Consider the following 57,671-nt stretch of genomic DNA (forward strand, 5'->3'; position numbering starts at 1 on the left):
AAACATGCCGGCAAAAACTGCGCGGTGTTCCACTCAGCCTATCAACACTGAGGCCTATTTAGCCCGCAGGCGCAGCAACTGGTCCGCCATCTCGGCTGCGTGCCGCTCGACCACCAGCGGCACCAGGTTGTCGTTGTAGCCAACCAGGCGTGAGTAGATAAACTTCCAGCGCGTCTGTGCCCGCTGCAAACGCTGTTGCTGCTCGCCGGTCAACTCCGTCGCCAGGCTGGCCAGCTCAGCATCGACCTGCTTGGCCAACACGTCGATATCCTGATTCAGGTAGTGCTGCTGTTGCTCAGGCAGGGTCTCGATATCGCCGACATAAGCCCGCGCGGTGTAGCGCGCCGCCAGGTATTGCACCTTTGCCGGCAGGCTCTGCAAACGCATATCCGCCGCTGGCAATGGCTGCGCCAGGCCTTTCAGCAGTTGCTGCTCAAGTGCCTCCACAGCCGCCACCAACTCGCGCATGGCCTTGCTGTACTGGAAGTTGAACTCCCACGGAAGGTCCGGCTCGCTGGGGTTATAGGCCAGGGTCTGCTCGACTAGCGCAGTATAGGTTGCCAAGGGCGGCTGCAATTGCGCCATCGCCAAACGCGCCGAATCGGTCAGCGGCTGCGCCTGCAAGGTCGCCATGTTGTCGCGCAATTTGCCCAGGTCAGCCTGCACTTTGGTCGCCAGCTCGGCATGCCCGCCTTCACCACGATGGATAAACAGATCGGTACTGGCACGAAACACCTGCACCTGTGCTTGCTGTACCTGAGTCAGGGCTACATCAGGCGCGGCCTGGGTTATCGCGCTGAATACGATCAGCGCCAAGCTCAGCAGGCAATTGGTGTAGGTGCGGCGCATCGGGGCATCCATCCATAGCAAGGAAAGGCGCCGATTATAGGGAGGCCGCCGGTTAGCGGCCAGGACCCTGGGCAGATAGCCGCTACGCAGTCTCAGCCGGCCACCAACTCCTGACGCACCTGGGCCTCAAGCTCGGCCTTTAGCGCCGGATCGAGCTTGAGCTGACGTGCCAGTTCTTCTAAGTAGGCGCGCTCCATAAAGTGCTCTTCATCGACCATCAGCACGCTGGCGATATACATTTCTGCCGCCATTTCCGGCGTGCTGGCCGCGCGGGCGATTTCGGCGGGGTCCAACGGCTTGTTCAATTCGGCCTGCAGCCAATGCTGCAATTCTGCGTCGCTGGTGAGCTTGACCAACTCGCCTTCGATCAACTGCCGCTCGCGGGCATCGACATGACCATCGGCTTTGGCCGCACCCACCAACGCCTTGAGAATAGCCTGGCTGTGAATCTCGGCCTGCGGTGCTGGCAAGCGATCCAGGGTTTGTGGCTCGCCTTGCGGTGCACTGGCCTGCTGCGCCTGCCAGTTGTTGTAAGCCTTGTAGGCAACCACACCAAGCGCGGCCAGGCCACCATAGGTCAGCGCTTTGCCGCCCATCTTGCGCGCACTCTTGTTGCCCAGCAGCATGCCTAGCGCACCGGCGGCCAGCGCGCCGCCGCCCGCCCCCTTGAGCAGAGTGCCCAGATCACCGCCCTGGCCACCTTTGCCGGCACCGCCAAGCAACCCGCCCAGAGCGCCGCCTAGGCCACCGGCCGAGCCACCAGCGGGACTGCCAGCGGATTTCTGCTGCATCAGGTCCTGACCGGATTTCAACAACTGATCAAGCAAGCCACGGGTAATCATCAAGCGCTCTCCCTAAAAATAGTTGTGCAAGCACACGGACTAATTCTAGAGACGGAGGTTTCTCGCCACCTAACGCCAGAGTGCTTCGAAAGATTGCCAACTGACGTGAAAGCCAGAAAAACCGGCTATTCGTCGGCTTTCTGCCGCTTGCAGGGCAGCAATATGTCAAATAGTGGTCACCATCACACTTTGGCGATGGTCGATCTATATTTGACGCCGATAGGATGGCGCTACAAAAAATTGCCGGAGCAATTTTGACGTCGCGCAGCGACGGCCCGTAGAGTGCCCATCAAGGATGGCGGGCACACACACCTCGCAACGGCAAAAGGCTATCAAGAGCCGACGCCGGAGACTTCGCGCCATGCCACCACGCGCCAATCGCCCCGCTCACCGCCGCCTGCGCAGCCTGCTCGCCAGTTGCTGGCTATTCAGCCCAGTACTGGTAGCTGATGCACCGAGTGCCCTAGCAACGGCGCTCAGCGATACGCGCCTGGCCAGCTGGGTCAACCTGCTCGACAACTCCACTCGCGACGACGAGCGCGCTCAGTTGGAGCGGGTCAACCACTTCATCAACCGTTCGGTGAGTTTTGTCAGCGACCAACAGGCCTGGGGCATCGATGACTATTGGGCCACGCCGGCACAGACACTCAGTCTGGGCAAAGGCGACTGCGAAGATTTCGCCATCGCCAAATACTTCAGCCTGGTGCGCATGGGTGTGCCGAGTGAGAAGCTGCGCCTGACCTTCGTCAAGGCGCTCAAGCAGAATCAGGCGCATATGGTGCTGGCCTATTACCCCAGCGCCAGTGAGCAACCGCTGATTCTCGACAACCTTGACCCGCGCATCCGCCCAGCCAGTGAGCGTGGTGATCTGTTGCCGGTGTATTCCTTCAATAATCACGGTGTGTTTCTGGCCAAGTCACCGCAGCGCGTCAGCCAGCCGCCGCAGTTTCTTGCGCGCTGGAATGAGTTAAGCGAACGCGCGCTGGCCGATGGCTCAGCCGCCTCCGCACCGCAGGGCTAGCCCAATCAACGCGGGCTGATATGGGCGATCAGCAGCTGCACACTTTCCTGCCCACGGTACTCATTGACGTCCAGTTTGTAGGCCAGCTCGACCCAACGCACAGTCGGGTTCGGCCAAGTATCCCGGTCCACACCAAAGGCGATGCCATCGAGTTGCACGCTGCCGCACTCGCTCTTCAGCACGACCTTCAGATGGCGCTCGCCAACCACGCGCTGCTGCACCAGCTGGAATACGCCATGAAACAGCGGCTCGGGAAAATGCTGGCCCCAGGGCCCGGCATTACGCAGCTCTTTGGCCAAGGGCAGGTGAAACTCTTCGATGGACAAAGCACCGTCGGACAGCAAACGCCCGGTCAGATCGTCCTCACACAGCTGGCGACGTACTTCGGCATCGAAGGCGGCGGCAAAAGCACCGAAATTCGCCTGCGGCAGTGACAGCCCAGCGGCCATTGCGTGGCCACCGAACTTGCTGATCAACGCTGGGTGTTTGGCGGCGACCGCATCTAGGGCATCGCGGATATGAAAGCCCGGCACCGAACGCGCCGAGCCTTTCAGCACGCCATCGCCGGCATCGGCGAAGGCGATGGTTGGGCGGTGATAACGCTCCTTCATCCGCGAGGCGAGGATGCCGATCACCCCCTGGTGCCAATCCGCCTCGAACAGGCACAGACCAAAGGGCATATCTTCCAGCGGCAGGTCCTTGAGCTGAGCCAGCGCCTCGCGCTGCATACCCTGCTCGATGGCCTTCCGGTCCTGATTAAGCTGATCGAGCTGCACCGCCATATCGCGGGCCAGAGCCTCGTCTTCACAGAGCAGGCATTCGATGCCCAACGCCATGTCGTCCAGGCGCCCCGCCGCATTCAGTCGTGGACCCAGGATAAAACCCAGGTCGGTGGAGGTGATGCGCCGATGATCACGCCCCGCCACTTCGAGAATTGCGCGCAACCCCGGCCGCGCCCGCCCAGCGCGAATCCGCGCCAGGCCCTGATGCACCAGAATGCGGTTATTGGCATCCAGTGGCACCACGTCGGCGACGCTGCCCAGGGCCACCAGATCAAGCAGCTCACCGAGGTTAGGTTCCAGGCGCTGCACAGTGAACCATCCCATCTCCCGCAGCCGTGCGCGCAGGGCCAGCAGCACATAGAACATCACGCCAACCCCCGCCAACGCCTTGCTGGGGAACTCACAGCCTGGCTGATTGGGATTGACGATGGCATCCGCTGCCGGCAACTCAGCCCCCGGCAAGTGGTGATCGGTGACCAGCACGGTCAGCCCCGCAGCCTTGGCTGCGGCCACGCCTTCGACGCTGGAAATACCGTTATCCACGGTAATCAGCAGCTGCGGCTCGCGCTCCAGCGCCACCGCGACGATTTCCGGGGTCAGGCCGTAGCCGTATTCGAAACGATTGGGCACCAGATAATCGACATGCGCCGCGCCGAGCATGCGCAACCCGAGCACCCCCACCGTACTGGCGGTGGCACCATCGGCATCGAAGTCGCCGACGATCAACATGCGTTGACCTTGCTGCAGCCCCTGCACCAGCAGCTCGACTGCCGCGCCCATGCCCTTGAGCTGCTGATACGGAATCAGCCGCGCCAAGCCCTTGTCCAGCTCGGCAGCCGATTGCACGCCGCGAGCGGCATACAAGCGGGTCAGCAACGGCGGCAGAGCGCCCAGATCAGGCAGAGTGGCAGGTAGCGGGCGGGACTCGATACGCATAGGGCGGGGTTCTCAACATCATGACGGGGCGAAACGTAGGATGGGGCGGGCGCGTAGGTTGAGCCTGCGATACCCATCGTATGGTCGGTAGTGGATGGGGGGCGCTGCGTTCACCCACCCTACCAAGCTAAGCCTTAGCGTTCGCCAGCCAGCCACTCAATCGGCAACTCATGCTGACCGCGCTCATCGGTCACAAACAGCTCACCGTCACTGATCATCACGCTCCAGTTCAGTGAACGCGGCATGTCCAACGCCAGGCTCGCCAACGCCTCCTGATCCAGCGCCACCACATTGATATTTTTCAGGCTGCGCACCGGGTCGAGCGCTTTGGTCTGCCATACGCGCAGGTTGCCGTAGGCCACCAGGCTGAATTTCTCGGTACGCCGAGAGCACCAGGTGATGCGGTCGCTGTCCGGCTGACCGACTTCGATCCAGTGCAGCACACGGTCATCCAGGCTCTTCTCCCACAGCGCAGGCTCGTCTACATCCGACAGGCCGCGGCCGAACGCCAGGTGCTCGTGATAGAACAAGGCATAGCCAATCAGCCGCGCAGCCAGGCGCTCTTCGGTCTCCGAAGGGTGGCGGGCCACGGTGAAACGCAGGTTTTCATAGACGCTGCGGTCCATGTCGGTAAGGTTCAGCTCGATTTTGTAGGTCGTAGACGGCAGGGCCATGGACGGGGCTTCTTGACTGGGCGAAAGAGCGCAAGTCTAACCCGAAACGTGACCCACCGAACCGATCAGCTCACTCAACAACGCATTTGCTGTTCGTCACCGCTCTCGGGGTCGCGGTAGTCGATGATTGCCTGGCACGTGCTCAAGTCAACATACAACTGGCAGTAGTGCTCGCCATGCCGCCAGGCAATGGCCACGCTGCCGTCACTGGATTGCTTCAGCTCAAAGCGCCCAGCAAACGCAGGGTGGCTGTTGCGTAACCGCATCAACGCCAACAACCGCTGCACCAGCGGTTGTTGCAACGCCTGTTCGGCCTCCTCCACGCTGTAATAGTGGCGGTTAACGTCACGCGCCTCGCCACTCGCCTCACACAGTTCAAAGTCGTTGCAGCCGGCCAGCAAGCCTACGTAATAGACCTGAGGAATACCGGGTGTAAAAAACTGAATGGCCCGTGCGGCGATATAGGCATCTTCGTTACGCATCAGCGCCTCGAAGAAGGTACAGGTCAATTGGTAGATGGCCCCTACGCTATGCACGCTGACCGCAGAACGGCGCATGATCGGATCGGCGCTGCGGGCTGAAACCTCATCGATAAGAAAGCGAATTTCTGTCTCCGGCAGCATGCTCTCAACGTCAGGGATGCAGATGCCGTCATGGGTATCCAGCACCGTCACCTGGTTGCGCGGACACATGCGCAGCCACTGCTTGAGGTAGCGACTGTTGCCACTGAGAAAGGCGTGCAGAACCAGCGGCGGCAAGGCGAAGGCATAAGGCCGCATGTGCCGGCGCGAGATGGCGTACTGGTAGCTGATGTGGTCGTGCACTTCGGGGAGCATTTCGGTGCCGTACTTCTCACCCGTCTCGCGAAACCAGTCGAGGATGCGATAAACGTCCGGCTCGACTAAAAAACAGCTGCTGCCAATACGTTTGGTGGTGTAGCCGAAGGCATCCAGGCGAAACAGCTTGACCCCGCGCGCAGCAAGAAACGCCAGATAACGCTCCATCAACTGATAGGTCAGCGGCGACTCGTAATTAAGGTCTATCTGCCGCTCGGTGAAGGTGCACCACACCCGACAGGTCTCGCCATTCGCCAAGAGTACGTCGCGAAACGGCTCTTTCTCCTTGCGGATATGAATCTTGGCCAGGTCTTCCAGGCCAATCTCGCCGAGTTTGTCCACCTGTACGAACAGCTCGGCGTGGGCGGAGCCCTGTCCTTTGGCGACAAAGTCGAGGAACTCCGGCGATTCGTCGGCGATATGGCTGATGACCAGATCAACACACAGATCGAAGCGTGCGGAAATCCGCTCGACATCGGCCCAGTCGCCATAACGCGGATCGACCTCCATGTGAGTCAGCGGCGAAAAACCACCGTCTGCATTGGACGGGTACAGCGGCAGAATGTGCACACCGCCAACCGCATCGGCCAAGTGTTTGTCGAGCAATTGATAAAGCCCGGCGAGATCACCACCCAAACGGTCCGGATAGGTAATCAGTTGCACCGTATTGCGCAACGCCATGCGTTCCCTCCTCAAACAACGAGCGAAAAACCCTACCGTCCGTTAAAGCAGGCTGAGCGCACACGTCAAGCTAAAGGCGTTGCAACAGCGCCGTCAAAGCAGCTTGCGGCTCCAATTGCCAGAGCGCGTAGCTCAGCGGCACGGCCTCCAATCCTGCGCGAGCCAGCACCAAATAGCGCTCTAGCTCAAGGAAAGCCTCGCTCTCACCGGGATAGCCAATCAGGTCGATGGCCAGGCAGCGCTCGCCGCGCTGGCAATATATATCCAGACGTTGCCCGGCCAGCGGATGCCCCACCCACGTACGCACACCCAGCTCCTGCAGCGCCTGACACACCGCCTGGGTAAACGCATCAAGAACGGGCGAAGGCGCGTCCAACTGCTGCCACACCTGTTCGCTGCGCTCCAGATAGCGGCGCAACAGGTGCCCGGCCGCCAGGTCGCGCTCGTTACCACTGAACAGCAGCACCTGGCGCTCACGGGCACGGGTGATGGCCACATTGAACATGTCTGCACGGTTGAGATAATTAGCCGCTTGGGAGCGGGCGTCGTGCAGTGCAAAGCTGATGATCATCAGATCACGCTCTTCACCCTGAAAGCCGTAAGGCGTGGCCACCAGCAGGCGAAAGTCGCGCAACTGCTCCAGCGACATATCGGCGCCAATACGCTGACGAATCGCCTCGACTTGATCGCGAAAAGGCGATAGCACGCCAATACTCGGTTTAAGCACGCTGCTGGCGTAGCGCGTGACATGTTCGCGAACCAGCGCCAATACCCGCTCCACCTCCGCGGCATTGACACCATTGCGTCCACGGCTGCCTGCCAGCCGCTCCAGCTGCAGGCTGTCGCACGCCTCCTGACCCGGCCGTTCCTTCATCACCTTGAGGCGCTGCTCGTAGAAGTGTTCGTTGCTAAAGCGGATCAGCGCTGGGCGGCTGCGGAAATGCTCGTCGAGGAAGATCACCGCTTCCTGCCGGGACAAGCGCAGACCGACCAGATCAAGCACGCTGTTATCACGGTAACTCCAGGCGTCACGGTCTTCGGCGGGCAGCCCGGCACGTTCCAGTAACAGCGTCTCACGGGCCCGCGACAGAAAGGAGATATGCCGCAACTGCCGCGCATCACCAGCAACCACCGCGCGCCGGCAGCGCTGCAATGCGGGCAATGCCGAGGCGATGTCGCACTGGGTGGCCTCATCCATCACCAGCACATCAAACAGACCAGCCCGTAGCGGCAGCAAACGATGCAGTTCATCCAGGCTGACCACCCAGATCGGGAAAGCCGCCAGTAAGCGTTGTGGGTCAATGTCCTCGAATAATGCCAATTGGCGCTGTGAGTTGCGCGCGCGAATGGCCTGGTTGTAGCGCACCAGGGTGTCTCGATCGCGGCTCAGTAACCGCTGCAAGCGACTCCGGCGGCGCACATTGATGTACTCACGGCTTAAACGTTCTCGGCGTTGCTGACACTCACGCAGCTCATCCAGCAACCCCCATGGCCTGGCACTGTTGCGCACCCGGTAGCGCGCCAGCGGCAACTGCAACCAACGCCGCCAGAACGGCAACGTGCCACGCTCGGCGCGCAACAACAGATGGCTCCAACGCTCGGCCCGCGCGCCACGACGACGAAAGCGCCCGGCCAGTGATCGCTCTTGCCTCAACAGCCGCTGCAGCTCCTGATACAAACGCTTCTCCACGCCGGCTTCGGGCACTGCCAACTCGCCTTGCAGCAGCCGCGCCAGCCGCTCACGCAAGGTTTTGAGCATGCTCTGACCGTCGCCCTCGAGCACCGCATCCTCAAGGCCGAAATCGTTGCGCAGCTTGTCGGCCATTACCCGTACCGCCTGCTCACTGCGGCTGACCAACAACACGCTTTCGCCTTGCAGGTAGCGGTCTAGAGCCAGCGCCGCCAAGGTATAGCTTTTACCAGTGCCGGGGGGGCCAGAAATCTGGCTCAGCTCGAAGCGCGCCGCGTTACCCAGTGCCTGACATTGAGCAGCACTGAGCAGTGCGGGCAAGGCCTGCGGGGTACTGGGCAACGTGGTCTCTTGCAAGGCAGAGGCATCGCCTAGCAATTGCCGCAGTGGCGGCGACAGTTGCTCTGCACTTTGCAGGGCTTGAAGTTCATGGGCGATACCACGGCTACCCATGCCTCGCGGCACCAGAGCTACAGCCGCACCGGCCTGCAGCGACAAGCTCTGGCGGCGTTGCGCTTTGCTCAGATCGGCTGCCGGCGCCAGCGCGGGAAACCCGGCGGCCATTTCTACGCTGGCCACCTGCGTAGCGTTTTCGACCCAGGCCAACAACTCACCCAAAGCCAGGGTGTCGATGGCAGCGCCAGGCAGTGGAAAATCATCCAGCGGCCGTCCCGCCTCAACCAGGCTACGCAGCAGGCGCCAGTTGGCCTGGGGCTGCTGCAGGTCGATGGCGAGGAAATAACTTTGCCCGTCCGCAGCGGGTTGCAAGCGCGCCTCGTAATACACCAGCGGGCCGCACAGATTGACGGTAGGGGCATCAGCCAGGGTCAACCGGCCGCAAACGGGCAACACCCCATAGACCAACTGCAACTCACGCTGATACAGGCGCTGCTGGGCATCTAGCGCTGCACCGAGCTCAGACGACAGCGGCAATAGCGGCAAGCCCCCGCTGGCCAGCTCCTCGCCGCCCTCCAGCCAAGCCCAGCGATCAGCCGGCAACTTGCCAAGGTTGTCCAGATCCAGATCACGGCTGTCGGCCAGGTAGCAGCTGCGGTAAAAGCCGATGCGTTGCCGTACCTGATCAGCAGACGCTTCACTCATGCATTGTTCGCATAACGGGCCCACAACACTTCAAATTCGCGGGTGTAAGCAGCCAGCAACTGGGGATGGTCGACCACCATGAAGTTCTCTTCATTGCTGGTACTGGCACTGCGGGTCCAATTGAAGCTGCCATTAAGCAGCAGCTGGCCGTCGAACAGGGCGAACTTGTGGTGCATATGGAACGGGCCGGAATCAATGCGCAGAGGCACGCCCTTTTCGCGCAGCCATTGCACGTCGCTGCCGGCGTCGAACTGTTTTTCGTTATCACTGATCACCCGCACGGTCAGGCCGCGCTGATGGCAGGCGAGGATTTCTTCGCTAAGCGGGTCGTCGGAGATGGTATAGACGCAGATATCCACACTTTTGCGCGCCTGGCGGCACAGTTCGCGAATCTTCCGCCGGCACTCCTCGCCAGGGCTGAAATGGGCGCTGGCGATATTGCGCGTCGGTACGACATTGGCATCCAGGGTCTTGATCACCTGTTCCAGCCACTTCAGCGCCGGCTCGGCGTTCTGCGGCTCGCGGATCAGTTCGCGCACCAGGGCAAAGGCGCGGTTGCGCATATAGCGCACCTGATCGGGGCTCAATTCGCTGCCGAGCTGACGCAGTTCGTCGCGCTCCTCGTTGCTCAAACGTAGATCGGCCAGGCTGTCGCGCAACTGTTGATCGAGACGGTTGAAATCCACTTAAGCTCCTTGTTTGCGGTGCAAGCGCGGGGAATAGCGCCAAGCTGCATAGAGCCCACCGCATAATGCGCCGGCCAGATGATACTCAAATGAGACGCCCTGCTGCGGCAGCAAACCGAAGACCCAGCCGCCATGCAGAAAGAACACCAGTACCGCCAGCAGCAGGTCGAGCCAGCTGCTGCGAAACCAAGCCCGCGCCAGCAGCAATGCCCACAAGCCAAACAACCAGCCGCTGGCGCCGACATGAATACCCTCGCGGCCGAACAGCCAGACCAACAATCCACTGCCGAGGATGATAAACAGGCTGGCCTGAATAAAATCACGCCTTGATTCGAGCAGGGCCAGCAGCCCCAACACCAACAGGCCGCTGAGGTTACTCAACAGATGCATCCAACTGCCGTGCAGCCAGGGCGCAAAAACAATACCCGGCAATGACTCCATTCGCCGAGGTATCACACCCCAGATATTCAGGCTGTAACCACTCAGGCTGTTGACCAGTTGCACCGCCAGCATCAGTGCGGCGATGCCCAGCAACAGCTGCACGCGTGGCACCAGCCCGGCCTTCATGGCGTTTCGCTGTCGCTGTCGCCGCCCAGGCGCTGCTCATGGCCCAACTGCTCGCCGAGGTCGCGCAGCTGGGTGGAAATTTCCAGCATGCGGTTGTGGGTGCGCAGGTCGATATCGATCTTCTTGTCCATCGCCTTGACCAGCGGCAGGAAGCTGTTCTGCAGGCTGTCGGCCAGGCCTTCCAACACTTTCTGCACCGCCGGTTGCGGCGGCGTAACCACCTCGACCTGCGGGCGCAGCTTGCCCAGGTTATCCAGGCCGGCGAGCAGTTCAGCCCAGGGAATAGTCGGCGCTGCGGCTTGCTCGCCGGGCGCCAGCTTGGCCAGGCCGCGCACACCCTCGACCAGATCGTTAAGCTGCGCCACTACCCGGCCACCGACATCGGTATCGCTGCCGCCCATGGCTTTGTTGCGCATAAAGTCGCGTTTGATCTGCGTCCAGCGCTCGGCTTGTTCGGCGGTCATGTTGCCGCGCAGTTCGGCGAGCTTGAGCAGGTTTTCCTCGGCGCCGGTGGTAAGCAGTTGGGATTCGCCCTGGTAGTGATCGGCGATCAGTTGCAGCACCTCAGTATCGTTCATCACCGAACTGATCTTCTCCGCCATCTTGTTCATGTTGCGGTAGCTGCCCTGCAACTTGAACGGCGGCTCGCTGCGGTACTGATCGGCCTGGGCGGCGCTGGCGATGTACTGCTGGTTGACCCGGCCGACCACATCGCGCACCTGCATCAGGCGCTGCAGGGTGGTGACGATTTCGTTGACCTCGGCGCCGCTGTAGCTGTGAGAAAGCTCGTTGCTGGAGAACGGCTTGCCTTCGGCCTTGGCGACGAAGCGATAGACATCGGCCATGTCGCGGGTGGCCAGCGGCGCCAGTACCGGGTTGGAGGTCAGGCCGTTTTCGATGTAGCTCAGGGCGAAGGCTTCCTGCATGCCGCCCAGGGTGTCGCCGAGGTTATAGATGTCAGCGCGATTGGCCAGCATATCCGGGATCTTGAACACGTCACCGGACTCGGTATAGGGGTTGCCCGACATGATCACGCAGAACTTGCGCCCGCGCATATCGTAGGTACGGGTGCGGCCCTTCCACACGCCTTCAATACGCCGCGTGCCGTCGCACAGCGAGATGAATTTCTGCAGAAATTCCGGGTGAGTGTGCTGGATATCGTCGAGATAGAGCATCACGTTGTTGCCCATCTCCAGCGCCAGGTTGAGTTTTTCCAGCTCCTGGCGTGAAGTGGCATCCGGCGCCTGGGCCGGGTCCAGAGAGCGCACCTCATGACCCAAGGCCGGACCGTTGATCTTCATAAAGATCAGCCCCAGGCGGTGGGCAACGTACTCCATCAAGGTGGTTTTGCCGTAACCCGGCGGCGAAATCAGCATCAGCAGACCGGACAGATCCGAACGGCGGTTCTCCCCGGCGGTGCCCATCTGTTTGGCCAGGTTGTCGCCGATCACCCCGAGATACACATCGTTGATCAGCTTGTTACGCACAAAGGAGCTGAGCGGCTTGGGCTTGAACTCGTCGAGGCGCAGCGCCTCACGCTCGCGCGCCACCACTTCCTGGCGCAGCGCTTGGTAGCGCTGCAAACCGGGCAGAAACTGCTCGCGGTGCACGCGCAGGCGGGCGAAGAAATCATCCACCGCCAGTACCAGTTGCCGCTCGCCGATGCGTGGGTGTTCGCCCATCAAGTCTTTGGCGGTGAAACGCAGGTCCACCTCGGTGATGCGTTTGGGCAGATCTTCGGCAAGCAGGCTCAAGGCCACGGCTTCGGGCACACAGGCACTGAGCGCGGCGAATTCGTCTGCCGCGCAGAGGCCACGCAGCCAGTTCTCGACTAGGGTCCACTGGGCCGCCGGGCGCTTTTGCAGGCTCTGCAGGGTTTGCTGGTAGAGATCCCAAGCATGCGCGGTCTGCAAGCGCGTCTGCAGACCGACCAGCAGTTCGCGAGCGTATTTGCTGAAAACGAACTCGATACGCTCGGCGGCCAGTTCCTGCACCAGGTATTCGGCGGCTTCGGCCAATGTCGCCAGGGTCAGGCTCATGCCCTGCTCGGCGATATAGCCGGCCATGGCTTCGGCGATTTCCGCCTGCAATTGCAACAGGCTGTCGCGTTGGCCGAACAACTGCTGGATATGCCGGGCGCTGCGCGCGCGCTGCGGCCATTGTTTGGCATCGTCACGAAGCTGCGCCTGGCCCCAGAAAAAGCTGGCGAAACCACGGGGCAAGGCGCCGTAGCTGAGCAGCCCGGCGCTGTCGCGCAGCGGCAGTAACTGGGCAAGAATCAGCGCCGCATCGTGGTCGTGGATGCCCTTCTCGTAACCTTCCTTGTAACGCGGCGCAGCGAAGTCGCGGATGCTCTTGATCAGCGCTTCCGGTTGCGCCAGTTGCTGTTTGAGCAGGTCCAGGCTGAGACCATCGCGACCGGCGTCGGCAGCGGCCAGCACTTCGCCGGCCAGGTATTCGGCGCGATAAAGCGTGGCGGACTCGGACTCCAGGGCCACCTGCCAATAATCGCGTAGGGCTTCCAACTCGGCGTTTTGCAGCGGCTCGAGGAACTCGGTGCCGGTCAGGTGTAGGTAGAGCTGATCGCCGCGCGGCATCAGGGTCAGGTCCAGCTCCTGGGTGTTGACGCTGAAGCGGTGGCGCGGGCCGAGCTTGATGACATTGCCGCCCTCCTCGAACAGCTCACTCTTGTCGCGCAGGCTGCGCACCGCCTGGTCGCGAGCGGCCTTGAGGCGTGATTCGACATCCTCGGCCTTGACGCTGTCCTTCAGCTCGCGCAGGCGCTCGGCCAGTTCGCGCAGCTTGAGAATCAACGGGTCAGAAGCGAAGAAGGCGTTCAGCTCGTCGGGCTGGGTCAGGCGCGCGGTGCGCCGACCGAGGCTTTCCAAGATCCGCCGGGCGGCATCGAGCAGACCCTGGGCCTTGCGCTGACGCTCGTCGAGCAGCGCCTGCTTGTGCGCTTCGAAGGTTTCCAGCAGCTCTTCGCGCTTGGCCAGGATATCGCCGAGGAACTGCTCCTGATCGCCGAACTGGCTCTCCAGCTCTTCCAGCTGTACCAACAGGCGCGACAGTTGTTCGTCGCAGCGTTCAGGGTCCTGGGCCATAGCCAGGGCGTTGGTGATGCCCTGGCTGAACAGTTTGAACTGGGCGCCGAACTGCGCCACCGTCTCCGCCGAACCCAGGCCTTTGCGCCGTTGTTCGGCGCGGGCCTTGGCCTGGTTGAGACGGGCGTAGACTTCGGAAATCGACTCGACGATCTCAGTACGCTGGGTGGCGTCGTCGATCGGCAACGAGGCCATCAGGCTGGACAGCATATCCAGGTTGCCGGCCATGGCCTGCAACGCCACCAGCGGCTCATTCAGTTGGCTGACGCTTTCGGCCTTCTGCGCCTGGGCGTCGAGCTGAGCCAGCTGCTGCACATAAGGCTCCAGCGCCGCCTTACTGGCGAGGAACGCCGAGGTCGCAGTTGCGACCTGCTCCTGGGCCGCCAGCAAATCACTTTCCATGGCATCGATACGTGCCACGTCGATATAGCGGTAGTCGCGGATGGTCAGCAGTTGGCCGCGCTGGGCATTGATGCCATTGAGCGCGTCGACGAAGTGCTGCACCTCGTCCCAACTGTCGATCAGCAAGCCAGAGAGCAACGTTTGTTGCCGGGTTTCGGCCTCGGCCATGGCGCGCGCCGATTGCTGACGAATGCTCTCGACCTTCTCGAACTCGTCGAGCACCAGCTCGCCCGTGGCGGCGATTTCGCGCAGCAGCGGTGCCATGCCCTGGCACTGGGCATCGCCCAGCCAGTGGTAAACGTCGAACAGACGTCGGGTGTTCTGACACAGCTGGGTGTAGCGTGACACCGAAACTTCCGGGCTCTCAATCTCGCGGCTGAGGCCCAGCAGGTCGGAGACGCCGCGAACCAGCTCGGGATTGCCGATACGCCCGAAGAAGCCGCTGCGCACCGGTTGGCGGGCGGCGAAATCGTCGCTGCAGAACGGCGTCTGCCAGATCTGCATCGGGTGAATACGGGTCGGTTCGCTGCCTTCCGCGGCGAAGATCACCATGCGCCCGTCTTCCAGGCGCGCGTAGCCGTGGCCAAAGATCGGGTTGTGCAGCTGGCGATTGATCATGTTGTAGGTGAACAGCGCCGAGCGGCCTTCTTCCGGGTGGTAGAAGATGTACTGCACGTCCTCGCCATTGGGCGAACGCACCGCGCGCTTGAAGCGCATGCCGCCCATGGGTTGCTCGAACGCCTTGGATTCGCCGTTCTGCAGGTAATAGCCACCCGGGAAGATGATGCCGTGGTCTTCCGGCAGCTGCACACAGGCCAGGCCGATGGCGTCGATGCGCTCGACCTTCTGCGTCAGACTGTTGAACACCAGGTAGCGCCACTGCTCTTCGCGGTACGGCAGGACTTTCAGCAGGATCAGGCTGCCGAGCTTGGCGTACTCGATCTGCGCATCGTCCAGCGACTGGGTCTTGTCGACCACTGCTTCGCGGTAGATGCCCTGTCCGTCTTCGGTGTTGTTCTCAACCTTGACCGTGAGGTCGCCACCGATGGTCTCGACGAAGATGGTGTCGAGAATATTCATATGCGGATGGCGGCCGTTGATCACCATCTCGCGGGAAGTCTTTTGCCATTCGAAGTCGAAGGGCGCCGGCAGCGCTATGTCGCGCTCGCCGCGGTTGTCGATATAGCGAACCTCTTTGCCGTCGAGGGAGATCGACCAGCGAAACACGCGCACATCGGTAACGCGCTCGCCAATCTGAAAGCTGGCCAGCAACTTGCCATCGCGTACCAGCAATTGCAGCAAGCGGGTGTTCTTGTAGTAGGTATAGAGCTCATTGAAGTCGTTGACGAAGCTGCTCTGGCCAAGAAAGCTGTCGGCCAGCGCCACACTTTCGGCCTCATAGCCTTCGTCCTGCTCGCTCAGGCGATACAGGGAGAACACGTCCTCGACCCGGGTTTCCTTTTTCAGGCCGAGGAACACGTTGTAGCCGAACAGCAGATTGTCGCCGACCTGGACGATATCGCGCGCCGTGCAGTTGTTCTCGGTGCGGATACGGACTCGGCCGATCACCTCCATCTGGCTGCTGCCGAACTCCTGCAAGCGTTGAGCGTTCAGCGCCTCAGTGGTCTGGCGCAGGCGTAGGCCCTGCTCCAGCAGGCGCTTGTGCAGCACCTCATAGGCACCGCCTTCGGCGACGGCCTTGTCCAATACGTCCTGTGGCTGGGCTACGGCTGGAGCATCCGACATCGTGGTCTTCCTGAATCTGCGCTGTCTGTAAGCAAGACGCCCCCGCGCGGCGGGGACTGGGACGAGGGCCGGCGGCAACCGGCCAAAGGGTAAAAGCGTGTAACGCTGCCCCTTAGTTATGCACCGATTTTTTCCGCGACCTCGGCCAGCTTGTCGCGCATAGCTGGGTCGAGCTCTTCCGGTTTGATTCGGGCAATGATGTTCTTCAATACCCGCGTCTCGTTTTCGTCGATCACCCCGTCACGCTCAGCAATCTGCAACAGCGAACTCAACTCTTGTACATCCAAGCGGCCATCGTTGGCGAAGCACTGGATAGAACGGAAGGACATTTCCAAATAGTCGCGTGGCTCTGACATAACGTTTTCCCTGTCTCATATAGGATGAATAAGGCTCTGCGCTTAGCGCCTTATTCAACTAAGCAGCACCCGACGTAATCAACAGCGTCAGGTGCCGGGCTGACTCACACTTCGGTGACATTCGACTCTGGCGCTTTTGTTTCGCCGGTACGACCGTTCAGCAAACGTGCAAGGACGTCCTGCACAACTGGGCTCTTGCCGACCACGCCTTCGATGGCTTTGCCCACCGACAGCGATTTGGCGAAGGAATTGAAGAAGTCGCCTTCGCCGCCGACGATCTCGATCTTCGCCTTGGCCAGCGCCGTGGAGAGCACTTCGGCTTGATCCTTGGCGATGTCCTTGTTGGCCGCAATTGCAGCCATGGCTTCTTCGAAGTTCTTCTCCAGCTGCATACGGAACTCTTCGTGCTGACGCGCGTTGTCGCTGAGCGCGTCGAGGGCGCTGAACTTCTTGCCCAGACCTTCGGCCTCGGCATTCAAGCGCTCAAGCAACACATGGGCTTCGGCCATACCCAGATCCTGGGTGGCTTTGGCCTTGGCCGCACCCAGTTGTTCTTCACCGCGCGCCTGCGCACCGAGATTTTCTTCCAGCACTTTGGCGTCGGCCATGCCGTCTTTCTCTTTCGCAGCAGCCTTGGCTTCGGTGACCCGTGCTTCAGCCAGGCCCTTCTCCTGCTCACCCTTGGCTTCGGCGATCAGTTGCTCGGCATGTACACGTGCTTCGGCCAGGCCTTCCTTCTCCTTGGCTGCGGCAGTTACTTCACGCACCCGCGCATCGGCCAGACCAGGCGCGGCGCGCTCGGCCTCGATACCTTCGGCCATTTTCTTCTTGGCTTCGCTTTGCTTGGCTGCGGCTTCCAACTCGGCCTGGGCCAAGTTGTTGATTTCCACCGCCTTGTGCTGGGAACGAGTCTCGTCGGCTTCGGCCTGTTTGACCTGGCGCACCAGCTCCTGCTCGGCTTCGGCTTGGGCGTTAAGCACCATAACCTGCTTGGCGCGATCGGCTTCGGACACTTCACGCACTTCCTTGATGCGCTCTTCTTCCTGAGCCACGGTCTTCTCGACCGCGACGCGCTCACGGATCACCCCGGCGATGTTCTTGCGCTCAACTTCCAGGGCCTTTTCTTTCTCGATGCGCTGCAGCTCAACTTCACGCTCGCGCGAGACGATTTCCAGATCCTTGGCGCGGGTGACTTTTTCCACCTCGATCACCACGGCGCGCTGGCGGTTCTGCTGTGCCACTTCAACTTCGCGCTGATGGTTCTCGGCGCGGATATCCAGTTCTTGCTGGGTATTGATCCGTGCCTGCTCGGACTTCAGGCGCTCTTCTTCCTGCACTTTGAGGGTTTCGGCCTGCTCGCGGGCGCGAATGGTCTCAATCTCGCGTTTCTGCCGCGCCACGGCGTCTGCTTCCTGGCGTTCCAGAGACAGCGTGGCCTCGCGGGTTTCGACATTCTTCTTCTTGATCGCCAGCTCTTCGTTGCGCTCCAGCTCGTTGGTGATAACGTTCTGCGCGGCGGTCAGCTCGGTGATCTTGCGGATGCCTTCGGCATCGAGAATATTGCTAGGGTCCAGGGACGCCTTGGAGGTCTGCTCCAGATAGTCGATGGCCACGTCTTCCAGCACATAGCCGTTAAGATCGTTGCCGATCACCTCGACGATACGGTCGCGGAAGTCCTGACGGTTCTCGAACAGCTGGACGAAGTCGAACTGCTTACCGACGGTCTTCAGCGCTTCAGAGAACTTGGCGTTGAACAGCTCATTGACTGCGCTGCGGTCAGAAGCGCGCTCTACTCCAATGGCCTTGGCCACTTTGAGCACGTCTTCCTGGGTTTCGTTGACCCGCAGATAGAAAGCCACAGTGATATCGGCGCGCATGTTGTCCTTGCAGATCAACCCGTCCTTGGCGCGACGATCCACTTCCAGAGTGATCAGGGAGATCTTCATGAACTCCTTGAGGTTGATCACCGGATAGACCAGCGAGCCGGTGAAATGCACCTTGGGAGTGGAAGACATATCGTTGACGATCAACGCCGTGCCTTGGGGAACCTTGATATAGAACGCCTTGAACAGCACGTAAAAGGCAAAAAGAAAAACAAAGAACAGACCAAGACCGGTCAGGAACAACATCAGTACTTCTGGCATTTTAAATCGTCTCCTTGATAGCGGGTCAGAGCCCGTTGAATTCGTCTTCGCTGACCACTCGGTAGGCGTGCTCTGCCTCCAGATACTCCAGCAGCACCACCCGATCCCCGCGTTTGAAACCGCAGGACTCATCGGCACGCACACGCAAAATCAGCCCCGCTCCGCCGTCCTCCAGCGTTACTTCGCCATGCTGCAGGGTGACCCGCCCACTGCGTACCACGGCAGTCTGACCGAGCACCGACTTGCGAGTAGTGCTCTGTAATTTCTGGAACAGCGGACGTAGCGGCCGACACAGTGCAGCGGTGATCGGTACGGCCGGCACCAGCGCTAGGCCGATGGAGAGCAATCCCAGCGGGTAGCGCAACCAGCCAAAAGCGATATACCGCAGCACAAACATTTCGATCAGATAGCACGCCACCCAGGCGAAGAAGATCAGCAGGCTCAACACCAGCGTTACCGGCACACCCCCCAGCCCCAGCTTCATCAGCAGCCCGGCCAGGCCCTCAAGCTCAATGCCCTCGCCATCCAGCGAGATATCCGCATCCAGGGCGTCTATCTCGAAAATGCCCACGGCAGCAATCAGCCAATACAGGAACACCGCACACAGCAGGAAGCTAAACAGCACCACGGGGAACGTCAGCGAAGTCTGAAAGAACAGCTCCATCTTCTTTACATCCTGGTAGTAGAAGAAGCGGGAGCTGCAGCTCCCGCATGACCGGCTCAGGCCTCGGGCTTGACCCGACCTTTCAGCCGCGCCAGCACGCTGTCGGCGCTGGCGTTGTCCGGCACTATACCGGCCGCGCGTAGTTTGACATCGAGGGCATCATCCGGGGCGCTGGTTTCGGCCAGTTCCGCCGTCGCTTCCATTTTCGCCGCGCGCTCGGCCTGTTTGAGCTTGATCCGCTCCAGCGATTCGACGGCGGTGTGCAATTTGGCCTGCGAGCCGCCATAGCGCTGCGCCACAGCCATCTGCGCCTTCTGCACGCTTTCGGTGGCCTTGACCGTATCAACCTGCTGCTTGAGGCGTTTGATATGCCCTTCCGCCTGGGTTACCGCTTTGCGCAACTGCGCCACGCTGGCCGCAAACCCATCGGCCTGCTCACGGTCGCTGGCCTGTTCGGCTTCCAGATTGGCGATTTTCTCGGCGACTTCCTTGGCCAGGGTTTCATTACCAGCATCCAGAGCCTTGAGCGCGTACTGCTCATACTCGGCAATCTTCGCCGTGCTCTTGCCCAGGCGATCACTGGCCAGTTTCTGCTTGGCCATAATCTCAGCCAGGGCTTCCTTGGATTTGCGCAGCTCAAGGTCAGCATCGCGGATCTCCTGATCGAGAATGCGCAGCGCCTGACCGTCAACCACGGCCTCACCCACTTCATTGGCGCCGCCACGCAGCGCCGTCAGCAACTTGCTCCAGACGTTCATAGCATCACTCCTTAGCATCAGCTTTGAGGAAGCCTTCGTAGGCTTCGGTAGCCTTGATTACGTTGTCAGCCAACAACTCGATCTCAAATACCACGTCGGTCAATGTCGACGCCGAACTCAACGCACCGAACATGGTGTAGCAAGGCTGGCCATCCGGCAGGGTTTCCAGACCGATGCACGACAATGGAAACAGTTTGTGGGTGCGCAACACTTCCTCGTTGAAGGCCGCCCTATCGCGCACATCGGCAGCCGGCCAAAGCAAACTCTCGACCACGATTTGCTCGCCAAATACGGCAATAAACAAAGGCAGATCGCCATAGTCGTGCATGGTCACATGCAAGCTGGCGTCCGAGCTTTGAATCAGCTCGATGCTCGCTTGCCCACCCTTGAATAACTCAGCGGCCGATAGCGCATCGTATAAAGCCTGTGCAGTCCAAACCTGCGGCATGCTCATACCCTCCTCCTTTTCCGTTGAAGCCAGCTTTACTGAGTGCGGCTGGCGAAGTTTCCGCTCGAACGCCATAAGCAGCGGGGCATGCTCTGGCAGTATCCAGACCTCTTTTTTCACTAACCCCTGCTCGCGCAGACGCTGACGAAAAAGACGCTGGTAGTGGGCTGATGATTTGCTTTCCATGAACGCAGACTAGCCTTACACATGTAATGAATCAACAGATCACATGTAATATTTTAAAACGCATGTTTACTGTTTTTCAGGCGTGCGAAAGCGCGTCACTCAAAAGTAGCGCCGCAGAAAACACACAGGGAAAAGTCGCAGGAGGAAACCATCCAAGGCTAGCAACGCAGAGCATCCATTCGTGATGGCAATTTAACGTCATATCGCTCATCAACTAAACAGCTAAATCTGCCAACCCCATCGCAGCCACAACACCCGCTAGCGACTATTCAAATATGACGTGACACCCCGCAATCGAATAGCCTTGGTCAGCCCCGCCAACGGAACCACCTTATGAACACATCCAGCCAACCCCTCAACGGCCTGAAAGTGATCGAGCTCGGCACCCTGATCGCCGGCCCCTTTGCTTCGCGCATCTGCGCCGAATTCGGTGCCAAGGTCATCAAGGTGGAGTCGCCTGATGGCGGCGATCCACTGCGCAAGTGGCGCAAGCTGTATGAGGGCACTTCGCTGTGGTGGTTTGTACAGGCGCGCAACAAGCAGTCGCTCACTCTCAACCTCAAACACGAGACTGGACGCGAGATACTGAAAACGCTGCTCAGCGAAGCCGACATATTGATCGAGAACTTCCGCCCCGGCGTGCTGGAAAAGCTCGGCCTCGGCTGGGACGTGCTGCATGCACTGAACCCCAAGCTGGTGATGGTGCGCCTGTCTGGCTTCGGCCAGACGGGACCAATGAAGGACCAGCCAGGCTTTGGCGCGGTGGGCGAATCCATGGGCGGACTGCGCTATATCACTGGCTTCGAGGATCGACCACCGGTGCGCACCGGTATCTCGATTGGCGATTCGATTGCCGCGCTGTGGGGTGTGATTGGCGCGTTGATGGCGTTAAGACACCGAGAAGTTAACGGCGGCAGCGGCCAGGTGGTCGACGTGGCGCTGTATGAGGCGATCTTCGCCATGATGGAGTCCATGGTGCCGGAGTTCGATGTGTTCGGTTTTATCCGCGAACGCTCCGGCAATATTATGCCCGGCATTACGCCCTCCTCGATCCACACAAGCTGCGACGGCAAGCATATTCAGATCGGCGCCAACGGCGATGCGATCTTCAAGCGCTTTATGCAGGCCATCGGTCGCCAGGACCTGGCCGATGACGTGGCACTGACCAGCAATGATGGTCGCGACGCGCGGCGCGATGAGATTTATGGTGTGATCGACCGCTGGGTTGGCTCACTGCCACTGGAGCAGGTGCTGGCGATCCTTAACCAGGCCGAAGTGCCGGCCAGCCGCATCTTCAGCGCCGAGGACATGTTCCACGACCCACAGTTTCTCGCCCGAGAAATGCTCCTGTCGGCCAAGCTGCCAGACGGCAAAGCGTTCAAAATGCCCGGCATCGTGCCCAAACTGAGCGACACACCGGGAGAGGTGAACTGGGTAGGCCCGGAGCTGGGCGAGCACAATGAACAAGTGCTGAGCGGGCTGGGTTATAGCCGTGAGCAGATCGCCCAATTGCATAGCGATGGCGCCATCTAATCAGCAACCCCCAGCAAACGGGCTCTAACTAGCAGGCCGCTTTAACGCAGGACTGCCAACGCAGGCAGTGCTCCAACAACCTGCTAGAGGTGAACGCCGTATTTGGCGTAGATCCCCTCAATAACGCCGCGCCGCTTGAGCGTCAAAATGGCCGCATCCAGCTTATCCAGCCAAGCTTCGTGGCGCGGATGAACACGCATGCTGACATCGAACGAGCTCATTACATCGCCGACTTCGAGATGACGGTAATCCGGGACCTTCGCCAGGCTGTATTGCGCAATCGCCTTATTGACCACAATTTGATCAAACCGCGATTTCGCCAACATCTCCAGCAACTGCGCTTCATTCAGCGCATTGCGCCGATCGAGCTGTCCCGCCTCGATCAACGCACGCAAGTCAGGATAGGCATAGCCACGTACCAGCCCCACTGACTTGCCGCGCAAATCCTCAGGCCGCGCCACCGGAAAAGCCTTGCCTGGGGCAAACACCATGACATCGACAACCTTGCCAAACGGCACGGAAAACACCCCCGGCGTCAACTGACCCTGCACCCAGCCAGGGTAGACACCCGGCTCGATATCCAACTGCCCGCCATTGAACAACAAGCCGATGCGCGGATAGGGGTAGTAATGCACACTGAACGTGTCACCCGTCAGCTTGCCCAACTCATCGAATATGTCCTGATAGATACCGGTTTTACCCTGCTCGATCATCATTGGCGGGTAGTTGTAAAAACCAACTGAAAAGGTAGCGGCGTAGACGCCAGCCGAGAAAGAGGCAGCGCACAGCAGAAAAACCATCTTGATCAACCATCTCACTGCGTCACCCTTACCAACCCTACGCATATCACACTGCCGCTAGAACGCACCAAACAGCCAGGCGATCATTACGCCCAGAACAAGTAAGCCCAACAACCACAACATACCGCCATGCCCGCCCGACTGCACCACCGAGACGCCACCCGGCTGTCGCTCAGACCCGTAATGATCCACAGCCTCCTTGGCTTCTTTCAAGCCAATGCCCTTGAGTTCACGTAGCAGCTTAATCGCCTCGATCTTCTGCCCACGCTCAAGCGCTGCTATCACCTGCACTGGCAAATCCTGATCAAACTCCGTCATCACACACTCCGCTCCCATATCCTTGCCAGAGCATAGCCGTAAAAAAAGCCGGCCCCTTGCGGGTACCGGCTTTATCGACCAGCGTCAGGCTTAGAGCGGCTTACCGCGATTACCGTGCTGAGCCACGAAGCTCTGTACGGTTTTCAGGTCGTTGGCCAGCACTGTGCAGCGCTCTTCACGCTCGAACAGATCCGCCAGATGTACGGGCAGCGCCGGCGCCTGACCAACACCAGCCTTTTCCACCGCTTCGGGGAATTTCACCGGATGTGCGGTACCGAGTATCACCATCGGCGTACTCAGGTTGCGACGGCACTCGCGCGCGGCACGCACACCGATCGCGGTATGCGGATCGAGCAGCTCGCCACACTCGTTGAACACCTCGGTGATGGTTTCGCAGGTCGCTTCGTCGTCCACGGCGAGGGAGTCGAACAACTTGCGCGCCTCGGTCCAGCGATCCTGATCGACGCTGAAACCGCCACCTTTCTTGAAGGTGGCCATCAGGTCGTTGATTGCCGCGCCGTTGCGCCCGTACAGGTCGAACAGCAGGCGCTCGAAGTTCGACGAGACCATGATGTCCATCGACGGCGACAGGGTCGGGTGCAGGTCATCCTTCACGTACTGATTGCCGCTCATAAAGCGGTGCAGGATGTCGTTGCGGTTGGTCGCGACAATCAGCTGGCTGATCGGCAGGCCCATATTGCGCGCCAGGTAGCCGGCGAAGATGTCGCCGAAGTTACCGGTCGGCACCGAGAACGCCACGGAGCGCGCAGGGCCGCCGAGCTGCAGGGCTGCGTGAAAGTAGTAAACGATCTGAGCCATGATCCGCGCCCAGTTGATAGAGTTGACCGCAACCAGGCGTGTGCCCTTGAGGAAGCCCTGGTCAGCAAAGCTGTCCTTGACCATTTCCTGACAGTCATCGAAGTTGCCTTCGATGGCAATGTTATGGATGTTGTCGCCGAGGATGGTGGTCATTTGCCGGCGCTGCACTTCGGACACACGGTTGTGCGGGTGCATGATAAAGATATCGACGTTATCGCAGGCCTTGCAGCCTTCGATGGCCGCCGAGCCGGTATCACCGGAGGTGGCGCCCATGATCACCACACGCTCGTTGCGCTTGGCCAATACGTAGTCAAGCAAACGACCGAGCAGCTGCAGGGCGAAGTCCTTGAAAGCCAGGGTTGGACCGTGGAACAGCTCCAGCACCCACTCGTTGCCGTTCAGCTGGCGCAGTGGCGCCACGGCGTTATGGGCGAACACACCGTAGGTTTCTTCGAGGATTTTTTTGAAGTCGGCATCCGGAATGCTACCGGTGACAAACGGGCGCATCACCCGGAAGGCCAGCTCGTGGTACGGCAGGCCAGCCCAAGAAGCGATTTCTTCCTGAGTGAAGCGCGGCAGGTTTTCCGGAACATACAGGCCGCCATCACTGGCCAAACCGGCGAGCAGCACGTCTTCGAAATTCAGGGCCGGTGCCTGGCCACGGGTACTGATATAGCGCATAGGGGCAAACCTTCGGTTGAATCTTTAAAAGCCGCAGCAGCCTGCGGCCAGAGGCTGATTAGTTCAACTGCTCGACGCGGATACGCACAACGCTGCCGACCACATCCTCAAGCGCCTCAAGGGCGCTGATCGCTTCGTTAATCCGCACTTCCACCACGCGGTGAGTGACCAGGATCATCGGTACCAGGCCGTCCTGCTCTTCGACCTCTTTCTGCATGATCGACTCGATATTGATCCCGCGCGCCGACAGAATGCTCGCCACCTGGGCCAGCACGCCCGGATGATCCTTGGCCTGGATGCGCAGGTAATAGGCGCTCTCGCAGGCCTCGATCGGCAGAATCGGATGATCGGACAACGAGTCCGGCTGGAAGGCCAGGTGCGGCACGCGATTGGTCGGATCAGCCGTCAGCGCACGCACCACATCAACCAGATCAGCGATCACCGAGGACGCGGTCGGCTCCATGCCCGCACCAGCGCCGTAGAACAGTGTGCTGCCGGCGGCGTCGCCATTGACCATCACTGCGTTCATCACACCGTTGACGTTGGCGATCAGGCGATCGGCCGGAATCAGCGTCGGGTGTACGCGCAGCTCGATACCGGCGTCTGTGCGGCGCGCCACACCGAGGTGCTTGATGCGGTAGCCCAGCGCTTCGGCGTAGTTCACGTCGGCAGTAGTCAGCTTGGTGATGCCTTCGGTGTAAGCCTTGTCGAACTGCAACGGAATACCGAAAGCGATGGACGCCAGGATGGTGAGTTTATGTGCAGCGTCGATACCTTCTACGTCGAAGGTAGGATCAGCCTCGGCGTAGCCCAGCGCCTGGGCTTCGGCCAGAACATCAGGGAAGGCGCGGCCTTTCTCGCGCATTTCGCTGAGGATAAAGTTACCGGTGCCGTTGATGATGCCGGCCAGCCAGTTGATGCGGTTGGCCGCCAGGCCTTCGCGAATGGCCTTGATCACCGGAATGCCACCAGCCACGGCGGCTTCGAACGCAACAATTACACCCTTCTCGCGGGCCTTGGCGAAGATCTCGTTGCCGTGCACGGCGATCAGCGCCTTGTTGGCGGTAACCACGTGCTTGCCGTTCTCGATGGCCTTGAGCACCAGCTCTTTAGCCAGGGTGTAGCCGCCGATCAATTCGATAACGATATCGATCTCGGGGTTATTCACCAGCTCGAAAGCATCGCTGGTCATGCTAATACCGGTCGTGTCGTACTGCGGCTTGGGCGAGCGAATAGCGATCTGGGCAACTTCAATACCACGCCCTGCGCGCCGGGTAATTTCCTCGGCATTTCGCTTGAGTACATTCAACGTACCGCCACCGACGGTACCCAGCCCACAGATGCCTACTTTCACCGGTTTCACACTGAACTCCCCATCTGCACTGCGTAAAACGGCCGGAGCAAGCCCCGGCCGTAGAAAAAGAGCCGCACCATACGAAGCGGCTGTTTATTAGTCAATCAGGCGCGAACCTCAGATCACTTGGATTCCAGGGCTATTTTCGCCAGCTGCGGTGCTGGTTGATAGCCGGGAATGATCTTGCCATTGGCCAGAACGATCGCCGGTGTACCGCTGACCCCGATCATTTGACCCAGCGCGTACTGCTTGGCAACCGGGCTGTCGCACTGCGCATCTGCCACGCCTTGGCGGCTCTTCGCGCGATTCATGGCATCCTGCTGATCCTTGGCGCACCAGACATTCGACAACTCTTTTGCCGCCGCGCTTTCCAGACCCTGGCGCGGGAAGGCCAGATAACGCACCTCAACGCCCAGCCGGTTGAGCTCAGGCACTTCGCTATGTAGTTTCTGGCAATAGCCGCAATCGGTGTCGGTAAATACTGTGATATGGGTTTTCGGCTGCTTGGGCGCAAACACCACCATTTCCGACGCCGGAATAGCATCCAGTAACTTGACCACGCCACGGCTTTCCGCCGCTTCGGTGAGGTTCACCGGCTTACCGTCCTTCACCTGAAACAGATAGCCCTGCAACAGAAACTGACCATCAGCACTGGTGTACAGCTGCCGACCACCGGCCAGTTCAACCTGATAAACGCCCGGCATCGGGCTCTCGGCAATCGCCTCGATCGGCAGCGCCGGATCGATCGCCTTGAGGCTATTGCGGATGGCCTGGTCGGCATCGGCGGCAACGCCCATGCCGCTAACCAAACCCAGGGCCAACGCGACAACAATGCGACTAAAACGCATACAAACTCCTGACGGAAGACGATCTAACAAAGGTTGGGCGCAGCCTATCATAGAAGCCAGTGCAGACCGACCATCGCAGGCCGGACGGCGTTCTCAGCCTCGCGGGTGGTGCTGCGCATGCAACTCCTGCAGCCGCGCGCGGGCAACATGGGTGTAGATTTGCGTCGTTGAAAGATCGCTATGCCCTAGCAGCATCTGCACCACGCGCAAATCGGCCCCGTGATTGAGTAAATGCGTGGCAAAGGCATGACGCAGGGTATGCGGCGACAGGCTCTTGGAAATTCCCGCCACCTTGGCCTGGTGCTTGATGCGGTACCAGAAGGCCTGCCGGGTCATCTGCTCACCACGCTGGCTCGGGAACAGCACATCACTAGGCCTGCCATCGAGCAGAAACGGCCGAGCCTCCTTGCTGTAACGCTCAATCCAGGCAACTGCCTCTTCGCCCAGCGGCACCAGCCGTTCTTTACTGCCTTTACCAAAAACCCGCAGCACACCCTGACGCAGATTGACTTGTTCCAGCGTAAGACCAATCAACTCGCTGACGCGCAGACCACAGGCATACAGCACCTCAAGCATCGCGCGGTCACGCAGGCCAATCGGGTCATCCAGCTCCGGGGCGGCCAGCAAAGCCTCAACATCCGTTTCGGACAGCGACTTGGGCAGCGGACGCCCCAGCTGCGGCAGATCCACCTGCAACGTCGGATCACGGTTGATCAGTTGCTCACGCAAGAGAAACCGGTAGAAACCGCGCAATCCCGAGAGCAGGCGTGCAGTAGAACGTGCCTTGTAGCCCTCACTCAAACGCCAAGCCAGATGATCAAGGATCAGCTCCCGACCGGCGTCCGCCAACTGCACATCACGCACCTGCAACCAGCCATTAAACAATGCCAGGTCACTGCGATAGGCCGAGCGCGTATGCGCCGAAAGCCCCTTCTCCAGCCACAGGGCTTCGACAAAATGATCAATCAGTGGATGGTCGATGGCAGGCATGCTGAACTATGGAGGCAGTTGAAAGCAGGTTAGTCTTTCACACCTTGGCCATGCAGGGCCAGGCACCCACTCGCAAGGACCTTTGATGAACGAGCAGCATATTCTTCTCGCCTTCGCCGCCATCGGCGCAGGCTCCCTCGCCTGCCAATGGCTGGCCTGGCGCCTGCGCCTGCCCGCGATCCTGTTTCTGTTGATAACGGGGATACTCGCAGGCCCCGTACTGGGCTGGCTTGACCCTCAAGCCCTGTTCGGCAACTTGTTATTCCCCCTCGTATCAATGGCCGTTGCACTGATCCTGTTCGAGGGCAGCCTGACCCTGCACCTATCCGAATGGCGCGAAATTGGCTCCGTCGTCCGACGCATGGTAACGGTTGGCGCATTGGCCACTTGGGCCGTGATTGCTGCTAGCACACACTACCTGCTGGGCTTCAACTGGGATATGGCCCTGCTGTTCGGCACCCTCACCCTGGTCACCGGACCCACCGTGATCGTGCCAATGCTGCGCGTGGTACGCCCCAAATCGTCCATTGCCAATATTCTGCGCTGGGAAGGTATCGTTATCGACCCGATTGGCGCACTGCTCGCCGTTGTGGTGTACAGCTTTATCATCGCCAGCAATGAAGGCAATGGCTGGAACAGCGGCCTGATCACCTTCGCAAGTGTAATTGCCTGCGGCAGCCTGTTTGGGATTGCCGGCGGCTGGGGCTTAGGCCAAGTGCTAAGACGGCAGTGGCTCCCGGACTACCTGCATAACCTCGCCGTACTAGCCGCCGTACTGGGCGCCTTTATCGCCTCTAACGAAGTCATGCATGAGTCCGGCCTGCTCGCCGTCACCTTGATGGGCATGTGGCTCGCCAACATGAAGGGCGTCGATGTACGACATATTTTGCACTTCAAGGAAAACCTCAGCGTCCTGTTGATTTCGGGGCTATTTATTCTGCTGGCCGCACGGCTCAATCTTGGCGCCCTGCTCGCGCTTGGCCCGGCTGTGCTGGTGCTTCTAGCCATCATCCAGTTTGTCGCTCGCCCACTCAACGTGGCGCTATCCACCTTTGGCTCCAGCCTAAACTGGCGCGAGCGCGCCTTGCTGGCATGGATATCACCACGCGGTATTGTTGCCGCAGCAGTCTCAGCTATTTTCGCAATCCGCCTCGACGAGCTGGGTTATGACGGAGCCCAACTACTCGTCCCACTCACTTTCGCCGTCATTATTGGTACCGTTGTCTTGCAGAGCGCCACGGCACGCCCGCTCGCCAAGCTCTTGAAAGTGGCCGAACCGGCTCCCAGCGGCTTTCTTATCGTGGGTGCCAACCCAGTGGCCCGCGCACTCGGCACAGCCCTGCAAGACCTCGGCAACCGCGTACTGCTGTGCGATTCCAGCTGGGAGAACATCAGCGCCGCACGCATGAAAAAGCTGCCCACCTACTTCGGCAATCCCACATCACAGGATGCCGAGGCTCATCTTGACCTGATCGGTCTTGGCCACCTGCTTGCCGTGTCGCCCTCCAGCGAACTGAATGCACTGGCCTGCATGCACTTTCGCCACGACTTTGCCGCCACCCGCCGATTTACCTTACCCAGCGGCACCGAAAGTCGGCGCAGCGATAAACACCGCACTCGCGACGCCGTACGTGGTCGCCCACTCGGCAACCGAACACTGAGCTTCCCTCAGTTCGCCAGCCGCCTCAGCAAAGGCGCCGAGGTGCGAACCACCACGCTCAGCAACACCTTTGACTGGCCGGCCTATCAAAATCTGCATGGTGACCGCGCCGTTGTGCTGCTCGCCCGCGACCCAAGTGGTTGGATACACATCGCCACCCAACCCCTTGAGATTCAACCAGGCCCTGACTGGACCCTGGTCGCCCTGATTGATGAGGAGCCGGACAACCCCCGTTAACTACCAACAAGATAAGCCGCGCTATCGTCACCCTATCCTTGGATGGGTGACAGATATCAATTAGCGGCCCATGATTGCACCACGCCACTACAGTCAACGGGCCTAAACGATGTCCAGCCAACAGCATTCACGCCTTGGTCAGATTCTGATCAATAAAGGACTGATTAACCGCGGCCAGCTGGATGCTGCCATTCAACTGCAACTCACCAATCAAAAACGCCTCGGCGAAACGCTGATTGAGCAGGGCTGGCTAACCGAGCGCCAGCTGAAAAAAGCCCTCAGCAAGCAAAACAACCTACGCCTAGCGGCCACCTTGGTCGCCGCCCTGCTCAGTCCCTTCCAAATCGCCAGCGCCGACGCGCCGCGCAACCACCCCAGCGCTATCAGCCAGGAACAAGCGCCTAACGGCCTACGTCCCTTGAGCGATATGGAAATGAGCAATGTCAGCGCACAGGGCCTGGACGACGTACTGCAAGGTTTATTTCTGCAGGCTCGCAGCGGTGACGGCCTGGACACCGTCGGCCAGCTGAGCAAACTGGTGATGCCGGTGCTGAGCAGCCTGGAGGCGGAAACATCAATGAAGGACGTGCAGTACGACACCAGCAAACTGACCTCGGTGATCAATGCCGACGGTTCCGTCAATGTGCGCCTACCCAGCTCGATTGGTGAGCTGCGCTTTGACAATATTCGCGTTGCCGGCGCACCGCAGGGCCAAAGCTTTGGCAGCCTGAGCCTGCATGACATCGACTTGTCGCAAGCTTCGCTCAAAATCAGCCTGCATTAGCCGCAGCACACGACTATCCAGACCGCAGAAACGAAAAAAGCAGCCCGAAGGCTGCTTTTTTTGGAAAGCTGAGACTTAGCCCAGTTTTTCCTTGATGCGCGCTGCTTTACCGGACAGGTCACGCAGGTAGTACAGCTTGGCTTTACGTACGTCACCGCGACGCTTAACGGCCAGGCTGTCAACCAGCGGGCTGTAAGTCTGGAAAGTACGCTCAACGCCAACACCGTTGGAGATCTTACGAACAGTGAAAGCACTGTTCAGACCACGGTTACGCTTGGCAATAACAACACCTTCAAACGCCTGCAGACGCTGACGGTCGCCTTCCTTCACTTTAACCTGGACAACAATGGTGTCGCCTGGTGCGAAAGTCGGGATCTCTTTGCTCATCTGCTCAGCTTCGAGCTGCTGAATAATCTTGTTGGTCATGCTGCGCTCCTAAGACAGGCACCTGGCCGGTCATCGATACATTAACTATCGTCCCGCTGGCGGATGTATTCCTCCAGCAGCTTCTTCTCTTCCCCAGAAAGCGAGCGGCTATCCAGAAGATCGGCACGTCGTTCGTGCGTCCTACCAAGGGACTGCTGCAAACGCCAACGCCGGATGTGTTCGTGGTTACCGCTAAGCAGCACCTGTGGAACACGTTTATCCGCATACACCTCCGGGCGGGTGTAGTGCGGGCAGTCGAGTAAGCCATCCGTAAAGGAGTCTTCCTCGGCCGAACCTGCATGACCTAATGCACCAGGCAAAAGGCGCGTTACCGCGTCGATTAGCACCATGGCCGGCAGCTCACCGCCAGACAGGACGTAATCCCCAATCGACCATTCTTCATCGACATGCGCCTCAATAAAGCGCTCATCAATGCCTTCGTAGCGACCAGCGATGAGGATTAAAGCCTCTTCGTTTGCCAGTTCGCGGACTGCTGACTGCGTCAGCTGGCGACCTTGCGGCGAAAGATAAATCACCTTCGCTTTATCACCTGCGGCGTGCTTGGCATCGAGCAAAGCATCCTCAAGCGGCTTGATCTTCATCACCATGCCAGGGCCACCGCCGAAAGGCCGATCATCCACAGTGTGGTGACGGTCAGTGGTGTAGCTTCGCGGATTCCAACAGGTTAGCTGCAACAACTCCTGTTTCACCGCGCGGCTGGTAATGCCGTATTCGCTGATAGCGCTAAACATTTCCGGGAACAGCGTGATGACTTCAACGCGCAGATTTGGCATCAGGCTTAGAAGTCCGCATCCCAGTCGACCCGCATTTCGCCAGCACTTAGATCAATCGACAACACACATTGCTCGGTATAGGGCAACAGGCGTTCACTACCATCCAGACTGTCGGTGCAGGGTTTAACCACCATCACATCGTTGGCACCGGTTTCTAACAAGTGATCAATCTTGCCGAGCAATTGCCCTGCCTGGTCGATGACCTTCAGACCTACCAACTGGTACCAGTAGTACTCGCCGTCTGTTAACTCAGGAAACAGATCGCGTGGTACACAGATCTCATAACCGGCAAGAAGGCGCGCCTCTTCACGGTCATCAAGACCTTTGAGCTTTGCGACCAGGAACTTATCACTCCCGCGTCCGCTTACCAGCTCTACCTGCTTGACACTGCCTTCGCGCCTAAGCGTCCAGGACTTGTACTCCAACAGGTTTGCAACAGGATCAGTAAAGGAATAAACCTTCACCTCACCGCGAACGCCATGTACAGAGTAGATCTTGCCGATAACGATCAAATCATCGGTAGAAACAGGCGTCGCGCTCATATTGCTTAGGCCGCAGCCTTAGCAGCGTCCTTCAACAACTGAGCAACACGATCAGAAGGCTGTGCGCCAACGCTCAGCCAATGGGCCAGGCGATCTTGCTTCACGGACAGACGAACTTCCTGACCACGAGCGATCGGATTGAAGAAACCGATTTCTTCTTTGTGCGAACCGTCGCGTGGGTTACGGCTGTCGGTCACGTTGATTTTGTAGAACGGGCGCTTTTTGGAGCCGCCAAGGGCAAGACGAATCGTTAGCATGTGAACATAGTTCCTGTAGTCGGTGCTGCAAATCTAAATGCACAGCGGGCATAGGCGCCCGAAAGGCCGCATATTCTAAGGAATATCCGGATTTTTGCAAATGGCTTTTTCAGATGCACAGGGCTGTGCAATCAAGTCGTGCCAGTAGGTCGCTGCCAAACCGGCCAATCGATCCACATAAAAGGCGGGTTTAGTGCAAAACCCGACCTTTAACGGAGCCTGCGCAGACATCGCTGCCGAGGCGAATTCCTTACATCTTAGGCATGCCGCCCGGCATCATACCGCCCATGCCGCGCATCATCTTGGCCATGCCGCCTTTGGCAGTGAATTTCTTCATCATTTTCTGCATCTGCTTGTGCTGCTTGATCAAGCGGCCGATGTCCTGCACTTGAGTGCCGGAGCCCATGGCGATGCGGCGCTTGCGCGAGCCGCTGATCACGTCAGGATCGCGGCGCTCCTGAGGCGTCATCGAGTTGATGATCGCCTCCATCTGCTTGAACTGCTTCTCGGCAGCGCCTTGGGCATTGCCCATCTGCGCCAGATTGACGCCGCCCATTTGTGGCAGCTTGTCCATCAGGCCGCCGAGACCGCCCATGTTCTTCATCTGTTGCAGCTGGTCACGGAAGTCTTCGAGATCGAAGCCCTTGCCCTTCTTCAGCTTCTTGGTGAGCTTCTCGGCCTTCTCGCGATCCAGGGTCTGCTCGGCCTGCTCGATCAGACTGAGTACATCGCCCATACCGAGAATGCGCGAGGCAATCCGATCCGGGTGAAAGGGCTCCAGCGCCTCGGTCTTCTCACCCATACCGATAAACTTGATCGGCTTGCCGGTAATCGCCCGCACAGACAACGCCGCACCGCCGCGCGCATCACCGTCGACCTTGGTCAACACCACGCCGGTTAGCGGCAATGCATCATTAAATGCCTTGGCGGTATTGGCAGCGTCCTGACCAGTCATGGCATCGACCACGAATAGGGTTTCCACCGGCTTGATCGCCGCGTGCAGCGCCTGAATCTCCGCCATCATTTCGGCATCGATAGCCAGACGACCGGCGGTATCGACGATCACTACATCAATAAACTTGAGCTTGGCTTCCTTGATCGCCGCCTCGGCAATATCCACCGGCTTCTGGCTGAGATCGGAAGGGAAGAAGGTCACGCCAATATCATTGGCCAGGGTTTCCAGCTGTTTAATAGCAGCAGGACGATAAACGTCGGCCGACACCACCATAACGGTCTTTTTCTTGCGCTCTTTAAGGAAGCGCGCCAGCTTGCCGACAGTAGTGGTCTTACCTGCGCCCTGCAGGCCGGCCATCAACACCACGGCTGGTGGTACTGCATTCAGCGCGAGGTCTTCGTTGGCCGCGCCCATCAGCTCTTCCAGCTCGGCACGGACAATCTTCACGAACGCCTGGCCTGGGGTCAGGCTCTTCGAGACTTCGGTGCCGACCGCACGGTCCTTGACCTTATTAACGAAGTCTTTGACCACCGGCAAGGCAACGTCAGCCTCAAGCAAGGCCATGCGCACTTCACGCAAGGTGTCCTTGATGTTGTCTTCGCTCAGTTTGGCTTTGCCGGTGACATTTCGCAGGGTCTGCGAGAGGCGGTCAGTCAGATTTTCGAACATGCTCGTTCCTTTCAGGCTCTACCGAGCCGAGGGTGGGCTTGCAACAGGTCGCGGATTATAGCGAAGACTAATCGGGTCTGGTGACGTTTCATCGCCACCGCGCTGGAACCTGTTTTGGCCCGATACAAGGCACGAGACACTCATTTGGTTATTCCAAATGAGTGTCGAGAAACGCAGCATCACGCCAAAACAGGCCCAGCCCTCCGGGTTGCGCGCAAAACCTCGCCATGCGTTGTTGGAGGACTTGGCAAGGGAACAACCATTACCTGCGCCCTCCGCCTAGCCTGGCGAGATTTTGCGCAGCAACGCGGCTGACGGCTGAAACGTCATCAGACCCGAGACACCGACACCGCCAGACGCTTTCGTGGCGTACGGGTTATATGCCACACTGGCCGCCTTTCGGGTTTGCCTGACAAGGATTTATGCACCCTCTGCTACCCAGCCTCGCCGCTGCCTGCCTCTATGCCGGAGCCGCACTCTATCAAGGCCTGCGCCTGCAACAGCGCAGCACATCCAATAAGCGCCTGCTGGTTGCACTCGGCACACTGGCGTTGCTACTGCACGGCAGCAGCCTGTTTTTGCAGATGTTCGATGCCAGCGGCCTGTCGCTAGACTTCTTCAAGGCCGCCAGCCTGATTGCTGCGGCGGTTATTCTGCTGACGCTGCTGGCCTGCATGCGAATCCCGGTGGAAAACCTGCTGCTACTGCTATTCCCCTTGGGTTTTATCACTGTATTGCTCGCCCAATTTATGCCCAGCGGCACTACCCAGGCCATTGACGAAGCACCCGGCATACTGGCGCATATCCTGCTCTCGATTACCGCCTACGGCATGCTAACGATTGCCGTGTTCCAGTCGCTGCTGCTGCTATTGCAGGATCATCAACTCAAACACAAACACCCTTCCGGGCTGATCAAGAACTTCCCCCCCCTGCAAACCATGGAAAGCCTGCTGTTCGGCTTTCTCTGGGCTGGCTGGGCGTTGCTCTCGCTCTCGCTGTTGTCTGGCGCGCTGTTTATCAGCGACCTGTTTGCCCAGCATCTGGCGCATAAAACCATCCTGTCATGCTTCGCCTGGGTGGTATTTGCCGTGCTGTTGTGGGGCCGCCACCAACTCGGCTGGCGTGGCCATAAAGCCATTCGCTGGACCCTAGCGGGCTTTTGCCTGCTGATGCTGGCCTACTTCGGCAGCAAGCTGGTTCGCGAATTTATCCTGCATATCTGAGACCCCTTCCGTGGACGACCTTCACTCCAGCTACCTGCTTGGGCTGCTGATTTTTCTGATTCTGTGCTCGGCATTCTTCTCCAGCTCGGAGACAGGGATGCTCAGCCTCAACCGCTATCGCCTCAAGCACATGGCCAAGGAAGGGCATAAGGGTGCCAAGCGCGTCACCACCTTGCTCAGCCGCCCGGACCGCCTACTCGGCACCATTCTAGTGGGCAACAATGTGGTCAACATCCTCGCGGCCTCCATTGCCACTGTGCTGGCCGTGGATATCTGGGGCGAAGCTGGGATCGCGATTGCTACCGCAGGCCTGACCATCGTGGTACTGATATTCGGTGAAATCACCCCGAAAACCCTGGCCGCGCTGCGCCCAGAGCTGGTGGCCTTCCCCGCCAGCCGCGTACTGCTGCTGCTGCAACGCTTGCTCTACCCAGTGGTCTGGGCCACCAGCGCCATCAGCAACGCACTGCTGCGCCTGCTGGGCGTCGACCCGTCGCAACGCGCCAGCGACAGCCTCTCCACCGAAGAGTTGCGCAGCGTGGTACGCGAATCTGGTGCCGGTATGCCGAAAAACCGCCAGAACATGCTGTTAGGCATTCTTGACCTTGAGCGGGTGACAGTGGATGACATCATGATTCCGCGCAACGAAGTCACCGGCATTAACCTGGATGACGACCTTGAAAGCATCATCAGCCTGCTGACGAACACCACCCATACGCGCCTGCCAGTATTTCGTACCGACATCAATCAGATCGAAGGCATCGTGCATATGCGCCAGATTGCCCGACTGCTAACGCACAACGAGCTGAGCAAAGAAGCGCTACTAGCGGCCTGTAACGAGCCGTACTTCGTGCCTGAAGGCACGCCGCTGTCGACCCAGCTGATCAATTTTCAAAAGCAGAAACGCCGGATTGGTATCGTCGTCGATGAATACGGCGACGTAATCGGCATCGTTACTCTGGAAGATATCCTTGAAGAAATCGTCGGCGATTTCAGCAACCAGGACACACTGCGCAGCCCGGATATTCATCCCCAGGAAGACGGCACTCAAGTGATTGATGGCGCCGCCTATATTCGCGAAATCAATAAGGCACTGGACTGGCACCTGCCCTGCGACGGGCCCAAGACCCTTAACGGCTTGGTGACCGAAGCTCTGGAGAGCATCCCCGACAGCGCCGTATGCCTGAAGATCGGCCCTTATCGCTTGGAAATCCTGCAGTCGTCGGAGAACCGGGTAAAAAGCGTACGTGCCTGGCAAACCAAGCCTAAGGCGCACACCGAGCCGCCGGCACAAGACTGACGGCCAGCCCTTGAGCCCACACGCGGTAGCCCAGGCTTGACGGGTGATAGCCATCGCGCGCCAAGTACTCGGCGGAAAACTCCAGCTCAACCGCGTGATGCCCAGCCCCCAGGCGCCTCGCCAACTGACTCAAACGGGCATCCAGCAAACTGGCACGTACACCGAGCAAACGCCGCAGCAACCAGGGCAAGGCACTGAAATGCTGCAACGGCGGCACACTGCTAAACCCCACCCGAGCGCCACGTGCGGCCAACGCTTCAGCCATGCTGCCAAGTGCAGCCTCCCAGCGCGGCAGTGATGTCAGACGGGTGGTGTCGTTGACGCCGAACACCAGCAGCGCCAGATCAAAGGGCCGATCCAGTACCTGCGGCAACAGCCGCTGACAGGCCTGCGCGGCGGTGATCCCGTTTTCACCGCAGGCACGCCAGGCAACTGGCCGTCCGCAGCGCGCCGCCAGCGCAGTTGCCAGCTGCCCGACGAGTGCGGCATGCAGTTCATCGACACCCACTCCCACCACGGTCGACTCGCCCAATACCAGCAGACGCAATGGCTCACCCGGTAAACCCACGCCTGCCAAACCGTCCAATAACCCGGCGGCCGGCGGTAAACGCAACGTGTTGCGCCGCGTATGCAGCGCCAGCGGCAAGGCAATCGGCGCCAACAGTGCCAATCCTAGCCACCAGGCATAGGCGCGCAACGCATTCACAGCTCGACCCTGACCGCCTGCGCCGCACGCGTGGCCTTGGCTCGCGCGGTTTGTAATGACTCATCACGGGCCAGCGCCACGCCCATACGCCGCTGACCGCTGACCTCAGGTTTACCGAACAGGCGCAGAGCAGTATCCGGCTCGGCCAGAGCCGCGCCGAGGCTGCCGAAGCTGACTTGCTGCGACTCACCTTCCACCAAGATCACCGCAGACGCGGACGGGCCGAACTGGCGGATCGCCGGAATAGGCAAGCCGAGAATCGCCCGCGCATGCAGGGCGAACTCAGACAAGTCCTGAGAAATCAGGGTGACCAACCCGGTGTCGTGCGGACGCGGCGAGATTTCGCAGAACCACACCTGATCACCTTTGACGAACAGTTCAACGCCAAACAACCCACGACCACCCAGCGAGCCGGTAACCGCCAGGGCAATACGTTCGGCCTCGGCCTGAGCCTTGGCACTCATCGGCTGCGGTTGCCAGGACTCTTGATAGTCCCCCTTGACCTGACGATGCCCCACTGGCGCACAGAAGGTGGTGCCGCCGCTGTGGCGCACGGTAAGCAAGGCGATTTCATAGTCGAAATCGATAAAGCCCTCGACTATCACCCGCCCCTTGCCGGCGCGGCCACCGGCCTGGGCGTAATCCCAGGCGACTTGCAGATCATCCAGGCTTTTCAGCACCGACTGGCCTTTGCCGGAAGAACTCATGATCGGTTTGATCAAACAGGGAAGGCCAATGCTCTCGACTGCAGCACGGCACTGCTCGAAGGAGTCGGCAAACTGATAAGGCGAGGTCGGTAGGCCCAGCTCTTCGGCGGCCAGACGACGGATGCCTTCGCGGTTCATGGTCAGCTGCGCGGCACGCGCGCTGGGGATGACGGTAAAACCTTCATTCTCCAGCTCGACCAGCGTTGCGGTGGCGATGGCTTCGATTTCCGGCACGATGTAATGCGGCTGCTCCAGCTCGATTACTGCCCGCAGCGCGCCACCGTCGAGCATATTGATCACATGGCTGCGATGCGCCACCTGCATGGCCGGCGCGTTGGCGTAGCGGTCCACGGCGATCACCTCGACGCCGAGGCGCTGCAACTCGATCACCACTTCCTTGCCCAGCTCACCAGAGCCACACAGCAGCACACGGGTCGCGCTCGGCGACAAAGGGGTTCCGATACGGGGCATGGAATTTCCTCAAACGAATAGATGTACGCGGGGTTACAACAAGATGCCTTGAGCCTTTGCGCGCTCATGACAACGCTGGAGCACCTGGCGGCGCTCGGCGTTATCCATCAAGCCCCAGCGAGTTATTTCAGCGACAGTGCGCTGACAGCCAATGCAAACATCGTGATCATCCAGCGCACATACATGCACACAAGGTGACGCAACGGGACGCTCCGCCTGCATCAGTCCTCCTGCTCAAGCAGGTCACGAGCATAGCGCTGGGCGTTGTGCACGTAATGGGCGGCGCTGGCTTCGAGCATCTTCTTCTGCGGTTCGGTCAGTTCGCGCACCACCTTGCCGGGCGACCCCATAACCAGCGAGCCATCGGGAATTTCCTTGCCTTCACCGATCAGGCTATTGGCGCCGATGATGCAGTACTTGCCGATTTTAGCGCCATTGAGGATCACCGCATTGATACCAATCAGGCTGTAATCGCCCACGCTACAGCCATGCAGCATGGCGTTGTGGCCAATGGTCACGCCAGTACCGATATTCAGTGGGAAGCCCATATCGGTGTGCATCACCGTGCCGTCCTGCACATTGCTGTTCTCGCCGATGTGAATCAGCTCGTTGTCGCCGCGCAGTACGGCGTTAAACCACACACTGGCCCCCGGTTCCAATTTGACCTTGCCCACCAGCGTGGCATTCGGTGCAACCCAGCTATCGGCATGGGTCTCAACGCGGGATGAACCCAGGCGGTATTTCATGGATGCTTCCTCAATAGGCTCAAGTGAGCTTGATAAAGTGCTCAGGCGGCTGGTGCATATCGATATGCACATCGTCATACACCAGGTTGACCAACTCGACCAACATGATCGCCGTCAGCCCCCAGATTTTATATTCGCCATAACGGTAACTTGGCACATACCAGCTGCGCCCCAGGTAATCAATGCGGTGGGTGGTTTCCCGCGGGTCATCACGAAAGAACGCCAGCGGCACGGCAAATACGGCAGCAATCTCGCCGTCATTGGGCTTGTACTCGACAAAGTCTGGCACTAGGCCGACATAGGGCGTGACCTCAATACCATGGCGCGACACCAAGGTGCTAAGCGGCCCAACCACTTCGACCAACCCAGGCGGCAAGCCGATTTCCTCCTCTGCCTCGCGCAAGGCGGTTTCGATCAGGTCGACATCTTCCGGGTCACGCCGCCCCCCGGGAAACGCCACCTCACCACCGTGGGTAGACAGACCGCTGGCGCGTAAGGTCAGCACCACTTCCGGCTCGTCGCTGCGGGTGATGGGCACCAGCACTGCGGCCTCAGGGTAGCGCTTGTCGGTCTGCAGAATGTGCGGACTATAGCCGCGCATGCGGTGGAGTAACTCATCCAGCATGGAGATTCTCGGTCTTTTATTCTGCGTTCGATCATGGCACGAAAGCAGCGCACGCCCCAACCCCCGCGCCGCTGACGGCAATCATTCAGGCGCTCGACAAACCCGCTTGCCGAGCACACAACACGCGCGCCAAGATAGCTGACACGCAGCGAGGACCTGGCATGAAGTTCTGTAGCAACTGTGGCGGCGCGGTCAGCCACATCATCCCGCAAGGTGACAACCGCCTGCGCCACGTCTGCGCGCAGTGCCAGGTCGTGCATTATCAAAACCCGCGCATCATTGCCGGCTGCCTGCCGATATGGGGGGAACAGGTACTATTGTGCCGTCGCGCCATCGAGCCACGCCGTGGCTACTGGACGCTGCCGGCCGGCTTTATGGAAAACGGCGAAACCCTGGAACAGGCCGCCGCCCGCGAAACCCACGAAGAAGCGTGCGCGCGGGTGCGTGGCCTGAGCCTCTATACCCTGTTCGATCTGCCGCATATTAATCAGGTGTATATGCTGTTTCGCGCCGAACTGGTGGACCTGAACTTTGCCCCAGGCGAAGAAAGCCTGGATGTTCAGCTATTTCACGAACAGGACATCCCCTGGTCAGAGCTGGCTTTCCCGACCATCGGGCGTACCTTAGAATGCTATTTCGCGGACCGCCGCGAGCAGCACTACCCGGTCCGCAATGAGCCGCTCGAAGCCTTGCGCGCACATTACAAGAAAGCCTTTTGATCCATGGAAATTACGATGCGCTGGTTGTTTGCCCTACTCTGCCTGACCGTTGCCCTGACTGGCCACGCCAGCACCACCCCGACCCTTGACGGCAAGACCATCGACAAAGTGCTGGTGGTCAAATCCGACCGCAAACTGCACCTGATCAGCCGCGGCAACACCCTCAAGTCCTACCGCATCTCCTTGGGTAAACAGCCTAAAGGAGCCAAGCAGCGCGAAGGCGACCTGCGCACCCCGGAAGGCTTCTATTGGATCGACTGGCGCAAGACCAGCGACAAGTACAATCTGTCCATGCACATCTCCTACCCCAACGCCCGCGACCAGGCGCAAGCGCGCAAGAGCGGTGTATCGGCGGGCGGCATGATCATGGTTCACGGCACTCCGCTGGACGAGGAATACCCTGAGTGGATGTTCCACACTCTGGACTGGACCGAAGGCTGTATCGCCATGCGCAATTTCGACATGCGCGAGGTCTGGAGCCTGGTCAAAGACGGTACGCTGATCGAAATCAGGCCCTGACCAACAGCCATAAAAAAGGCGCCTTCATGGCGCCTTTTTATCAGTTAGAACTGGATATCCGACAATCGCCACACCTCAAAAGCCGGCGTCTCGTAGGGGTGCTGCTTCTTCATCGCTTTGACAGCATCATGGATCAGCTCATCGGCCACGACCATCTCGACTTTCCACTCTGCCACCTGTTCAACCTGCCCAGGCTGGCCGAGAAATGGCTGACTGCCTTCCAGAGCGCGGAACTGGCCCAGCCCCTGGGTTTGCCAACAACATTGATCGTACCGACCAATACGTCCGCCACCGGCGCTGAATACCGCATTTTTCACGGCATCCAAGTGAGTTTCAGGCACATAAAAGCACAGCTTGTACATCGAAGTCTCCGCCGGCAAGACTGATAAAAACAGTTCGATAATGATGCCACACAATAATGGCATTTTGCCTTATCGGGTATTCGCGCAGCGCATCACAGTTGCATCCTATGACCGGATAATGTGCTGTGTGTTCAACGTATTAGCTTAATAAGCCCAGGCTACAAGCCACGCCAGAATCGCCGCCAGCGGGCCTTGAAGCCGCTTACCGGCTGGTTATGGCAACCATCACAGTAAGGTAGACGTTGCGAGCGAGCGCAACGGCAAAGCAGCAGAAACTGCTCACGCTCAGGCTGCAGCTCAAGCGTGTTAGGGCAGGCGGAAACACAATCGGGAAACTGGGACGAACGCCCGCAGCAGCACAGCAGCAAGGTATCGCCAGGTTTGACCTGGCGCACCTCAGGCAGAATCGGCGCTGGCTTACTCGACATAAGCCAGCGCCAACCGGATCAATCCACCCACACGCGGGCGTTGCGGAACATGCGCAGCCAGCCTGCATCTTCCTGCCAGTCATCTGGCTTCCAGGAGTTTTGTACAGCGCGGAACACCCGCTCCGGGTGCGGCATCATGATGGTCACGCGGCCGTCGCGGCTGGTCAGACCGGTGATCCCGCGCGGCGAACCGTTGGGGTTGGCCGGGTAGGTTTCGGTGACCTTGCCGTGGTTGTCGATAAAGCGCATGGCCACGCAGCCGGACAGATCTGCCTCAAGCAGAGCTTCCTCGTTCTCGAACTCGGCATGCCCCTCGCCGTGGGCGATGGCGATTGGCATACGCGAACCGGCCATGCCCTGCAGGAAGATCGACGCCGACTCCTGCACCTGGACCATGGCTACGCGCGCTTCGAACTGCTCCGAGCGGTTGCGCACAAAATGCGGCCAGAACTCGGTACCGGGAATCAGCTCGTGCAGGTTGCTCATCATCTGGCAGCCGTTACACACGCCGAGACTGAAGCTGTCCTTGCGCTCGAAGAACGCCTGGAAGCCATCACGGGCGCGGGCGTTGAACAGAATCGACTTGGCCCAGCCTTCGCCAGCACCGAGCACGTCACCGTAGGAGAAGCCGCCACAGGCAACCAGGCCTTTGAACGCTTCAAGACTGACGCGACCGCTGAGGATATCGCTCATATGTACGTCGATCGCGTTGAAACCAGCGCGGTCAAAGGCCGCCGCCATTTCCACCTGGCCGTTGACGCCCTGCTCGCGCAGTACGGCGATCTGCGGACGTACACCTTTACGGATATACGGCGCGCTGATGTCCTGATTGACGTCGAAGCTGAGCTTGGCCGACAAACCTGGGTTTTCCTCATCGAGGATGGCGTCGAACTCCTGCTCAGCGCACTGCACGTTGTCGCGTAGACGCTGAATCTGGTAGCTGGTTTGCGCCCACTGGCGCTGCAACAGGCGGCGCTGGCCGGCGAATACCGGCTGACCGTTGAAGCTGATCGCCACGTCATCGCTGTTGACCGGCTGACCGATCACCGCCACGCAGTCGCCCAGACCGGCTGCGCTGAACTGTGCCAGCACTTCCGGGGTGGCGTCCTGATGAACCTGGATCACCGCGCCAAGTTCTTCGTTGAACAGTACGGCGGCCAGCTCAGCGCTGTCATCGGCCAAGGCGTCGAGGAACAGGTTCAAGCCGCAATGGCCAGCAAAGGCCATTTCCAGGGCGGTAACCAGCAGGCCGCCGTCGGAGCGGTCGTGGTAAGCGAGGATATGACCGTCAGCATTCAGGCCCTGGATTACTGCGAAGAAGGCCTTGAGGTCTTCGGCGTCATCCACATCCGGCGCCTGGGTGCCGAGCTTGCCGTAGACCTGGGTGAGGATCGAGGCGCCCATGCGGTTCTGCCCACGGCCCAGATCGATCAGGATCAGGTCGGTTTCGCCCTTGTCCATGCGCAGTTGCGGGGTCAGGGTCTTGCGGATATCGCTGACCGGAGCAAAGCCGGTCACGACAAGTGACAGCGGCGAGGTCACGCTCTTATCCGTGCCCTCATCGCGCCACTGGGTTTTCATCGACATCGAGTCCTTGCCCACCGGGATGGTGATGCCAAGCTCGGGGCACAGTTCCATGCCGACCGCTTTAACGGTGTCGTACAGACGCGCGTCTTCACCCGGGTGGCCGGCAGCAGCCATCCAGTTGGCGGACAGTTTGATATCGGACATCTTCTCGATACGCGACGCGGCCAAGTTGGTCAGGGTTTCGCCAATCGCCATACGCCCGGACGCAGCAGCATCCAGCAGCGCCAGCGGGGTGCGCTCACCCATGGCCATGGCTTCACCGGTGTACACGTCGAAGCTGGTGGCAGTCACAGCGCAATCAGCCACCGGCACCTGCCACGGGCCAACCATCTGGTCGCGAGCAACCAGACCGGTAATGGTGCGGTCGCCAATGGTGATCAGGAAGCTTTTGCTGGCCACGGCCGGGTGATGCAGCACGCGGGTTACGGCTTCGTCGATGGCCAGGGTGCTGGCATCAAAGTCATCGCCCAGCTCAGCTTCGCGGGCGGCCGAACGGTGCATGCGCGGCGGCTTGCCCAGCAACACTTCCAGCGGCATGTCCACCGGGGTGTTGGCGAAATGGCTGTCAGTCACGATCAGGTGGGCTTCTTCAGTGGCTTCACCGACCACGGCAAACGGGCAACGCTCGCGCTCACAGATCGCCTTGAAACGCTCAAAGTCGACTGCGCTGACGGCCAGTACGTAACGTTCCTGAGACTCGTTGCTCCAGATCTCGTGCGGCGCCATGCCCGGCTCGTCATTCGGCACGTTGCGCAGTTCGAAGCGGCCGCCACGGCCACCGTCATTGACCAGCTCCGGGAAGGCGTTGGAAATACCACCGGCACCTACGTCATGGATAAAGGCGATAGGGTTCTGCTCGCCCAGCTGCCAGCAACGGTCGATAACCTCCTGGCAGCGGCGCTCCATTTCCGGGTTCTCGCGCTGTACTGAAGCGAAATCCAGGTCAGCCGAGCTGGCACCGGTGGCGACCGACGAAGCGGCGCCGCCGCCCAGGCCGATCAGCATGGCTGGGCCGCCAAGCACGATGAGCTTGGCGCCGACGGTGATCTCGCCCTTCTGCACGTGATCTGCGCGGATGTTGCCCATGCCGCCAGCGAGCATGATCGGCTTGTGGTAACCCCGCACTTCTTCGCCGCGCGGGGTCTTGATCGCCTGCTCGAAGGTGCGGAAGTAGCCGGTCAGGGCCGGACGGCCGAACTCGTTGTTGAACGCCGCGCCACCCAGCGGGCCTTCGATCATGATGTCCAGCGCGGTAACAATGCGCTCGGGCTTGCCGTACGGCACTTCCCAGGGCTGCTCGAAACCGGGGATGTTCAGGTTGGATACGGTGAAGCCGGTCAGCCCCGCCTTCGGCTTGGCACCACGGCCGGTGGCACCTTCGTCGCGAATTTCGCCGCCGGAACCGGTGGACGCACCGGAGAACGGCGAAATAGCCGTCGGGTGGTTGTGGGTTTCCACCTTCATCAGGATATGCACGGGCTCCTGGGTCGCGCCGTACTGGCGGGTCTCAGGGTCCGGGAAGAAACGCCCAGCAACACTGCCGACGATCACCGAGGCGTTGTCCTTATAAGCGGACAAAACGCCTTCGCTGTGCATCTGGTAGGTGTTCTTGATCATGCCGAACAGGGATTTCTCCTGGCTTTCGCCATCGATATCCCAGCTGGCATTGAAGATCTTGTGGCGGCAATGCTCGGAGTTGGCCTGAGCGAACATCATCAGTTCGATATCATGGGGGTTGCGCCCCAGACCGTTGAAGCTGGTCACTAGGTAATCGATTTCGTCTTCGGCCAGAGCCAAGCCGAGCTCAACGTTGGCCTTCTCCAGCGCAGCGCGGCCGCCACCGAGGATGTCCACAGCCGTCAGCGGCTTGGGCTGGGCATGGCTGAATAGCGCAGCAGCACCGTCGAGGTTATCCAGTACCAGCTGAGTCATGCGGTCATGCAGCAGTTCGGCAACCTGCTGCGCCTCGGCGGCATTCAACTCACCGCTGACGTAGTAGGCCAGACCGCGTTCGATACGCTGAATCTTCGCCAGGCCGCAGTTGCGAGCGATGTCGCTGGCCTTGCTCGACCACGGCGAGATGGTGCCAAAGCGCGGAATGGTCAGGAACAGGCGGCCGCTTGGCTCCTGCACCGGCACACTCGGGCCGTATTTCAGCAAACGGGCCAATACCTGTTCTTCGTCGGCGTTGAGTAAGCCGGTAACCTCGGCGAAATGCGCGAACTCGGCATACAGGCCGGTGACAGCAGGAACCTTGCTGGTCAGTTGCTCAAGCAGTTTGCCGTGACGAAAAGCAGAAAGGGCGGGAGCGCCGCGCAGGATCAACATCGGGGACAGCCTCTGGGAAGGGGTGTACTTTGAGGCCGTGCATTCTAGCCTAAAGCGCCGCCAACGGCACCCGTGGCAGCCAGGGTCTGTTACCGTTTAGCGGCCGCATCGAAACGGCAACAGACCCTGCTCACGCCTAGCGACTGCGCTAGCAGAGAAGCCACTCGCTGTCGAGATATGGCACACCCCATGCTTTGCGTATACTGCGCCAATGTTTGCCCACTCTGCGTTCCGCGTGCGCCGCGCCTGCTGGCTGCTGGTGATCGGAATCCTCCTGGTGCTCGGCGGCTGTGCTGAAGAACCCAGCACACTCGAGCGCGTTCAGGCGGAGGGTGTACTGCGGGTGATCACCCGTAACAGCCCGGCCACCTACTTCCAGGATCGTAATGGCGAAACCGGCTTCGAGTACGAGCTGGTGAAGCGCTTTGCCGACGATCTGGGCCTGAAGCTGGAAATCGAGACTGCCGACAACCTCGACGAACTGTTCGCCAGCCTGAATAAGCCCAACGGCCCGGTACTTGCCGCCGCCGGTTTGGTGGAAAGCGACGGACGGCAGCAGCACGCGCGCTTCTCCCTGCCTTACCTGGAAGTCACTCCTCAGGTGATCTACCGCAACGGCGAGCAACGTCCGACTCGCCCGGACGATCTGCTCGGCAAACGCATTCTGGTCCTTAAAGGCAGCAGCCATGCCGAACAGCTGGCCGCCTTGAAACTGCAACTGCCAGAGCTGGCTTACGAAGAGTCCGCTGCCGTCGAGGTGGTCGACCTGTTGCGCATGGTTGATGAAGGGCAAATCGACCTGACACTGGTCGACTCCAACGAGCTGGCAATGAATCAGGTGTACTTCTCCAATGTACGCGTGGCCTTCGACCTGGGCGATGCGCAAAACCTGGCCTGGGCCACCGCTCCCGGTGAAGACCGCAGCCTGCTCGACGAGATGAATGCCTTTATCGAACGCGCGCAGCAGAACGGCAGCCTGCAGCGGTTGAAGGATCGCTACTACGGCCATGTCGATGTACTCGGCTATGTCGGCGCTTACACCTTCGCCAAGCACCTGCAACAACGCCTGCCGCGCTACGAGAAATACTTTCGCGAAGCCGCCCAGGCCAATCAGGTCGACTGGCGCCTGCTCGCCGCCATGGGTTATCAGGAATCACTCTGGCAACCCACCGCCACCTCGAAAACCGGTGTACGCGGGCTGATGATGCTGACCCTGCGCACTGCCCAGGCCATGGGTGTGTCGGACCGCCTTAACCCCAAGCAGAGCATCGAAGGCGGCGCCAAATACATTGTCTATGTGAAGAACCAACTGCCGGAAAGCATCCAGGAGCCGGACCGCACCTGGTTCGCTCTGGCGTCCTACAACGTCGGTGGCGGCCATCTGGAGGATGCGCGCAAGCTCACCGAAGCTGAAGGCCTGGACCCGAACAAATGGCTGGATGTGCAGAAGATTCTGCCGCGCCTGTCGCAGAAACAGTGGTACAGCAAAACCCGTTATGGCTACGCCCGTGGCGGCGAGCCGGTGCATTTTGTGCGCAACATCCGCCGCTACTACGACATTCTCACCTGGGTAACCCAGCCGCAGCTGGAAGGCTCGCAAATCGCTGAAAGCAATCAGCATGTGCCGGGCATCGACAAGCGTCAGCCGAATGAGCAAACCCCACCGCTTTAAAAGAACCTATTTCAAAGGCGCGCGAGTTAGAGCCCTGCAAGGCGCTACGTAGTAACAGCCTCCGGCTGGTCAAAACGGCGAGAACGCGGACTGGGCTCGCACGCGAGTTTACTGATGTAAATGAGCATTACCCGCTTCGCTCGCCCTTTGGGCCGCGCTAAAGCGCGTTAGCCGCAAGCGACTTACCGAGCCTGGTTTTAACGCCGCAGGGCCGGCGCGCAGCAGACTTTGGATAGGTTCTAGCGCTGCTCGCGCCTGGCCTTGAAGAACGCACTCAGCACTGCCCCGCACTCCTCCGCCAACACGCCACCCTCGATCAGCACCCGGTGATTGAGAAACTCTTGATTGAAAAACTGCCCACGACTGACTGCCACCCCGGCTTTGGGTTCAGTCGCGCCATAGACCACACGCTGCACCCGCGCATGCACGATCAACCCGGCGCACATACTGCACGGCTCCAACGTCACATACAGGGTGCTGCCCGGCAGGCGGTAGTTATCCACGGCTTGCGCGGCGCTGCGAATCGCCACCATTTCGGCATGGGCACTGGGGTCATGGGTGGAGATCGGGCAGTTAAAGCCGCGCCCGACAACCTGGCCATCCTGCACCAGCACTGCGCCGACCGGCACCTCGCCAAGGACAGCGCCTTCGGCGGCCAGGGTCAAGGCCTCACGCATAAAGTGCTGATCCTGGCTGCGGTCGACAATCAGCGGACGACGCATCACGCCACCTCGATCGCGGCCATCAAGCCGGTTTCCATATGGTCAATCACATGGCAGTGGAACATCCATATCCCCGGGTTATCCGCGACAAAGGCAATCCGTGCGACTTCATTCTTACCCAGCAGATAGGTGTCGGTGAAATACGGAATGATCTTCTTGCGGTTGGACGAAATAACCTTGAATGCAAGCCCATGCAAATGGATCGGGTGTAGGTACTGCGCCATATTGCGCAGCTCGAAGATGTAGTGGCCATCCTTTTTTAGGCTAGCAATCGGCCGATCCGCACAGGTCTTGTCGTTGATATCCCAGGCCTGGCCGTTGATCTGCCAATATTTGGCTGGCCCGTTGCCACTTGCACTAGCCAGGCTCGCCGACCACTCGAAGTTAAAGCGCAGCACCTCGGCGCGTTCTAGATCAGGCTCGGCCACCGGATTGTCCGGCAAGCGCGGAGGCCACTCACTCGTTACCTCTGTAGCGGCCACGCTCTTCAGCGTTGCCAGACGCAGCGGACCGTTGCGCAGAGACAACTCAACATCCGCCTCGGGCACTCGCACCGCCAGATCAATACGCATACCTGGCCCCAACCAATACTCCTTACCCAGAGGCCGCGGCTCAATTGGGTGGCCATCCAACGCATACAAGCGCGCATCGGCGCCTGGCAGGTTGAGCCGGTAGGTCACAGTGCTATCCAGATTCAATACACGCAAGCGCACCACTTGCCCCGCTGGCAGTGTCAAAACCGGAGCCGGCTTGCCGTTGATGGTAGTCAGGCGCCCACGCGTTCCTTCACGCGCCGCCTCGCGCGGCACACTGAATGCAGTGAAAGCGCCTTGCGCGTCAACGTGCCAGGTCTTCAGGCTCAGAGTGCGCTCATGGACAAAGCCGGTAGCCTCACGCTCCTCGACAATCAGCGGCCCGACCAGACCACGCCCCAGTTGCTCAGCGCTGCTCAGGTGCGGGTGATACCAGAAGTTGCCGGCATCTTCGGTCTTGAAGCGATAATCGAAATATTCGCCCGGCAGCACCGGCAACTGCGACACATAGGGCACACCATCCATTTCCAGCGGCAGGCGGATGCCATGCCAATGGATGGTGGTCGGCTCATCCAGATGATTGATAAAACGCACCCGCAACCAATCGCCCTGACGCGCGCGAATTTCCAGCCCTGGCACCTGGCCGGCATAGCCCCAAGCAGGGGTGATATGGCCGGGCACCAATTCGACATCGAGCGGCGCGGCGATCAGTTCGTAGTCATGGCTCGCCTGGTTTTCTGCACGCCCGAGCCAATAGCGCACGCCACCGACGCCCAGCCCAGCAACGCCCAACGCGCTGAGGCCGGCAAGAATTTGTCTGCGAGTAAACGCCATCTTCAATTCCGTGGTCCGGATCCACTCCGGAGTATTGCACCGCTTGATCAAACCAATGCAGCTAGTTGCAATATCTTCTCATTCACGCCCACTTCAAGGCGAGCCTCGCGTCGCGCTCGATTGCCGCACCCACAGAAACCACAAAGGCAGCTTGCGCTGCCCTTGTGGCGGTTCAACTCGGCAGGATCACTCCCACTCGATGGTGGCAGGCGGTTTGCTCGACACGTCATATGTGACGCGGGAGATGCCTTCGATTTCATTGATGATGCGGCCGCTGACAGTTTCCAGTAGCTCATAGGGCAGGTGCGCCCAACGTGCGGTCATAAAGTCGATGGTTTCTACCGCACGCAGGGCGACAACCCAGGCGTAACGACGGCCATCACCAACCACGCCCACCGACTTCACCGGCTGGAACACCACGAAGGCCTGGCTGACCTTGTGGTACCAGTCGGCCTTGCGCAGCTCTTCGATAAAGATGTGGTCAGCGCGGCGCAGCAGGTCGGCGTATTCCTTCTTCACTTCACCGAGGATGCGCACACCCAGGCCTGGGCCGGGGAATGGGTGACGGTAGACCATGTCGTACGGCAGGCCGAGCTCCAGACCCAGGCGACGCACTTCATCCTTGAACAGTTCGCGCAGTGGCTCGACCAGTTTCAGGTTCATCTCTTCCGGCAGGCCGCCGACGTTGTGGTGCGACTTGATCACGTGGGCCTTGCCGCTTTTCGCGCCAGCCGACTCGATCACGTCCGGGTAGATGGTGCCCTGGGCGAGGAACTTGATGTTGTCCAGCTTGCAGGACTCAGCATCGAACACGTCGATAAAGGTGCGGCCGATGATCTTGCGCTTCTTCTCCGGGTCGGCTTCGCCGGCCAGGTTGTTGAGGAACTGCTCCTCGGCATTGGCACGGATCACCTTGACGCCCATGTTCTCGGCGAACATGGCCATCACCTGCTCACCTTCGTGCAGACGCAGCAGGCCGTTGTCGACAAATACGCAGGTCAGCTGGTCACCGATAGCCTTGTGCAGCAGCGCCGCGACCACCGAGGAATCCACACCGCCGGACAGGCCGAGCAATACGTTGGCGCTGCCAACCTGGGCGCGCACGTTGGCAATGGCATCTTCAACGATGTTGGAGGCGGTCCACAGCGCTTCACAGCCGCAGATTTCCAGGATAAAGCGCGAGAGGATGCGACCGCCCTGCTTGGTGTGGGTCACTTCCGGGTGGAACTGCACGCCGTAGTAGCCACGGCTGTCGTCGGCCATGGCGGCGATCGGGCAGCTCGGGGTGCTGGCGAGAATATGGAAACCGGCTGGCATGGCGGTGACTTTGTCGCCGTGGCTCATCCACACATCAAGGCCGAACACGCCGTCGTCATCGACGTGGTCTTCGATGCCGCTGAGCAAGCGGGCTTTGCCGACGATATCGACACGGGCGTAACCAAACTCACGCAGCTCGGAGCCTTCAACCTTGCCGCCCAGCTGTTCGGCCATGGTCTGCATGCCGTAGCAGATACCAAACACCGGCACACCGAGGTCAAATACCGCTTGCGGGCAGCGCGGGCTGTTAGCTTCGTGCACAGACTCCGGGCCACCGGCGAGGATGACGCCGCGCGGGGCAAAAGCACGGATGTCATCGTCGCTCATGTCGAACGGGTGCAGCTCGCAGTACACGCCGATCTCACGTACGCGGCGGGCGATCAGCTGAGTGTACTGGGAACCGAAATCCAGAATCAGGATGCGGTGAGCGTGGATGTCTTGATGAGCCATGGCCGTCTCTCGTAGCGGAATTCACAAATAACTCGGGGCTGCCCGTTTTTCTCAACAGCAACAGCCCCGTGCTTTCCTAATTTTTCTAAAAATCGATTTGCCGCGTCGCGAGCGCAGGTCAGGCAAGGCGAAAAGAAGCGAGAAAGCGGAGTTGGCTGTAGCCAATGAGCATTTACTCGCTCCGCTCGCCCTCTCGGGCCGTCCTTTCGGGCGTTCACTGGCAAGCCAGTGTCGAGTTTCTTTTCAACGCAGCATGGCCAAGCGCAGCAGCGTCAAATCGATTTTTTAGCCGACGCGATAGTTCGGCGCTTCCTTGGTGATCTGCACATCGTGGACATGCGACTCGGCCATGCCGGCGCCAGTGATGCGCACGAACTCAGGCTTGCTGCGCATCTCTTCGACCGTTGCACAACCGGTGTAACCCATGGAGGCACGCAGGCCGCCCATCAGCTGGTGAACGATGGCTGCCATTGCACCCTTGTATGGCACGCGGCCTTCGATGCCTTCAGGCACCAACTTCTCGGCACCGGCCGAGGAGTCTTGGAAATAACGATCCGAAGAACCCTGTGCCTGCGCCATGGCACCCAGCGAACCCATACCGCGGTATGCCTTGTAGGAACGGCCCTGGAACAGCTCGACTTCACCCGGCGCTTCTTCAGTACCGGCGAGCATCGAACCGATCATCACGCAGGACGCGCCAGCGACGATGGCTTTAGACAGGTCACCGGAGAAGCGGATACCGCCATCGGCGATCAGCGGCACACCGGTGCCAGCCAGAGCGGCAGCAACGTTGGCCACGGCGGAGATTTGCGGTACGCCAACACCTGCGACGATACGCGTGGTGCAGATCGAGCCTGGGCCGATACCGACCTTGACCGCATCGGCGCCGGCTTCGGCCAGGGCCTTGGCGGCTTCACCGGTGGCGATGTTGCCGCCGATCACCTGAACATCCGGGAAGTTCTGCTTGACCCAACGCACGCGATCGATCACGCCTTTGGAGTGACCGTGTGCGGTGTCGACGATGATCACGTCGACACCGGCGTTAGCCAGTGCAGCAACGCGGTCAGCGGTGTCAGCACCGGTGCCAACGGCTGCACCGACGCGCAGACGACCCTGATCGTCCTTGCTGGCCAGCGGATAGGCCTTGGCTTTCTCGATGTCCTTGACGGTCATCATGCCCTTCAAACGGAAGGCATCGTCGACGATCAGGACTTTTTCGATGCGGTGCTTATGCAGCAGCTCGCGCACCAGGTCTTTGTCGGCACCTTCCGGGACGGTGACCAGACGCTCTTTCGGCGTCATCACTTCACGCACGGTGGCGTCCAGGCGGTTCTCGAAACGCACGTCACGGGAGGTAACGATGCCGACCAGGTCGCCATCGCTCAGTACCGGTACGCCGGAGATGTTGTGCATACGAGTCAGGTCGAACAGATCACGTACGGTGGCGTCGGCTTCGATAGTAATCGGGTCCTTGACCACGCCCGCTTCGTAGCGCTTGACCTTGCGCACTTCGGCAGCTTGCTGCTCAACGGTCATGTTCTTGTGGATGATGCCGATGCCGCCTTCCTGAGCCATGGCAATCGCCAGCCGGGCTTCAGTCACGGTATCCATGGCAGCAGAGAGCAATGGAATATTCAGTTCGATGCCACGGGTCAGGCGCGTTTTGAGGCTGACATCCTTCGGCAGAACTTCGGAATAACCTGGAATAAGTAGAACGTCGTCGAAGGTAAGAGCTTCTTGACTGATACGCAGCATGGCGGGGGCTCCCGGACGGGAAAATTGGAAGCGCGCCATTATACTCAGACGCCACCCTGCACTCAATGCAAACAATCGACTAGACGCGCTGATCGTTGAGATGCGCGTCGACAACGTCGCCGAACTGACTCACAAGTCAACTTTTACCAGCGATAGCGAATAGCCCAAACGGGCAGCAAACTCGTCGAGAAAACTCTGCTTGAAACCGGCATCCGCCCAGTTATTGAAGATAAAGCCCAGATTGGAAAAACCGCAGGGCTGCAGAAACAGAAAGCCGTTGATGTCGTCCTCATGGCTACACAGCGGGCAGATGAAGTTATCGGTATGCCCCGGCATCCAGTCTTCCAAGCTATCGAACAACCTTTCACCCACCTCGCGCCGGCACTCAGGACAACCAGCCTCTTCGAGAAAGCCCGCAGTCGGGGTATAGATGCAGCGTTTGTAGATAATTTCCAGGCCATGCACCGCCTGCCCGAACGGCAGCAATTCCGGGCGTTCGACCACTCGCCGCGCACCTTCGGCAATGCCATAGCCCATATGCTTGAAAGTGCGCCCACAGGTGGTCAGCTGCTCTTCGATGATGTTCTGCTTGACCAGCCAGCGCACGATCAACCGCGCCCGCGCTTCATGGCCGGGGAAACTGGAAATCTGCGGCACGATGATCGCCTGCTGCTCACTCATATTGAAACTCGGTTTGCGTTGGAGGCGCGCAGCTTAATGGCCACACGAAGCCGGTCAAGACCAATCCACTATGGCCGACCGGACAAAGCCTTTACTATGCCGGCCATGATCAAAGATCCCTTCCAACGCCTGAACCTCGATCGCGAGGTACTCAGCGTCAGCCAACTGAACAACCGCGCACGCTTGCTGCTGGAAGATGTCTTCGGCGGCATCTGGGTCGAGGGCGAAATTTCCAACCTGGCCAAACCGGCATCCGGGCATATCTATTTCACCCTTAAAGATAGTCAGGCCCAGGTGCGCTGTGCGCTGTTCCGGCAGAACGCCGCCAAGGTGCGCCAGGCGCTGCGCGACGGCCTGGCGGTCAAGGTGCGCGGCAAGGTCTCGCTATTCGAGGGCCGTGGCGACTACCAGCTGATTCTCGATGCGGTGGAGCCGGCCGGCGATGGCGCACTGCGACTGGCCTTCGAAGCACTGAAGGAAAAACTCAGCGCCGAAGGGCTGTTCGCCGCTGAGCGCAAGGTCGCCCTGCCAGCCCACCCGAAACGTATCGGCATTATCAGCTCGCCGAGCGGCGCGGTGATCCGCGACATCATCAGCGTATTCCGCCGCCGCGCCCCGCAAGTCGAGCTGACCCTGATTCCGACCGCCGTGCAAGGCCGCGAAGCCACCGCACAGATCGTCCGCGCCCTGAATTTGGCCGACGCAAAGGGCTTCGATGCACTGATCCTGGCCCGTGGCGGCGGCTCGCTGGAAGACCTCTGGTGCTTCAACGAAGAGCCGGTGGCCCGCGCCATTGCCGCCTGCATCACGCCCATCGTCAGCGCCGTGGGCCATGAGACCGATGTGTCCATCGCCGACTTTGTCGCTGATGTACGCGCACCGACGCCTTCTGCCGCCGCCGAGCTGCTGGCCCCCGACAGCAGTGAACTGGTGCAGCGCTTGCACAACCTGAAACGCCGCCTGAACCTGCGTATGCAACACCGCCTGGAGCGCGAACGTATGCGTCTGGACGGTTTACAGCGGCGCTTGCGCCATCCCGGCGAACGCCTGCGCCAACATGCTCAGCGTATCGACGACTTGGAGATGCGCCTAAGCCGTGCTTTTGAGCGGCAGCTGAAGAGCCGCCGCGAACGCCTGAATCACCTGCAGACCCGCCTGCTCAGCCTGCACCCGGAACGCAACCTGAAACTGTTGGACCAGCGCCTGCAGGCCTTGACTGAACGCTTGCAACGCAGCATGCGAGAAGGCCTGAAACAGCGCCGCCTACAGCTGCAAAGCCAAATGCACACACTGCACGCGGTCAGCCCGCTAGCGACCCTCGGCCGTGGCTACAGCATCCTGCTGGATGAGCGCGGCCGCGCCATCCGCAACGCCGCCGACACCCGCCCCGGCCAGCGCCTGAAGGCGCGCCTGGGCAACGGCGAACTGGATGTACGAGTCGAAGACAACCATGTGCAGCCGGTCACCCTGTCGCTGCTCGACTGACCTTTTCGTTTTACCTTTTACAGCGGTGGATAAGCTTCGCGTTATCCACCCTACGGATATTCAATGCGCCTGTTCACGCTTATTGCCCTGTTCTGTCTCGCCCTACCCGTCCACGCCGAAGGCTTTATCACTCGTCTACTGAACAAGCCGGTGCCCGGGGGTGTGGCTGTAGTTGATTTGGGCCCGGAAGAAACCGCGCCCAATGTGCGCTATCAGAACAAACCGGTATTGGTGATCAAAGAAGACCAGCAGCGCTGGATCGCCATAGTTGGCATTCCCCTGAGCGTGAAGCCCGGCAGCCAGCAGATCAGCGTCAATGGCAGCCAGACACTGAACTTTCAGGTCGGCAGCAAGCATTACGTCGAGCAGCGCATCACCATCAAGAATCAGCAGCAGGTCAATCCGAACGCCAAGAATCTTGCGCGCATCAAGCGCGAACTAGCGGAGCAGACCCGCGCCTATCAGCAGTTCAGCGCACGACAGCCGAGCAACCTGCTGTTCGACAGACCTGTGAGCGGACCACTGTCCAGCCCCTTTGGCCTGCGCCGCTTTTTTAACGGTGAGGAGCGCAACCCGCATTCGGGATTGGATTTCGCCGCCAATAGCGGCACGCCGATCAAGGCTCCGGCCGCTGGCAAGGTGATCCTCATCGGCGACTACTTCTTCAACGGCAAAACCGTGTTTGTTGACCACGGGCAGGGCCTGATCAGCATGTTCTGTCACCTCTCGGCCATCGGGGTAAAAGTCGGCGACGAACTGCCACGCGGTGGTGTACTCGGCAAAGTCGGCGCCACCGGCCGCGCCACCGGGCCGCACCTGCACTGGAACGTCAGCCTGAATGACGCCCGCGTCGACCCGGCAATTTTTATCGGCGCCTTCAAGCCCTGAAGGGATTGCGCCTGGGTTCACAGCCGCCGCTTTGTTATGGTCTGCCCGTCCGCAATCGAAGGGCCTGTGCTGAACGCCCGCCTTCACCGTCCGAACTAGGGAGCTTGATATGCCGCAAGCGCTTGCCTCATGGCTTGACTGGCTGCAACAACACGCCGAAATTTTTACCCTGATTAGCGCGGGCTTGCTCCTGCTGAGCGCCTGGCTAAGCAACTGGCTGGTCAAGCGGATACTCGTGCGCGCCGTGTGCCACCTGATCGACGCCACCGCCCTGGGGCGTAACGCACAGAACCTGGATAACGAACTGATCAAGCGCCTGGCCAACATTGTCCCGGCACTGCTGATCAGCGCGGGCATCGGGCTGGTTCCCGGCCTTCCGGAAAGCCTGGTCAGCGTGACACGCAATGTCTGCAGCGCCTTTATCGTGCTAACCGTTGCCCTGGCCTTGAGCCTCCTGCTGGATATTGCCAACACCCTCTATAACCTGCGCGATGACGCGCACCTGCGGCCGATCAAGGGCTACCTGCAGGTGCTGAAAATCGGTCTGTTCGCCGTCGCCGCGATCCTTATGATCGCCACGCTGATCGACCGCTCGCCGCTGATCCTGCTGTCGGGCCTGGGGGCCATGGCCGCCGTACTGATGCTGATTTTTCAGGACACCCTGCTGTCGCTGGTGGCCAGCGTGCAGATTTCCTCCAGCGACATGGTGCGCGTTGGCGACTGGATCGAAATGCCGCAACTGAACGCCGATGGCGATGTAATCGATATCGCCCTGCACACCGTCAAAGTGCAGAACTGGGACAAGACCATCAGCACCATTCCAACCAAACGTTTTATCAGCGACCCATTCAAGAACTGGCGCGGCATGCAGGAGTCTGGTGGGCGGCGGATCAAGCGCAGCGTGCTGCTCGACCAGACCAGCATCGGCTTCCTCAGCCCGAAACAGATTGCCCGCCTGCAGCGTTTTCTGTTGCTCGGCCAGTACCTGAGCAGCAAACAGAGCGAGCTGCTCAGCTGGAACACCGCACTGGCCGAAGCCAGCCAAGAGCCGGCGAATACCCGCAGGGTCACCAACATCGGCACCTTCCGCGCCTACGTCGAACACTACCTGCGTCAGCACCCGGGCATCCACCAGGAAATGACCCAGCTGGTCAGGCAACTGCACCCGACAGCGGATGGCCTGCCGCTGGAGCTGTACTGCTTCACCAACACCATCGCTTGGGCACGCTACGAAGCCATCCAGTCGGATATCTTCGACCACCTGTTGGCCATCCTTCCCGAGTTCGGTTTGCGGGTGTTCCAGCACCCCAGCGGGGCGGATATGCGCGAGCTGAAAAGCAGCCTGCCATCTACCGCCGAGGACTGAGCAAGTCGCGGGTGGCACCCAGCACTGCCACCCGCAATCCGCACAAAGCACTGCAGCTTTTTTTGAGATATAAACAATCTAAAACCTCATAAACCGCATAATAAAAT

The 57,671-nt window shown here is 59.9% G+C and carries 51 protein-coding genes (1 of these 51 only partly in view); 13 read left to right on the plus strand and 38 right to left on the minus strand.

Translation table 11 applies throughout. The features are described 5' to 3' along the window. A protein-coding gene (locus AACX99_RS06295) for a diguanylate cyclase domain-containing protein (protein ID WP_339410333.1) crosses the window boundary here: on the plus strand, positions 1–51 show its end. 1,587 nt of this gene lie to the left of the window's left edge; 51 of the gene's 1,638 nt are visible here — the last part of the coding sequence; the start codon falls outside the window, past its left edge; the stop codon is at positions 49–51. 3 nt (positions 52–54) lie between these two features. Here the strand turns inward: AACX99_RS06295 and AACX99_RS06300 are convergent, their stop codons facing one another. Further along, the gene (locus AACX99_RS06300) at positions 55–849 is read right to left on the minus strand and encodes a hypothetical protein (protein ID WP_339410334.1); all 795 of its coding nucleotides are present in this window, start codon (positions 847–849) and stop codon (positions 55–57) included. Between the two features lie 92 nt (positions 850–941). Then, a complete protein-coding gene (locus tag AACX99_RS06305) occupies positions 942–1,691 on the minus strand; it encodes a tellurite resistance TerB family protein (RefSeq protein ID WP_339410335.1) in 750 nt (249 codons plus the stop codon). 361 nt (positions 1,692–2,052) lie between these two features. On the opposite strand from AACX99_RS06305, the gene AACX99_RS06310 reads away from it, so the two are divergent. Next, complete coding sequence (locus AACX99_RS06310) at positions 2,053–2,712, plus strand: transglutaminase-like cysteine peptidase (RefSeq protein WP_339410336.1); 660 nt, start codon at positions 2,053–2,055, stop codon at positions 2,710–2,712. Between the two features lie 5 nt (positions 2,713–2,717). Here AACX99_RS06310 and recJ read toward each other — a convergent pair whose 3' ends face one another. The 12 genes from recJ to bacA form a co-directional block, all read right to left on the minus strand. Continuing rightward, positions 2,718–4,430, minus strand: coding sequence for a single-stranded-DNA-specific exonuclease RecJ (recJ, locus tag AACX99_RS06315; protein WP_339410338.1), 1,713 nt, complete (start codon positions 4,428–4,430; stop codon positions 2,718–2,720). 134 nt (positions 4,431–4,564) lie between these two features. Further along, positions 4,565–5,104, minus strand: coding sequence for a YaeQ family protein (locus tag AACX99_RS06320; RefSeq protein ID WP_339410339.1), 540 nt, complete (start codon positions 5,102–5,104; stop codon positions 4,565–4,567). Positions 5,105–5,178: 74 nt separating this feature from the next. Then, on the minus strand, positions 5,179–6,621 hold the full coding sequence (gtfA, locus tag AACX99_RS06325; protein ID WP_339410341.1) for a sucrose phosphorylase: 1,443 nt from the start codon (positions 6,619–6,621) through the stop codon (positions 5,179–5,181). A 70-nt stretch (positions 6,622–6,691) separates the two neighbouring features. Then, positions 6,692–9,412 carry a DEAD/DEAH box helicase gene (locus AACX99_RS06330; protein WP_339410343.1) on the minus strand — a complete coding sequence of 907 codons (2,721 nt, stop codon included), beginning with the start codon at positions 9,410–9,412 and terminating at the stop codon, positions 6,692–6,694. Continuing rightward, entirely contained in the window at positions 9,409–10,098 is a 690-nt protein-coding gene (locus AACX99_RS06335; RefSeq protein WP_339410344.1) for a phospholipase D-like domain-containing protein, read from the minus strand. Before AACX99_RS06335 ends, AACX99_RS06330 begins: the two co-directional genes overlap by 4 nt. Beyond that, the gene (locus AACX99_RS06340; protein ID WP_339410345.1) at positions 10,099–10,665 is read right to left on the minus strand and encodes a rhomboid family intramembrane serine protease; all 567 of its coding nucleotides are present in this window, start codon (positions 10,663–10,665) and stop codon (positions 10,099–10,101) included. Beyond that, positions 10,662–15,917 carry a DNA repair ATPase gene (locus tag AACX99_RS06345; protein WP_339410346.1) on the minus strand — a complete coding sequence of 1,752 codons (5,256 nt, stop codon included), beginning with the start codon at positions 15,915–15,917 and terminating at the stop codon, positions 10,662–10,664. Before AACX99_RS06345 ends, AACX99_RS06340 begins: the two co-directional genes overlap by 4 nt. Positions 15,918–16,033: 116 nt before the next feature. Next, entirely contained in the window at positions 16,034–16,273 is a 240-nt protein-coding gene (locus tag AACX99_RS06350) for a hypothetical protein (protein ID WP_339410347.1), read from the minus strand. A 104-nt stretch (positions 16,274–16,377) separates the two neighbouring features. Then, positions 16,378–18,417 (minus strand): hypothetical protein, encoded by a 2,040-nt coding sequence (locus AACX99_RS06355; RefSeq protein WP_445261838.1) that lies wholly within the window; start codon positions 18,415–18,417, stop codon positions 16,378–16,380. 25 nt (positions 18,418–18,442) lie between these two features. Then, positions 18,443–19,081: a hypothetical protein gene (locus tag AACX99_RS06360; protein ID WP_339410348.1), complete on the minus strand. Its 639-nt coding sequence runs from the start codon at positions 19,079–19,081 to the stop codon at positions 18,443–18,445. Positions 19,082–19,137: 56 nt separating this feature from the next. Beyond that, positions 19,138–19,839: a PspA/IM30 family protein gene (locus AACX99_RS06365; protein WP_339410349.1), complete on the minus strand. Its 702-nt coding sequence runs from the start codon at positions 19,837–19,839 to the stop codon at positions 19,138–19,140. 4 nt (positions 19,840–19,843) lie between these two features. Then, positions 19,844–20,473, minus strand: coding sequence for a biofilm formation regulator BacA (gene bacA, locus AACX99_RS06370; RefSeq protein ID WP_339410350.1), 630 nt, complete (start codon positions 20,471–20,473; stop codon positions 19,844–19,846). A 333-nt stretch (positions 20,474–20,806) separates the two neighbouring features. On the opposite strand from bacA, the gene AACX99_RS06375 reads away from it, so the two are divergent. Then, entirely contained in the window at positions 20,807–22,006 is a 1,200-nt protein-coding gene (locus AACX99_RS06375; RefSeq protein ID WP_339410351.1) for a CaiB/BaiF CoA transferase family protein, read from the plus strand. 83 nt (positions 22,007–22,089) lie between these two features. Here AACX99_RS06375 and AACX99_RS06380 read toward each other — a convergent pair whose 3' ends face one another. The 6 genes from AACX99_RS06380 to xerD form a co-directional block, all read right to left on the minus strand. Next, the gene (locus tag AACX99_RS06380) at positions 22,090–22,806 is read right to left on the minus strand and encodes a substrate-binding periplasmic protein (RefSeq protein ID WP_339410352.1); all 717 of its coding nucleotides are present in this window, start codon (positions 22,804–22,806) and stop codon (positions 22,090–22,092) included. A gap of 57 nt (positions 22,807–22,863) precedes the next feature. After that, positions 22,864–23,124 carry a ribosomal protein L7/L12 gene (locus AACX99_RS06385; RefSeq protein WP_339410353.1) on the minus strand — a complete coding sequence of 87 codons (261 nt, stop codon included), beginning with the start codon at positions 23,122–23,124 and terminating at the stop codon, positions 22,864–22,866. 90 nt (positions 23,125–23,214) lie between these two features. Next, the gene (gene thrC / locus AACX99_RS06390; RefSeq protein WP_339410354.1) at positions 23,215–24,624 is read right to left on the minus strand and encodes a threonine synthase; all 1,410 of its coding nucleotides are present in this window, start codon (positions 24,622–24,624) and stop codon (positions 23,215–23,217) included. A 58-nt stretch (positions 24,625–24,682) separates the two neighbouring features. Continuing rightward, positions 24,683–25,987 carry a homoserine dehydrogenase gene (locus AACX99_RS06395; RefSeq protein ID WP_339410355.1) on the minus strand — a complete coding sequence of 435 codons (1,305 nt, stop codon included), beginning with the start codon at positions 25,985–25,987 and terminating at the stop codon, positions 24,683–24,685. Positions 25,988–26,100: 113 nt separating this feature from the next. Next, a complete protein-coding gene (locus AACX99_RS06400; protein ID WP_339410356.1) occupies positions 26,101–26,826 on the minus strand; it encodes a thioredoxin fold domain-containing protein in 726 nt (241 codons plus the stop codon). Between the two features lie 93 nt (positions 26,827–26,919). After that, entirely contained in the window at positions 26,920–27,816 is an 897-nt protein-coding gene (gene xerD, locus AACX99_RS06405; protein WP_339410358.1) for a site-specific tyrosine recombinase XerD, read from the minus strand. An 85-nt stretch (positions 27,817–27,901) separates the two neighbouring features. Here xerD and AACX99_RS06410 point away from each other — a divergent pair, with 85 nt between their 5' ends. After that, positions 27,902–29,713: a cation:proton antiporter gene (locus AACX99_RS06410; protein WP_339410359.1), complete on the plus strand. Its 1,812-nt coding sequence runs from the start codon at positions 27,902–27,904 to the stop codon at positions 29,711–29,713. A 109-nt stretch (positions 29,714–29,822) separates the two neighbouring features. Then, entirely contained in the window at positions 29,823–30,497 is a 675-nt protein-coding gene (locus AACX99_RS06415) for a hypothetical protein (RefSeq protein ID WP_339410360.1), read from the plus strand. A gap of 75 nt (positions 30,498–30,572) precedes the next feature. On the opposite strand, the gene rplS is transcribed toward AACX99_RS06415, so the two are convergent. From rplS to ffh, 5 genes are all read right to left on the minus strand, one after another. Continuing rightward, a complete protein-coding gene (rplS, locus tag AACX99_RS06420) occupies positions 30,573–30,923 on the minus strand; it encodes a 50S ribosomal protein L19 (protein ID WP_339410361.1) in 351 nt (116 codons plus the stop codon). Between the two features lie 41 nt (positions 30,924–30,964). Beyond that, entirely contained in the window at positions 30,965–31,717 is a 753-nt protein-coding gene (gene trmD, locus AACX99_RS06425) for a tRNA (guanosine(37)-N1)-methyltransferase TrmD (protein ID WP_445261839.1), read from the minus strand. A gap of 5 nt (positions 31,718–31,722) precedes the next feature. Continuing rightward, positions 31,723–32,259 (minus strand): ribosome maturation factor RimM, encoded by a 537-nt coding sequence (gene rimM / locus AACX99_RS06430; RefSeq protein ID WP_339410362.1) that lies wholly within the window; start codon positions 32,257–32,259, stop codon positions 31,723–31,725. Between the two features lie 5 nt (positions 32,260–32,264). Further along, positions 32,265–32,516, minus strand: a complete 252-nt coding sequence (gene rpsP / locus AACX99_RS06435) for a 30S ribosomal protein S16 (protein ID WP_090239277.1) — start codon at positions 32,514–32,516, stop codon at positions 32,265–32,267. Between the two features lie 250 nt (positions 32,517–32,766). Continuing rightward, the gene (ffh, locus tag AACX99_RS06440; protein ID WP_311088955.1) at positions 32,767–34,140 is read right to left on the minus strand and encodes a signal recognition particle protein; all 1,374 of its coding nucleotides are present in this window, start codon (positions 34,138–34,140) and stop codon (positions 32,767–32,769) included. Positions 34,141–34,562: 422 nt separating this feature from the next. Between ffh and AACX99_RS06445 the strand changes: the two genes are divergently transcribed. Both AACX99_RS06445 and AACX99_RS06450 read left to right on the plus strand, forming a co-directional pair. After that, positions 34,563–35,363: a cytochrome C assembly family protein gene (locus AACX99_RS06445; RefSeq protein ID WP_339410364.1), complete on the plus strand. Its 801-nt coding sequence runs from the start codon at positions 34,563–34,565 to the stop codon at positions 35,361–35,363. Positions 35,364–35,373: 10 nt separating this feature from the next. Continuing rightward, on the plus strand, positions 35,374–36,663 hold the full coding sequence (locus AACX99_RS06450; RefSeq protein WP_339410365.1) for an HlyC/CorC family transporter: 1,290 nt from the start codon (positions 35,374–35,376) through the stop codon (positions 36,661–36,663). On the opposite strand, the gene AACX99_RS06455 is transcribed toward AACX99_RS06450, so the two are convergent. The 5 genes from AACX99_RS06455 to AACX99_RS06475 are packed head-to-tail and all read right to left on the minus strand — an operon-like array spanning position 36,629 to position 39,918. Next, positions 36,629–37,369, minus strand: coding sequence for an SGNH/GDSL hydrolase family protein (locus tag AACX99_RS06455; protein ID WP_339410366.1), 741 nt, complete (start codon positions 37,367–37,369; stop codon positions 36,629–36,631). The two genes, AACX99_RS06450 and AACX99_RS06455, sit on opposite strands and share 35 nt — an antisense overlap. Continuing rightward, positions 37,366–38,547 (minus strand): formate-dependent phosphoribosylglycinamide formyltransferase, encoded by a 1,182-nt coding sequence (gene purT / locus AACX99_RS06460; protein ID WP_339410367.1) that lies wholly within the window; start codon positions 38,545–38,547, stop codon positions 37,366–37,368. The genes AACX99_RS06455 and purT overlap by 4 nt, the downstream gene beginning before the upstream one ends. A 33-nt stretch (positions 38,548–38,580) precedes the next feature. After that, positions 38,581–38,769, minus strand: coding sequence for a DUF1289 domain-containing protein (locus AACX99_RS06465; RefSeq protein ID WP_339410368.1), 189 nt, complete (start codon positions 38,767–38,769; stop codon positions 38,581–38,583). Further along, complete coding sequence (locus tag AACX99_RS06470; RefSeq protein ID WP_339410369.1) at positions 38,769–39,293, minus strand: gamma carbonic anhydrase family protein; 525 nt, start codon at positions 39,291–39,293, stop codon at positions 38,769–38,771. The genes AACX99_RS06465 and AACX99_RS06470 overlap by 1 nt, the downstream gene beginning before the upstream one ends. A 19-nt stretch (positions 39,294–39,312) precedes the next feature. Then, a complete protein-coding gene (locus AACX99_RS06475) occupies positions 39,313–39,918 on the minus strand; it encodes a CoA pyrophosphatase (protein WP_339410370.1) in 606 nt (201 codons plus the stop codon). 161 nt (positions 39,919–40,079) lie between these two features. On the opposite strand from AACX99_RS06475, the gene AACX99_RS06480 reads away from it, so the two are divergent. Together AACX99_RS06480 and AACX99_RS06485 are read left to right on the plus strand one after the other, a co-directional pair. Next, on the plus strand, positions 40,080–40,637 hold the full coding sequence (locus AACX99_RS06480; RefSeq protein ID WP_339410371.1) for an NUDIX hydrolase: 558 nt from the start codon (positions 40,080–40,082) through the stop codon (positions 40,635–40,637). A gap of 15 nt (positions 40,638–40,652) precedes the next feature. After that, positions 40,653–41,156 (plus strand): L,D-transpeptidase family protein, encoded by a 504-nt coding sequence (locus AACX99_RS06485; RefSeq protein ID WP_339410372.1) that lies wholly within the window; start codon positions 40,653–40,655, stop codon positions 41,154–41,156. Positions 41,157–41,200: 44 nt separating this feature from the next. On the opposite strand, the gene AACX99_RS06490 is transcribed toward AACX99_RS06485, so the two are convergent. The 3 genes from AACX99_RS06490 to purL all read right to left on the minus strand — a co-directional run bounded on the left by AACX99_RS06490 (position 41,201) and on the right by purL (position 45,861). Beyond that, positions 41,201–41,518, minus strand: a complete 318-nt coding sequence (locus tag AACX99_RS06490; RefSeq protein WP_339410373.1) for a YqfO family protein — start codon at positions 41,516–41,518, stop codon at positions 41,201–41,203. 158 nt (positions 41,519–41,676) lie between these two features. Then, on the minus strand, positions 41,677–41,946 hold the full coding sequence (locus AACX99_RS06495; RefSeq protein ID WP_339410374.1) for a CDGSH iron-sulfur domain-containing protein: 270 nt from the start codon (positions 41,944–41,946) through the stop codon (positions 41,677–41,679). A gap of 18 nt (positions 41,947–41,964) precedes the next feature. After that, positions 41,965–45,861, minus strand: a complete 3,897-nt coding sequence (gene purL, locus AACX99_RS06500) for a phosphoribosylformylglycinamidine synthase (protein WP_339410375.1) — start codon at positions 45,859–45,861, stop codon at positions 41,965–41,967. A 211-nt stretch (positions 45,862–46,072) separates the two neighbouring features. Between purL and mltF the strand changes: the two genes are divergently transcribed. Further along, positions 46,073–47,533: a membrane-bound lytic murein transglycosylase MltF gene (gene mltF / locus AACX99_RS06505; RefSeq protein WP_339410376.1), complete on the plus strand. Its 1,461-nt coding sequence runs from the start codon at positions 46,073–46,075 to the stop codon at positions 47,531–47,533. Between the two features lie 239 nt (positions 47,534–47,772). On the opposite strand, the gene tadA is transcribed toward mltF, so the two are convergent. The 5 genes from tadA to AACX99_RS06530 form a co-directional block, all read right to left on the minus strand. Next, on the minus strand, positions 47,773–48,255 hold the full coding sequence (tadA, locus tag AACX99_RS06510; RefSeq protein ID WP_339410377.1) for a tRNA adenosine(34) deaminase TadA: 483 nt from the start codon (positions 48,253–48,255) through the stop codon (positions 47,773–47,775). Continuing rightward, positions 48,255–49,622, minus strand: a complete 1,368-nt coding sequence (locus AACX99_RS06515) for a multicopper oxidase family protein (RefSeq protein ID WP_339410379.1) — start codon at positions 49,620–49,622, stop codon at positions 48,255–48,257. The genes tadA and AACX99_RS06515 overlap by 1 nt, the downstream gene beginning before the upstream one ends. A gap of 186 nt (positions 49,623–49,808) precedes the next feature. Continuing rightward, positions 49,809–51,389 carry a glutamine-hydrolyzing GMP synthase gene (gene guaA / locus AACX99_RS06520; RefSeq protein WP_339410381.1) on the minus strand — a complete coding sequence of 527 codons (1,581 nt, stop codon included), beginning with the start codon at positions 51,387–51,389 and terminating at the stop codon, positions 49,809–49,811. A 285-nt stretch (positions 51,390–51,674) separates the two neighbouring features. After that, positions 51,675–53,144 (minus strand): IMP dehydrogenase, encoded by a 1,470-nt coding sequence (guaB, locus tag AACX99_RS06525; RefSeq protein WP_339410383.1) that lies wholly within the window; start codon positions 53,142–53,144, stop codon positions 51,675–51,677. 129 nt (positions 53,145–53,273) lie between these two features. Further along, on the minus strand, positions 53,274–53,825 hold the full coding sequence (locus AACX99_RS06530) for a sugar ABC transporter ATPase (protein WP_339410385.1): 552 nt from the start codon (positions 53,823–53,825) through the stop codon (positions 53,274–53,276). Positions 53,826–53,930: 105 nt separating this feature from the next. Between AACX99_RS06530 and xseA the strand changes: the two genes are divergently transcribed. The 3 genes from xseA (at position 53,931) to AACX99_RS06545 (ending at position 57,564) form a co-directional block, all read left to right on the plus strand. Next, positions 53,931–55,310, plus strand: a complete 1,380-nt coding sequence (xseA, locus tag AACX99_RS06535) for an exodeoxyribonuclease VII large subunit (protein WP_339410386.1) — start codon at positions 53,931–53,933, stop codon at positions 55,308–55,310. A 63-nt stretch (positions 55,311–55,373) separates the two neighbouring features. Further along, on the plus strand, positions 55,374–56,198 hold the full coding sequence (locus tag AACX99_RS06540) for a peptidoglycan DD-metalloendopeptidase family protein (protein ID WP_339410388.1): 825 nt from the start codon (positions 55,374–55,376) through the stop codon (positions 56,196–56,198). A 109-nt stretch (positions 56,199–56,307) separates the two neighbouring features. Further along, complete coding sequence (locus AACX99_RS06545; RefSeq protein ID WP_339410389.1) at positions 56,308–57,564, plus strand: mechanosensitive ion channel family protein; 1,257 nt, start codon at positions 56,308–56,310, stop codon at positions 57,562–57,564. Positions 57,565–57,671: the final 107 nt, after the last annotated feature.

This window comes from Pseudomonas sp. EA_35y_Pfl2_R5, assembly GCF_963970805.1.
In the GTDB taxonomy this organism is placed as follows: domain Bacteria; phylum Pseudomonadota; class Gammaproteobacteria; order Pseudomonadales; family Pseudomonadaceae; genus Aquipseudomonas.

Excerpts from the sequence above, each read along its gene's own strand:
- AACX99_RS06545 (WP_339410389.1), top strand. The coding sequence starts at position 56,308 with ATGCCGCAAGCGCTTGCCTCATGGCTTGACTGGCTGCAACAACACGCC.
- rpsP (WP_090239277.1), bottom strand. The coding sequence starts at position 32,516 with ATGCTAACGATTCGTCTTGCCCTTGGCGGCTCCAAAAAGCGCCCGTTC.
- xseA (WP_339410386.1), top strand. The coding sequence starts at position 53,931 with ATGATCAAAGATCCCTTCCAACGCCTGAACCTCGATCGCGAGGTACTC.
- guaB (WP_339410383.1), bottom strand. The coding sequence starts at position 53,144 with ATGCTGCGTATCAGTCAAGAAGCTCTTACCTTCGACGACGTTCTACTT.
- ffh (WP_311088955.1), bottom strand. The coding sequence starts at position 34,140 with ATGTTCGAAAATCTGACTGACCGCCTCTCGCAGACCCTGCGAAATGTC.
- AACX99_RS06485 (WP_339410372.1), top strand. The coding sequence starts at position 40,653 with ATGCGCTGGTTGTTTGCCCTACTCTGCCTGACCGTTGCCCTGACTGGC.
- rplS (WP_339410361.1), bottom strand. The coding sequence starts at position 30,923 with ATGACCAACAAGATTATTCAGCAGCTCGAAGCTGAGCAGATGAGCAAA.
- AACX99_RS06305 (WP_339410335.1), bottom strand. The coding sequence starts at position 1,691 with ATGATTACCCGTGGCTTGCTTGATCAGTTGTTGAAATCCGGTCAGGAC.
- AACX99_RS06360 (WP_339410348.1), bottom strand. The coding sequence starts at position 19,081 with ATGGAGCTGTTCTTTCAGACTTCGCTGACGTTCCCCGTGGTGCTGTTT.
- guaA (WP_339410381.1), bottom strand. The coding sequence starts at position 51,389 with ATGGCTCATCAAGACATCCACGCTCACCGCATCCTGATTCTGGATTTC.
- recJ (WP_339410338.1), bottom strand. The coding sequence starts at position 4,430 with ATGCGTATCGAGTCCCGCCCGCTACCTGCCACTCTGCCTGATCTGGGC.
- AACX99_RS06530 (WP_339410385.1), bottom strand. The coding sequence starts at position 53,825 with ATGAGTGAGCAGCAGGCGATCATCGTGCCGCAGATTTCCAGTTTCCCC.
- AACX99_RS06415 (WP_339410360.1), top strand. The coding sequence starts at position 29,823 with ATGTCCAGCCAACAGCATTCACGCCTTGGTCAGATTCTGATCAATAAA.
- xerD (WP_339410358.1), bottom strand. The coding sequence starts at position 27,816 with ATGCCTGCCATCGACCATCCACTGATTGATCATTTTGTCGAAGCCCTG.
- AACX99_RS06365 (WP_339410349.1), bottom strand. The coding sequence starts at position 19,839 with ATGAACGTCTGGAGCAAGTTGCTGACGGCGCTGCGTGGCGGCGCCAAT.
- AACX99_RS06310 (WP_339410336.1), top strand. The coding sequence starts at position 2,053 with ATGCCACCACGCGCCAATCGCCCCGCTCACCGCCGCCTGCGCAGCCTG.
- AACX99_RS06465 (WP_339410368.1), bottom strand. The coding sequence starts at position 38,769 with ATGCAGGCGGAGCGTCCCGTTGCGTCACCTTGTGTGCATGTATGTGCG.
- trmD (WP_445261839.1), bottom strand. The coding sequence starts at position 31,717 with ATGCCAAATCTGCGCGTTGAAGTCATCACGCTGTTCCCGGAAATGTTT.
- rimM (WP_339410362.1), bottom strand. The coding sequence starts at position 32,259 with ATGAGCGCGACGCCTGTTTCTACCGATGATTTGATCGTTATCGGCAAG.
- AACX99_RS06340 (WP_339410345.1), bottom strand. The coding sequence starts at position 10,665 with ATGAAGGCCGGGCTGGTGCCACGCGTGCAGCTGTTGCTGGGCATCGCC.
- AACX99_RS06330 (WP_339410343.1), bottom strand. The coding sequence starts at position 9,412 with ATGAGTGAAGCGTCTGCTGATCAGGTACGGCAACGCATCGGCTTTTAC.
- mltF (WP_339410376.1), top strand. The coding sequence starts at position 46,073 with ATGTTTGCCCACTCTGCGTTCCGCGTGCGCCGCGCCTGCTGGCTGCTG.
- AACX99_RS06385 (WP_339410353.1), bottom strand. The coding sequence starts at position 23,124 with ATGACGGAGTTTGATCAGGATTTGCCAGTGCAGGTGATAGCAGCGCTT.
- AACX99_RS06475 (WP_339410370.1), bottom strand. The coding sequence starts at position 39,918 with ATGCTGGATGAGTTACTCCACCGCATGCGCGGCTATAGTCCGCACATT.
- AACX99_RS06480 (WP_339410371.1), top strand. The coding sequence starts at position 40,080 with ATGAAGTTCTGTAGCAACTGTGGCGGCGCGGTCAGCCACATCATCCCG.
- AACX99_RS06355 (WP_445261838.1), bottom strand. The coding sequence starts at position 18,417 with ATGCCAGAAGTACTGATGTTGTTCCTGACCGGTCTTGGTCTGTTCTTT.
- AACX99_RS06490 (WP_339410373.1), bottom strand. The coding sequence starts at position 41,518 with ATGTACAAGCTGTGCTTTTATGTGCCTGAAACTCACTTGGATGCCGTG.
- AACX99_RS06540 (WP_339410388.1), top strand. The coding sequence starts at position 55,374 with ATGCGCCTGTTCACGCTTATTGCCCTGTTCTGTCTCGCCCTACCCGTC.
- AACX99_RS06495 (WP_339410374.1), bottom strand. The coding sequence starts at position 41,946 with ATGTCGAGTAAGCCAGCGCCGATTCTGCCTGAGGTGCGCCAGGTCAAA.
- AACX99_RS06375 (WP_339410351.1), top strand. The coding sequence starts at position 20,807 with ATGAACACATCCAGCCAACCCCTCAACGGCCTGAAAGTGATCGAGCTC.
- AACX99_RS06515 (WP_339410379.1), bottom strand. The coding sequence starts at position 49,622 with ATGGCGTTTACTCGCAGACAAATTCTTGCCGGCCTCAGCGCGTTGGGC.
- purL (WP_339410375.1), bottom strand. The coding sequence starts at position 45,861 with ATGTTGATCCTGCGCGGCGCTCCCGCCCTTTCTGCTTTTCGTCACGGC.
- AACX99_RS06445 (WP_339410364.1), top strand. The coding sequence starts at position 34,563 with ATGCACCCTCTGCTACCCAGCCTCGCCGCTGCCTGCCTCTATGCCGGA.
- AACX99_RS06345 (WP_339410346.1), bottom strand. The coding sequence starts at position 15,917 with ATGTCGGATGCTCCAGCCGTAGCCCAGCCACAGGACGTATTGGACAAG.
- AACX99_RS06350 (WP_339410347.1), bottom strand. The coding sequence starts at position 16,273 with ATGTCAGAGCCACGCGACTATTTGGAAATGTCCTTCCGTTCTATCCAG.
- tadA (WP_339410377.1), bottom strand. The coding sequence starts at position 48,255 with ATGCGTCGTCCGCTGATTGTCGACCGCAGCCAGGATCAGCACTTTATG.
- gtfA (WP_339410341.1), bottom strand. The coding sequence starts at position 6,621 with ATGGCGTTGCGCAATACGGTGCAACTGATTACCTATCCGGACCGTTTG.
- bacA (WP_339410350.1), bottom strand. The coding sequence starts at position 20,473 with ATGGAAAGCAAATCATCAGCCCACTACCAGCGTCTTTTTCGTCAGCGT.
- thrC (WP_339410354.1), bottom strand. The coding sequence starts at position 24,624 with ATGCGCTATATCAGTACCCGTGGCCAGGCACCGGCCCTGAATTTCGAA.
- AACX99_RS06320 (WP_339410339.1), bottom strand. The coding sequence starts at position 5,104 with ATGGCCCTGCCGTCTACGACCTACAAAATCGAGCTGAACCTTACCGAC.
- AACX99_RS06400 (WP_339410356.1), bottom strand. The coding sequence starts at position 26,826 with ATGCGTTTTAGTCGCATTGTTGTCGCGTTGGCCCTGGGTTTGGTTAGC.
- AACX99_RS06410 (WP_339410359.1), top strand. The coding sequence starts at position 27,902 with ATGAACGAGCAGCATATTCTTCTCGCCTTCGCCGCCATCGGCGCAGGC.
- purT (WP_339410367.1), bottom strand. The coding sequence starts at position 38,547 with ATGCCCCGTATCGGAACCCCTTTGTCGCCGAGCGCGACCCGTGTGCTG.
- AACX99_RS06470 (WP_339410369.1), bottom strand. The coding sequence starts at position 39,293 with ATGAAATACCGCCTGGGTTCATCCCGCGTTGAGACCCATGCCGATAGC.
- AACX99_RS06300 (WP_339410334.1), bottom strand. The coding sequence starts at position 849 with ATGCGCCGCACCTACACCAATTGCCTGCTGAGCTTGGCGCTGATCGTA.
- AACX99_RS06380 (WP_339410352.1), bottom strand. The coding sequence starts at position 22,806 with ATGGTTTTTCTGCTGTGCGCTGCCTCTTTCTCGGCTGGCGTCTACGCC.